At 71.8% G+C, this 57119-nt stretch carries 48 protein-coding genes and 4 pseudogenes (1 of these 52 running past the window's edge); 28 read left to right on the forward strand and 24 right to left on the reverse strand.

Translation table 11 applies throughout. The features are described from left to right. Window positions 1–381: 381 nt before the first annotated feature. Window positions 382–1446: a LacI family DNA-binding transcriptional regulator gene (locus ACWCQ1_RS30215; protein WP_358602684.1), complete on the forward strand. Its 1065-nt coding sequence runs from the start codon at window positions 382–384 to the stop codon at window positions 1444–1446. Between the two features lie 43 nt (window positions 1447–1489). On the opposite strand, the gene ACWCQ1_RS30220 is transcribed toward ACWCQ1_RS30215, so the two are convergent. After that, window positions 1490–2245 (reverse strand): helix-turn-helix domain-containing protein, encoded by a 756-nt coding sequence (locus tag ACWCQ1_RS30220; protein WP_358602687.1) that lies wholly within the window; start codon window positions 2243–2245, stop codon window positions 1490–1492. Between the two features lie 80 nt (window positions 2246–2325). After that, window positions 2326–3594: an MFS transporter gene (locus ACWCQ1_RS30225; RefSeq protein ID WP_451027807.1), complete on the reverse strand. Its 1269-nt coding sequence runs from the start codon at window positions 3592–3594 to the stop codon at window positions 2326–2328. 323 nt (window positions 3595–3917) lie between these two features. On the opposite strand from ACWCQ1_RS30225, the gene ACWCQ1_RS30230 reads away from it, so the two are divergent. Then, window positions 3918–4322 carry a hypothetical protein gene (locus ACWCQ1_RS30230; RefSeq protein WP_358602690.1) on the forward strand — a complete coding sequence of 135 codons (405 nt, stop codon included), beginning with the start codon at window positions 3918–3920 and terminating at the stop codon, window positions 4320–4322. A 6-nt stretch (window positions 4323–4328) separates the two neighbouring features. On the opposite strand, the gene ACWCQ1_RS30235 is transcribed toward ACWCQ1_RS30230, so the two are convergent. From ACWCQ1_RS30235 to ACWCQ1_RS30245, 3 genes are all read right to left on the reverse strand, one after another. Further along, window positions 4329–5789, reverse strand: coding sequence for a glycoside hydrolase family 76 protein (locus ACWCQ1_RS30235; RefSeq protein WP_451027808.1), 1461 nt, complete (start codon window positions 5787–5789; stop codon window positions 4329–4331). A 30-nt stretch (window positions 5790–5819) separates the two neighbouring features. Next, complete coding sequence (locus tag ACWCQ1_RS30240; protein WP_451027809.1) at window positions 5820–8699, reverse strand: alpha-L-rhamnosidase-related protein; 2880 nt, start codon at window positions 8697–8699, stop codon at window positions 5820–5822. A 274-nt stretch (window positions 8700–8973) separates the two neighbouring features. After that, window positions 8974–10338: a pyridoxal phosphate-dependent decarboxylase family protein gene (locus ACWCQ1_RS30245; RefSeq protein WP_451027810.1), complete on the reverse strand. Its 1365-nt coding sequence runs from the start codon at window positions 10336–10338 to the stop codon at window positions 8974–8976. Window positions 10339–10508: 170 nt separating this feature from the next. On the opposite strand from ACWCQ1_RS30245, the gene ACWCQ1_RS30250 reads away from it, so the two are divergent. Further along, complete coding sequence (locus ACWCQ1_RS30250) at window positions 10509–10994, forward strand: MarR family winged helix-turn-helix transcriptional regulator (RefSeq protein ID WP_451027811.1); 486 nt, start codon at window positions 10509–10511, stop codon at window positions 10992–10994. 382 nt (window positions 10995–11376) lie between these two features. Next, entirely contained in the window at window positions 11377–11829 is a 453-nt protein-coding gene (locus ACWCQ1_RS30255) for a cold-shock protein (protein WP_133049312.1), read from the forward strand. A gap of 137 nt (window positions 11830–11966) precedes the next feature. On the opposite strand, the gene ACWCQ1_RS30260 is transcribed toward ACWCQ1_RS30255, so the two are convergent. Further along, window positions 11967–13751 (reverse strand): hypothetical protein, encoded by a 1785-nt coding sequence (locus ACWCQ1_RS30260; RefSeq protein ID WP_358602705.1) that lies wholly within the window; start codon window positions 13749–13751, stop codon window positions 11967–11969. A 284-nt stretch (window positions 13752–14035) separates the two neighbouring features. Between ACWCQ1_RS30260 and ACWCQ1_RS30265 the strand changes: the two genes are divergently transcribed. The 3 genes from ACWCQ1_RS30265 to ACWCQ1_RS30275 all read left to right on the forward strand — a co-directional run bounded on the left by ACWCQ1_RS30265 (window position 14036) and on the right by ACWCQ1_RS30275 (window position 16622). Further along, window positions 14036–15352 carry a hypothetical protein gene (locus tag ACWCQ1_RS30265; RefSeq protein ID WP_451027812.1) on the forward strand — a complete coding sequence of 439 codons (1317 nt, stop codon included), beginning with the start codon at window positions 14036–14038 and terminating at the stop codon, window positions 15350–15352. Between the two features lie 92 nt (window positions 15353–15444). Next, window positions 15445–16188 carry an SAM-dependent methyltransferase gene (locus tag ACWCQ1_RS30270; protein WP_358602708.1) on the forward strand — a complete coding sequence of 248 codons (744 nt, stop codon included), beginning with the start codon at window positions 15445–15447 and terminating at the stop codon, window positions 16186–16188. Window positions 16189–16250: 62 nt separating this feature from the next. Continuing rightward, window positions 16251–16622: a hypothetical protein gene (locus ACWCQ1_RS30275; protein WP_451027859.1), complete on the forward strand. Its 372-nt coding sequence runs from the start codon at window positions 16251–16253 to the stop codon at window positions 16620–16622. Between the two features lie 276 nt (window positions 16623–16898). Here ACWCQ1_RS30275 and ACWCQ1_RS30280 read toward each other — a convergent pair. From ACWCQ1_RS30280 to ACWCQ1_RS30290, 3 genes and pseudogenes are all read right to left on the reverse strand, one after another. Further along, window positions 16899–17072, reverse strand: a pseudogene (locus tag ACWCQ1_RS30280) (putative immunity protein); the annotation flags it as partial. A gap of 28 nt (window positions 17073–17100) precedes the next feature. After that, complete coding sequence (locus ACWCQ1_RS30285; RefSeq protein WP_358602711.1) at window positions 17101–17775, reverse strand: polysaccharide lyase family 7 protein; 675 nt, start codon at window positions 17773–17775, stop codon at window positions 17101–17103. Further along, window positions 17772–19016, reverse strand: a complete 1245-nt coding sequence (locus ACWCQ1_RS30290; protein WP_358602714.1) for an SGNH/GDSL hydrolase family protein — start codon at window positions 19014–19016, stop codon at window positions 17772–17774. Before ACWCQ1_RS30290 ends, ACWCQ1_RS30285 begins: the two co-directional genes overlap by 4 nt. Before the next feature lie 224 nt (window positions 19017–19240). On the opposite strand from ACWCQ1_RS30290, the gene ACWCQ1_RS30295 reads away from it, so the two are divergent. Continuing rightward, window positions 19241–21172: a glycoside hydrolase family 97 catalytic domain-containing protein gene (locus tag ACWCQ1_RS30295; RefSeq protein ID WP_451027813.1), complete on the forward strand. Its 1932-nt coding sequence runs from the start codon at window positions 19241–19243 to the stop codon at window positions 21170–21172. 120 nt (window positions 21173–21292) lie between these two features. After that, a pseudogene (locus ACWCQ1_RS30300) lies at window positions 21293–21846 on the forward strand (DinB family protein). A 10-nt stretch (window positions 21847–21856) separates the two neighbouring features. Here the strand turns inward: ACWCQ1_RS30300 and ACWCQ1_RS30305 are convergent. After that, window positions 21857–22903 (reverse strand): LacI family DNA-binding transcriptional regulator, encoded by a 1047-nt coding sequence (locus tag ACWCQ1_RS30305; protein WP_133049319.1) that lies wholly within the window; start codon window positions 22901–22903, stop codon window positions 21857–21859. 91 nt (window positions 22904–22994) lie between these two features. Between ACWCQ1_RS30305 and ACWCQ1_RS30310 the strand changes: the two genes are divergently transcribed. The 4 genes from ACWCQ1_RS30310 to ACWCQ1_RS30325 are packed head-to-tail and all read left to right on the forward strand — an operon-like array spanning window position 22995 to window position 28800. Continuing rightward, the gene (locus ACWCQ1_RS30310; RefSeq protein WP_358602718.1) at window positions 22995–24314 is read left to right on the forward strand and encodes an ABC transporter substrate-binding protein; all 1320 of its coding nucleotides are present in this window, start codon (window positions 22995–22997) and stop codon (window positions 24312–24314) included. After that, window positions 24311–25237, forward strand: a complete 927-nt coding sequence (locus ACWCQ1_RS30315) for a carbohydrate ABC transporter permease (RefSeq protein WP_451027814.1) — start codon at window positions 24311–24313, stop codon at window positions 25235–25237. The genes ACWCQ1_RS30310 and ACWCQ1_RS30315 overlap by 4 nt, the downstream gene beginning before the upstream one ends. 8 nt (window positions 25238–25245) lie before the next feature. Next, a complete protein-coding gene (locus tag ACWCQ1_RS30320) occupies window positions 25246–26112 on the forward strand; it encodes a carbohydrate ABC transporter permease (protein WP_358602724.1) in 867 nt (288 codons plus the stop codon). Between the two features lie 27 nt (window positions 26113–26139). Next, complete coding sequence (locus tag ACWCQ1_RS30325) at window positions 26140–28800, forward strand: carbohydrate-binding protein (protein WP_451027815.1); 2661 nt, start codon at window positions 26140–26142, stop codon at window positions 28798–28800. A gap of 10 nt (window positions 28801–28810) precedes the next feature. Here ACWCQ1_RS30325 and ACWCQ1_RS30330 read toward each other — a convergent pair whose 3' ends face one another. The 4 genes from ACWCQ1_RS30330 to ACWCQ1_RS30345 form a co-directional block, all read right to left on the reverse strand. Further along, window positions 28811–29596 (reverse strand): SAM-dependent methyltransferase, encoded by a 786-nt coding sequence (locus ACWCQ1_RS30330; protein ID WP_358602729.1) that lies wholly within the window; start codon window positions 29594–29596, stop codon window positions 28811–28813. A 90-nt stretch (window positions 29597–29686) separates the two neighbouring features. After that, a complete protein-coding gene (locus ACWCQ1_RS30335; protein ID WP_133049325.1) occupies window positions 29687–30814 on the reverse strand; it encodes a PP2C family protein-serine/threonine phosphatase in 1128 nt (375 codons plus the stop codon). 103 nt (window positions 30815–30917) lie between these two features. Continuing rightward, complete coding sequence (locus ACWCQ1_RS30340; RefSeq protein WP_358602732.1) at window positions 30918–31388, reverse strand: hypothetical protein; 471 nt, start codon at window positions 31386–31388, stop codon at window positions 30918–30920. A 76-nt stretch (window positions 31389–31464) separates the two neighbouring features. After that, window positions 31465–32514, reverse strand: a complete 1050-nt coding sequence (locus tag ACWCQ1_RS30345; protein ID WP_358602734.1) for a LacI family DNA-binding transcriptional regulator — start codon at window positions 32512–32514, stop codon at window positions 31465–31467. Between the two features lie 85 nt (window positions 32515–32599). Between ACWCQ1_RS30345 and ACWCQ1_RS30350 the strand changes: the two genes are divergently transcribed. After that, entirely contained in the window at window positions 32600–34675 is a 2076-nt protein-coding gene (locus ACWCQ1_RS30350; protein ID WP_451027816.1) for an alpha-galactosidase, read from the forward strand. Here the strand turns inward: ACWCQ1_RS30350 and ACWCQ1_RS30355 are convergent. After that, window positions 34656–35306 carry a hypothetical protein gene (locus ACWCQ1_RS30355; protein ID WP_358602740.1) on the reverse strand — a complete coding sequence of 217 codons (651 nt, stop codon included), beginning with the start codon at window positions 35304–35306 and terminating at the stop codon, window positions 34656–34658. The genes ACWCQ1_RS30350 and ACWCQ1_RS30355 overlap by 20 nt on opposite strands. Before the next feature lie 46 nt (window positions 35307–35352). Continuing rightward, window positions 35353–35667 (reverse strand): DUF2071 domain-containing protein, encoded by a 315-nt coding sequence (locus ACWCQ1_RS30360; protein ID WP_358602743.1) that lies wholly within the window; start codon window positions 35665–35667, stop codon window positions 35353–35355. Here ACWCQ1_RS30360 and ACWCQ1_RS30365 point away from each other — a divergent pair. After that, a pseudogene (locus ACWCQ1_RS30365) lies at window positions 35576–36718 on the forward strand (cytochrome c oxidase subunit I); the annotation flags it as partial. The gene ACWCQ1_RS30360 and the pseudogene ACWCQ1_RS30365 sit on opposite strands and share 92 nt — an antisense overlap. 345 nt (window positions 36719–37063) lie before the next feature. Further along, on the forward strand, window positions 37064–37498 hold the full coding sequence (locus tag ACWCQ1_RS30370; RefSeq protein WP_451027817.1) for a hypothetical protein: 435 nt from the start codon (window positions 37064–37066) through the stop codon (window positions 37496–37498). A gap of 30 nt (window positions 37499–37528) precedes the next feature. Here the strand turns inward: ACWCQ1_RS30370 and ACWCQ1_RS30375 are convergent, their stop codons facing one another. Further along, the gene (locus ACWCQ1_RS30375) at window positions 37529–38041 is read right to left on the reverse strand and encodes a DUF6069 family protein (protein WP_358602749.1); all 513 of its coding nucleotides are present in this window, start codon (window positions 38039–38041) and stop codon (window positions 37529–37531) included. A 96-nt stretch (window positions 38042–38137) separates the two neighbouring features. After that, on the reverse strand, window positions 38138–38716 hold the full coding sequence (locus ACWCQ1_RS30380; protein WP_451027818.1) for a hypothetical protein: 579 nt from the start codon (window positions 38714–38716) through the stop codon (window positions 38138–38140). A 360-nt stretch (window positions 38717–39076) separates the two neighbouring features. Between ACWCQ1_RS30380 and ACWCQ1_RS30385 the strand changes: the two genes are divergently transcribed. From ACWCQ1_RS30385 to ACWCQ1_RS30395, 3 genes and pseudogenes are all read left to right on the forward strand, one after another. After that, window positions 39077–39946 carry a class II glutamine amidotransferase gene (locus ACWCQ1_RS30385; RefSeq protein ID WP_451027819.1) on the forward strand — a complete coding sequence of 290 codons (870 nt, stop codon included), beginning with the start codon at window positions 39077–39079 and terminating at the stop codon, window positions 39944–39946. Between the two features lie 93 nt (window positions 39947–40039). Further along, a complete protein-coding gene (locus ACWCQ1_RS30390; RefSeq protein ID WP_451027852.1) occupies window positions 40040–41284 on the forward strand; it encodes a carboxylate-amine ligase in 1245 nt (414 codons plus the stop codon). Window positions 41285–41378: 94 nt separating this feature from the next. Next, window positions 41379–42838 (forward strand): annotated as a pseudogene (locus ACWCQ1_RS30395) (aminotransferase class I/II-fold pyridoxal phosphate-dependent enzyme). 82 nt (window positions 42839–42920) lie between these two features. On the opposite strand, the gene ACWCQ1_RS30400 reads toward ACWCQ1_RS30395, so the two are convergent. The 5 genes from ACWCQ1_RS30400 to ACWCQ1_RS30420 all read right to left on the reverse strand — a co-directional run bounded on the left by ACWCQ1_RS30400 (window position 42921) and on the right by ACWCQ1_RS30420 (window position 46845). Beyond that, window positions 42921–43043: a hypothetical protein gene (locus ACWCQ1_RS30400; RefSeq protein ID WP_358602761.1), complete on the reverse strand. Its 123-nt coding sequence runs from the start codon at window positions 43041–43043 to the stop codon at window positions 42921–42923. Between the two features lie 34 nt (window positions 43044–43077). Then, entirely contained in the window at window positions 43078–43386 is a 309-nt protein-coding gene (locus ACWCQ1_RS30405; protein WP_358602764.1) for a hypothetical protein, read from the reverse strand. Continuing rightward, window positions 43275–44327, reverse strand: coding sequence for a PP2C family protein-serine/threonine phosphatase (locus ACWCQ1_RS30410; protein ID WP_451027820.1), 1053 nt, complete (start codon window positions 44325–44327; stop codon window positions 43275–43277). Before ACWCQ1_RS30410 ends, ACWCQ1_RS30405 begins: the two co-directional genes overlap by 112 nt. Window positions 44328–44494: 167 nt before the next feature. Next, window positions 44495–46219, reverse strand: a complete 1725-nt coding sequence (locus ACWCQ1_RS30415) for a SpoIIE family protein phosphatase (RefSeq protein ID WP_358602770.1) — start codon at window positions 46217–46219, stop codon at window positions 44495–44497. A gap of 263 nt (window positions 46220–46482) precedes the next feature. After that, window positions 46483–46845, reverse strand: a complete 363-nt coding sequence (locus tag ACWCQ1_RS30420) for an STAS domain-containing protein (RefSeq protein ID WP_358602773.1) — start codon at window positions 46843–46845, stop codon at window positions 46483–46485. A 223-nt stretch (window positions 46846–47068) separates the two neighbouring features. Here ACWCQ1_RS30420 and ACWCQ1_RS30425 point away from each other — a divergent pair, with 223 nt between their 5' ends. From ACWCQ1_RS30425 to ACWCQ1_RS30440, 4 genes are all read left to right on the forward strand, one after another. After that, window positions 47069–47500: an ATP-binding protein gene (locus ACWCQ1_RS30425; RefSeq protein ID WP_358602776.1), complete on the forward strand. Its 432-nt coding sequence runs from the start codon at window positions 47069–47071 to the stop codon at window positions 47498–47500. Between the two features lie 59 nt (window positions 47501–47559). Next, the gene (locus ACWCQ1_RS30430) at window positions 47560–48600 is read left to right on the forward strand and encodes a P1 family peptidase (protein ID WP_451027821.1); all 1041 of its coding nucleotides are present in this window, start codon (window positions 47560–47562) and stop codon (window positions 48598–48600) included. A gap of 141 nt (window positions 48601–48741) precedes the next feature. Then, window positions 48742–50154: a dihydrolipoyl dehydrogenase gene (gene lpdA / locus ACWCQ1_RS30435; RefSeq protein WP_451027822.1), complete on the forward strand. Its 1413-nt coding sequence runs from the start codon at window positions 48742–48744 to the stop codon at window positions 50152–50154. Window positions 50155–50200: 46 nt separating this feature from the next. Further along, window positions 50201–52093 (forward strand): propionyl-CoA synthetase, encoded by a 1893-nt coding sequence (locus tag ACWCQ1_RS30440; protein ID WP_358602782.1) that lies wholly within the window; start codon window positions 50201–50203, stop codon window positions 52091–52093. Here the strand turns inward: ACWCQ1_RS30440 and ACWCQ1_RS30445 are convergent. After that, window positions 52088–53146: a YihY/virulence factor BrkB family protein gene (locus ACWCQ1_RS30445; RefSeq protein WP_133049341.1), complete on the reverse strand. Its 1059-nt coding sequence runs from the start codon at window positions 53144–53146 to the stop codon at window positions 52088–52090. The two genes, ACWCQ1_RS30440 and ACWCQ1_RS30445, sit on opposite strands and share 6 nt — an antisense overlap. A gap of 78 nt (window positions 53147–53224) precedes the next feature. Between ACWCQ1_RS30445 and ACWCQ1_RS30450 the strand changes: the two genes are divergently transcribed. The 5 genes from ACWCQ1_RS30450 to ACWCQ1_RS30470 all read left to right on the forward strand — a co-directional run. Then, on the forward strand, window positions 53225–54088 hold the full coding sequence (locus ACWCQ1_RS30450; protein ID WP_451027823.1) for a hypothetical protein: 864 nt from the start codon (window positions 53225–53227) through the stop codon (window positions 54086–54088). Further along, window positions 54064–54276 carry a hypothetical protein gene (locus ACWCQ1_RS30455; RefSeq protein WP_358602791.1) on the forward strand — a complete coding sequence of 71 codons (213 nt, stop codon included), beginning with the start codon at window positions 54064–54066 and terminating at the stop codon, window positions 54274–54276. The genes ACWCQ1_RS30450 and ACWCQ1_RS30455 overlap by 25 nt, the downstream gene beginning before the upstream one ends. A gap of 114 nt (window positions 54277–54390) precedes the next feature. Then, window positions 54391–56034 (forward strand): FAD-dependent oxidoreductase, encoded by a 1644-nt coding sequence (locus tag ACWCQ1_RS30460; protein ID WP_451027824.1) that lies wholly within the window; start codon window positions 54391–54393, stop codon window positions 56032–56034. A gap of 252 nt (window positions 56035–56286) precedes the next feature. Further along, window positions 56287–56805, forward strand: a complete 519-nt coding sequence (locus ACWCQ1_RS30465; RefSeq protein WP_358602797.1) for a hypothetical protein — start codon at window positions 56287–56289, stop codon at window positions 56803–56805. 112 nt (window positions 56806–56917) lie between these two features. Continuing rightward, window positions 56918–57119, forward strand: partial view of a class F sortase gene (locus ACWCQ1_RS30470; protein ID WP_358602800.1) — the 5' end (the start) only. Its footprint extends 485 nt past the window's final position; the window shows 202 of its 687 coding nt (coding positions 1–202); its start codon is at window positions 56918–56920; the stop codon falls past the right edge of the window.

The raw sequence follows: 57119 nt of genomic DNA on the forward strand, positions 1-57119 counted from the left end.
GCAGCGCGGCACCACCCACACCACGCAGCACACTGCGCCGGCTGGGCGAAGGAAGAGAAAGACCCGAGGGGGAGAGGTCCATGTACGGCTCCTGACACGGCGGTCCGCAAAGGGACCAGAATCAAACGCGATCGCACAAACGCGACCGTTTGGATGCCAGGAAGAGTGAGCGTTGCGTGGGGGCACTGTCAAGGCCGTGTGTTCGATCCCTTACGAGGGAGGGCGCGCCGACCTCTCCGGAGAGTGCCTGGCCCCGGGGGTCTCGGAGCGTGCGGACCGGGGCTGGAGCGGTCGTAGGAGCCCTTGACGGATGGTCGTTTGCTGCGTAGACATGACCGCGCGATCAGACCGCGCGGTCTGGGGCGTTGGCCAGGAGGATTCATGGCATCAGGGGCGGACCGTGACGGGGCTTCCCCTGTGCCGCGCAGTGCGGACGTGGCCCGGCTGGCCGGGGTGTCGCGCAAGACGGTCTCGCGTGTTCTCAACGATGAGCCGTACGTCTCCGAGGAGGCCCGGCGTCGTGTCCTGGCCGCGGCGGAGGAACTCGGTTACCGGCTGAACCACGCGGCCCGGGCCCTGGCGTCCGGGCGCACCCGCTCACTGGGTGTCGTCGCCCTGGGGACGGCGGGATACGGAACGGCCTCGTTGCTCGTGCACATCGAACAGGCGGTGCGGGACGCCGGCTACGCGCTCCGCGTGATCAACACGCCCGACGGTGACCCGGAGGGCATCGCCGGTGCCCTGGGCTCGCTTCTCGAGCAGGGTGTGGACGGGGTCATCGTGTCCGAACCCGTGGTGAAGGGGGACGTCCCGCTGCGGGTCGACGTACCGGTCCTCTTCCTGGGAGCACCGCCCTCGTTCACCGCCACCCGGACGGTGACCGTGAGCGTGGGCGCCCGTCAACTGGCGCGGGCGGCCACCGAACACCTGCTCGGCCTCGGTCATCAGACCGTCCATCACCTGGCCGGCCCCCGGCAGTGGTACGCCACCAGGGACCGCATCGAGGGCTGGCGTGCGGCGCTCGCCGCGCGGGGCGCGTACGAGCCGCCGCTGCTCAACGGCGACTGGTCGGCCGCCTCCGGCTACGCGGCGGGTCAGGCGCTGGCCTCGGACACCTCGGTGACCGCGGTCTTCGCGGGGGGCGACGAGATGGCCATCGGGCTGATCCACGCCCTGCGGGAAGCCGGCCGGCGGGTACCGCAGGACATCAGCGTCATCGGCTTCGACGGCAACCCGGTCTTCGCCTACGTCTCCCCGCCGCTGACCACCGTGCGGCAGCCCTTCGCCGCCGCCGCGCGGGAGGGCGTCCGGCTGCTCGTGCACACCATCGAGGAACCCGACGCCGAACTCCCGCCCGCGAGCGAGCCACCGGTCGAACTCGTCGTCCGCGCCTCGACCGCGCCCCCGCCGTCCCACCCCGGCCTGCTGCCGCCCCGCGGCACCTGACGAGCGACGACCGTCCGCGTCAACGGGGTGGCCAGGGCTTGCCCTAGTCGTGATCCGAACCCGGCGCGGCGGCCCCGCCCGACGCCGGTTCGGGCTGTGCGTAGAGGATGTCGCGCGCCTGTTCCGCGGCGCGCATCATGCTGTCGGCGACGAAGTCGACGAAGCGGGCGACGTTCTCGAGGCGGACGGCGGCGGGTGTGTCGGGACCGAGGAGGCCGACGCCCTGCCGTGCGGTCCTGGCGAGTTCGGCGTTGGACCGGGCGGCGGCGATCATGCCCGTGAAGAAGACGTCGTTGTCGACGAGGTAACGGTCGCGGCGGCGTTCGTCGCGTTCCCGGCGGATGAGGCCCTGGCTGACGAGGAACGCCGTCGCCTTGGAGACGGAGGCGGGGCTGACGTCGAGCCGCTGGACGAGTTCGGACGCGGTGAGGCTGCCCGCGTCGGTGGTGTACAGACAGGTCAGCACCCGGGACATCATCTTGGGCAGGCCCTGCTGCATGAGGAGGGTTGTGAAGGTCTCCTCGTACTCGCGTACGGCCTCGGTGTCGCGTCCCTGGTCCCGCTGGGCTGTCTGGGGTCCCCTGGGGGCCGACTGCCTGCGTCGGTGGGCGCGGCGTTCGGTGGCGCGGTGGGCCAGGTCGGCGCGGTAGGCCGTGGGGCCGCCGTTGCGCATCACCTCGCGCGTGATCGTGGAGGTGGGGCGGTCGAGACGCCGGGCGATCTCCGCGTAGGCGAGCCCGTCGGCCAGCCCCGTCGCGATCTGCTGGCGCTCCGGCTGAGTGAGCCTGCCTCCGGGCATCCCGGTCTCCCCTCGAGCTTCCGTGCGGCGCCCGAGCATAGCGTTCACTCTTCTTCAAAGGCAACGAGCGGGACCGCTCCTCATCGGCGGTCGGCGACCAGGCGGAGAGCCGGTGCCTTGCGGAGCCGGGTGAAGGTGATGACCAGGGCGACGGCCTGGACGGCGGCGCAGGCCATGAGGACCCGGCCGAGGTGTGCCGGCGGAGTGAGCGCGACGAGAACACCGGCCCCGGGGAAGGGCAGCAGCAGGATCAGCATGGTCAGGGAGAGCGTGGCGCCGAGTGCCGTGGACGGGATGATCACGGAGCGCACCGTGCGCAGCACGACCGTGAGGCCGCCGTCCCCGGCCATGAAGATCGCCACCAGGATGGTGTAGGAGGCGTAGGACGGCGCCTGGGGGACGGCCAGACAGGCCGCGGAGGCGAGCGTCGCGGACACCACGCCCACCGCCCACAGGTCGAGCCGGCTCAGGACGAGACGACAGCAGGTGATCGCCAGCAGGGTCGCCACCGCGGCGGCGGACCACATGGTGCCGACGCTGGCCGAGGAGCGGTGGAACGTCTCCACGACGATCACCGGGCTGGCGGACTGCAGCAGACCGAGGGCGAGGTTCGAGCAGGTCAGTCCGGCCACGAGCCACCCCAGGGCGGGCAGCTTCAGCAGAGTGCGCATCCCTTTCCGCAGCCCGCTGACCTGTCCCGCCCCGGTCGTGGACGCGGCACGCAGCGGCGTCGGCGGCGTCTGCAGACCGAGCACGGCCGCGAACAAGGACACCGCGCTCAGGCATCCGAGCATCCATCCGGGTCCGGCCAGCAGCAGGAAACCGGCGAGCAACGGACCGATGACCGTGGCCGTCTGGTCGATGCCGACGAGGACCGCCTGGATGCCGTGCGGCCGTGCCGCCCCCCGTCGCGTGACGACCGCGCCGACGGCCTCGTTGGCGACGAAACCGAACTGGGAGAGGGTCCCGGTCACGGCCGCCAGCACCAGGATGACCGCGGTCTCCGCGGAGCCCCGCGGCAGCATGATCAGGGCGACCGCCGCGACCGCCACCACCGTGGCCCGTCCGAGGGATGCCAGGAAGCACACGATCGCCGCGCCGCGCCGGTCCACCACGTTCCCGGCGAGGACGAACGCGGCGATTCGCGGTGTCCATTCCAGTGCGAACGCGAGGCCCGTCAGTGACGCCGAACTGGTAATGGTCAGTACCAACAGCGGCATCGCGTACGTGGACATGGAAAAGGCCAGCGCATCACTCGCGCGCGGAGCATAGATTCGCCGAAAGAGGCTGCCGGACGGAATGGCGGCATGCCGGCCCGCGGGCCGGTCCTCGTGCACGGTGATGGCCAAGAACAGGGCTTTCGGTGAGGGGTGCTGAGGGGGACGGAAAGCGGCAGTTTCCCGCTCGGAAATGCGCTGTGCGGAAATGAACTGTGCTGCGGCAAATCTCGCAACGGCGACAGGGAAGGGAACTGACCTGCCGACGTCGGCAGTTGACGCCTGAACTATACCGCCCTCATACCGCTCGTATAGATGGAGTGCCGAACCCTTCGGCTGGTCCTGCGCGCGGATATGAGGTCATACCAGACGGATACCGATACTCGCCCTTTCGGAGTCCGGTTCGTTACGTACCGGCAATGGCGGAATCGTGCCTTCCGTGGTGCAGTCGAGCCGTGGCCCGATTCGACGTAATTCGGAAGAAGATCGGCAATCGCCGGAGACACGGCGAGGACGAATCCGCCGCCGCGGCGGAACGGCCCTCCCGGCTGACGGACCTCGTGGTCGCGCTGGTGCTGGGGGTTGCCGATGCCATGGCGTTGGCGGGCTTCGCCATCGTCATCGTCCTGGTCGGAATGGGCAACTCGGGAGACGGCGCGGGTGGAGGTGCGCCACGTCATCCTGGCTTCTCCTACTCGGGGCTCGCCCTGGCCTGGGTGCTTCCCGCCCTTCTCGCGCTGTCGACGTTCCTCCACGCGAGTCTGCGGATGCCGGTCACCGCGGTGGTCCAGGGACTGTCCTTCCTCGTCGCGACCCTGCTCGCGCTGGCCGCGACGAACATGCTGCTGTCCATCGCCTGACGCCTGTCAGGACGCCGCGTTCATCAGGTCGAGGGCGCTTTGCTGGCGGGCGGCGTCCGACGGGTCGAGCGGGCCGGCCCAGTGGAGTCCGTAGGCGTCGAGGGCGTTGCGGTCACTCGCATGGGCCGAGTCGGCCTGGCGGGCGATGTAGGAGGTGTAAGGGCGGTCGGAGAGCTGAGTGTTGAAGGCGTTCAGGCCGCGGATGAAGGCGCCCTTGAAGGAGGGGCCGTCACCGCCGCAGCCGTTCGTCTCGCACGGTTCGCGCAGGATTCCGCCGGAGTTGAGCGCCGAGGATGTCGTCGAGGCGTCACCGATCTGCCGTCCGGCCGCCAGCAGACCAGAGTCGCCCGTGGCCCGGAACAGTTCGGCCAGTCCACCCAGGAGCACGCCCTGGTTGTACGACCAAGCCGTGGACCCGTTGTTGCCGCACGTGGACAGGTCGATACCGTCGTTGACCAGGTGCGAGCCGTTGATCATGCCGGTGCTCCTGAACCAGGACCACTCCGCGTTCGCCCGGCCCAGATAGACCGTGTCGCCGCCGATGCGGTTGTGCAGGGCCGCGTTCAGCTCCAGATAGAGGGAGTTGGCGATGGCGTTCTTGTACGTCCGCGCCGTGCTCCACCACACCCCGCCCCCGCACGTGGAGTCCCAGTACCGGGCCATGTGGTCGGCGTCGGCGCGGGCGGTGTTCAGATAGCGGCTGTCACCGGTCAGGTCGTAGGCGTCGACCCAGGCCAGCCCCCACCAGCCCGTGTCGTCGATGTAGTCGTTGCGGAACTGGCCGCCCTGGGCGTTCAGTTGACGGTCGTAGGTGGTGGCCAACGCGTATGTGTAGCTGGGCATCCCCGAGACGCGGATGTTGTCGATGATCGCGGTCAGGGCGTTGGCGGAGTTCCACCAGCCGGTGGTGTCGAACAGACCCGTGGAGTTGTCGTACGACTGCATCAGCGCGGTCGCCGCCGCCGTGGACCGGCTCCAGGCGTTCCAGGTGGTACGGGCCCACGGCGTGCAGGCGATCTCGGCCCGGTCCCCGGCCTTGCCGCAGGCCCGCAGCGCGCCGACGCCGTGGTTGTTCCAGTCGTCGACGTTGTACATCAGCGTGCGCCAGCCCCGTTGTCCGGAGGGGATGGTGGTGTCGCCGAGCTTGCTGCCCGAACTCCAGGTGCGGCCGCCGTCGAAGGAGCGGTCGAGCCAGACCTCGTCGCCCGGGCTGCCGTTGTCGACCGAGGCCCAGCCCATCGCGTCGGTGTCGTCGAAGTGCAGCGTGACGGCGCGGGAGTAGACGGTGGCGGTGACGGGCTGCCGGTCCTGCGGGGACAGGGCCGGGTCGCGGGTGTCGCAGTACTTGTTGCAGATCGCCGCCGTGTCGGCGGCGCCCGCGACACCGGTGCCGACCGGGGTCAGCAGTGCCAGCGTGGCGATCAGACAGGTTCCGATGCTGCGGATGTGCCGTGTTGACCGGTTCATGTGGGCTCCAGGGATGTGGGGGGTGGGAGCTCAGGGAGTGAGATAGCAGGTCTTGCGGACGCCGGGCAGCGGATCGGTGCCGAAGGCCGTCGTCGCGCAACTCACGCCGCCCGTGAAGGACTTGTAGATGAAGCTGCCGCGTGCGCCGTAGGCGACGGTCTGCTGTCCGCCGAAGGTGCAACTGCCGCCCTCGTCGGCGCAGGCGGTGGCGTATCCGGCCGGACCGCCGGTGGCGGTGTAGCAGGTCTTGGCCTCGCCGGGGATCGGGTCGCCGAACCTGGCGTTGGTGCAGGGGGTGTCGCCGGTGGCGGTGACCGTGGTGAACGCGCCGTAGGCGCCGTAGGCGACGGGCTGCCCCGCGACGGCCGGGCAGGTGCCGCCCTCGGTGACACAGGCGGTGTAGCCGGGCGGGCCACCGGCGGGCGGCAGGTAGCAGGACTTGACGACGCCGTCGACGGGATCGCCGAAGTGGGCGTTGGAGCAGTCGACGGAGCCGTGCGCGACCTGGTGCGCGAAGTTGCCGTTCCCGCCGTACACGACGTCGCGGTTGTAGCCGGGGACGGAGCAGGTGCCGCCCTCGCTCGCGCAGACGGTGTATCCGGACGGGCCGCCCGCGTCGGCGACGTAGCAGGACTTGACGAGATTCACCGCCGGGTCACCGCCGAAGGAGGCGTTGCCGCACGCGGTGCCGTCGGTCACCGTCTTGTATGTGTACGTCCCCGCCCCGTACGCCACCGCCCGGGTGCCGCTGAAGGAGCAGGTGCCGCCCTCGCCGGCGCACCGGGTGAAGCCCGCGCGCAGGGCGCTCGTGCCCGGGGTGGCGGGCGCGGGCGGATCGCCGAGCCCGGTCGCGGTCACGCTGTAGCCGCCGGGGGAGACGCCCGTGAGGTACACGTAGCCGTCGTCCTGGCTCGCGCCGGTGATGCCGGGGACGGGGGTGAAGGAGCCGCCCCGCCACACGACGGCGCCGTTCACCGACACCGAGACGTCGCCGCCGAACTTCGGGACGCCGATCCTGCCGGTGGTCCCGCTCGGACTGGTCAGCCGCGCCGCGTAGGTGCCGGCGGCGGGATCGCGCGACCACGCGGCGTCGACGGTGCCCTGGGGCATGGTGATACGGCCCTCGGCACTGCTCAGGTCACCGGGGTGCGGGACGAAGCGGTAGGCGCCGGTCGCCGACTCGGGCGCGGTGCCGAGCACGTCGAAGGTGAGCGTGGAGGTGGGCGCGGTGGACCAGCCGTGGGCGAGGCTCATGTACGAACCGCCGTACGCGAGGCCGCCGTCGGCCTTCACGCCCTCCCAGAAGGTGCTCCGGGTGCCTATGTCGCTGTCCAGCATGTGGCCCCAGGTGCGGCGGATCTGGGCCAGGGCGCCGTAGTCGTCACCGGCGGTGAAGCGGGCGTTGAGCTCCATCCCGCCGGCGAAGGGTGACACGTTGCTGCCCCACTCGGGGGTCGTCGGGCCGTAGGCGCCCCAGCGGGTCCCGAGTTGCGTGACAATGCTCCGCGCCTTGGCCGCGGAGTCGGTCAACCCGTACCAGACGGCGAGCGAGTTGCCGTCCTGCGGATACAGGGCGCTGCCGGGGTTGTCCTTGTACATGCCCTGCGCGGGGTCCCACAGCAGGGAGTTCGCCGCCGACTTGAGCGCGGCCGCCCTGCTGGTCCAGCCGGCGGCGAGCGTGCCGTCGCCCTCGACCGTGGCCAGGCCGGCGCCGGAGGTGAGGGCCGCGTAGAGCAGCGCGTTGGCGGCGATGTTCTCGCCGCCCTGGCCGACCCGGGCCCAGTCCTGGGTGCGGGTCACGCCGAGCAGGCCGTCGGCCCCGATCTTGCCGGTGATGAAGGCCATCCCGCGCTTGTAGTTCGCCCACTCGGAGTCCAGCCATGCCCGGTCCGCCGAGTAGGTGTAGTAGGTGGCCGTGCCCAGCAGCGTCCAGGTGTGGTACGTGTCCGAGCCGGTCAGGCTGATCGGCGGCCCCGACCAGGGGATCTCGCCCTGCGCGGACTGGGCGTCGTACATCGTGGTGAGCGCGTTGCGGGTGGAGGTGAGGTCGCCCGAGTAGGCGTACTGCGTGGGTACGGAGATGCCCAGGTCGCCGGGCCACACGGCACGGTCCCGTTTGGCCCCGTCGACCAGGACGGAGCCCCCCGTGCCGACGGTCGCGCCGTTGTCCCAGCCCGAGGCCGGCGGGGGCCAGGCACGGCCCTGGTCGGAGGCGATCGTGTCCAACTGCACGGTGTACGCGCCCGCGTACCAGATGCGGTTGAGTAGATCGTCGCTGGAGTGGAAGTAGTTGGCGTAGTCGGCCGGGTTGGTCCTGCCCGGGTCGGCGGTGAAGGCGAGGGTGACGTCCTTGAGGTCCACCCACCCGGAGCTGTCGAGGAAGACCGTCAGGTACCGGAATCCGCCCCGCAGTTGGGCCGTCGGCATGGTGTAGGTGCCGTTCGCGGGGGCCGCGCCGAGGAGGGCGCCGTCGTCCCCGCCGCCCCCGTTGCTGCGGTCGCTGGTCGTGCCGACGTACAGCGACGACTCGCTGAAGGCCAGGCCGACGCGTTGGCCGCCGTCGCTGGTGGCGCCGAAGGACAACGTTGCCAGGCCGCCGACCTCCTTGCCGAAATCGAGGGTGATGGCCGACTGGGAGCCGGAGATCCGCGTCGGCTGCCCGCTCAGGACGTTCTGCGGGTTCGCCACGGTGCCGGACGTGCGATGGACGGCGACCGGCTTGACCGTGCGTGAGGTCGGCGCGTAGTTGAGGGGGTCGACTTCCGCCGCCGACACGGCCGTTGTGGTCACCGGCCCCGCCGCGGCGGCGGACGGCGCGGGAGCCGTGGCGAGTACGGCGGCCACCGCCGAGGCGAGGCCGAGCAGGCCTCTGAGGCGGGAGGGCCGGTTCAGTGGGGGGCGGCGGCGCATCGGGACCTCCCGGAACGGGGCAGGGAACGCGAAGGGTCTGAATCGATTCAAAGAGGTCGATCGCGACGGCCCGGGCCCGAACGGATCGTGGGATGGTGCGGCGCCTCGCCGAAGTGGCACCGATGATGGGCGCCCCGCAATCGGTGTGTCAACCCGTCGGGGAGTTGTGGAAGTCGCTTACTGGGAAAGCGACTTGCTGCATTGACAGGTTCCTGGTGGAGCGGTTCACTGCTGCGGGCTGACGGTACGTCAGACCCGCTGGCTCTGGGTGATGTCAGTGGGGTCGGGCGAGTTGCTCGACCCGGCGGTGGAGGTCCTCCACGTGGTGTTCGGACTCGGGCTTCATCAGGACGCTGCGCAGGATGCGTGCGCCGTCCTCGTCTGCGGTGATCTTCGGATGGCGTGCCGTGAACGCCTCCCGGTCGGCTCGGAGGGTGCCGAGGAACACCGGGTCGGCGCCGGTCATGCCGTCCGCGAGGACGGACGCGGACGCCGCGTCGACCGCGCTCAGGGTGGCCGGTTCCAGCAGGGGGAAGTAGCCGACGATGTCCAACTCGGGCCGCTGGTACAGCTCCAGCACCTCGGACGCGGTGATCAGGTCCGCCCAGCGCAGGGCGGCCCGTCGGCCGGCCGCCAGCACCCGGCCGAGACCGTCCGGGGTCGGCGGCAGCAGCCGGAAGGTGAGCCACAGCGCGGCGGCCGACGCGCCCGCCCGGGAGCACTCCAGGCTGATCTCGCCGAGGTGGAGGTCGGGGGAGGTGAAGTAGGTGTACGGCGAGTCGTGGAGGTAGAAGCGGCCCACCTCGGGGTCGCGGAAGAGGACGGCGCCGCAGCCGTAGGGCTGGAGCCCGTGCTTGTGCGGGTCGATGACGACGGAGTCGCAGTGGGTGATGGCCCGCCAGGGCTCGGCGGGCAGCCCTTCGGGGCCGTCGGCCCCGGCCAGCAGGGTGAAGAAGCCGCCGTAGGCGGCGTCGACATGGAGTCGGACGCCGTGGCGTTCGCGCAGGGCGAGGGCGGTGTGGATCGGGTCGACGGCGGCGAGGCCGGTGGTGCCGGCGGTGAGCACGACCGTTCCGACCTCGCCGGTGCGCAGGACGTCCTCCAGTGAGTCGAGGCTGATACGGCCGCGGTCGTCGGTGGGGATCGGGTAGCCCTTCATGCCGAGGACGTGGCACATGCGGCTGTGGGTGTAGTGCGCGTCGGCGCTGTAGGCGACGCCCCGGCCGGGGTGGAGTTCCCGGGCGACGAACAGGGCTTCCAGGTTGGCGATGGTGCCGCTGGTGGTGAGGTGGCCGAGGTGGGTGTCGTAGCCGAACATCGCGGCGAGCTGTGCGACCGCCTCGCGTTCCATCGCGGCGGTGGCGGGACCGCCGTCCAGGGCGTGGTTGTTGGGGTTGATCAGCATCGCGGTCAGATAACCGACCACGGCCGCGGGATGCGGCGGCTTGAGCATCTGCCCCGCGTAACGCGGATGGAAGAAGGGGTAGTTGTCCCTCAGGCGTCCGGTGAGCTCCTCGAAGGCGGCGGCGAAGCGGGTGTCGTCGACGTGGAGTGCCGGGTGCGGCCGGTAGGGGCCGTAGCCGTCGGCCCACTCCTGTATCGCTTCGGTGGCCCGGCCCAGCCAGTGCTGCAGATCCATGGGTTCTCCCTTGCGTGAGTCTCTCCTGCGGGGGCGGGCTCAGCTTACGATTTAGTTGACTACTCAGCAATTGACTGCTCAGTAATTGAGGCATTGGTAGGTGAGGCGGCAGTAAAGTGGCCATGGACCGGACCCGGCGCGGAGCCGACGGCATGAGAGGACGACGACTGGTGAATGCCGCCACTGGACGGGGCGGCGAGGCCGCCGCCCGCGCCGCGAACAGCCGACGTGTGCAGGAGTTCGGGCTGCTGATCAAGGCCGCCACGCTGCTGGAGCAGCGGATCGACACCGTCCTGCGGCGTGAGTGCGGGATCGGGCACACGATGTTCGAGGTCCTCATCCGACTCTGCCGGCAGCCGGACGAGCGGGTCTCGCAGCGCGAACTCGCCGACGACCTCACCCTGACCAGCAGTGGCATCACCCGGCTGATCGACCGCATGGAGGAAGCCGGCCTCGTGCGTCGTGTGCCGGCACCCGGCGACCGCAGAAGCGTCCTGGTCCAGCCGACCGAACACGGGCACGCCGTGTTCCTCCGGGCAGCGGCCGCTCACGCCGAGATCGTCGAGCAGTACTTCGTCACGCCGGTGGCCGGCGAGGACTACAGACGGCTCACCAACGCACTGGAAGTGATCAACAAGGCACTGCGCGAGGGGTGACGGAGCGGCGGAGCGCAGCGCTGCGTCAGGGCTCGACACGCGGCACGCAGGTCTGCCAGGTCCCACGCGCCGGTGCGGGCGCGGTGGGCGTCCGGGAGCGGACCGGGTTCCGCGATCCCGGCCTGGCCCGGTTCGGTGTACAGCGGCGCCCACGTCGGACAGTCCGGAAGCGTCGCATCTGCCGACGCTGAAGGAGACGATGGCCGCGGCCGGACGGGACCTCTCGGAGCCGGAGATGGTCGGCGGCACCCAGGCCGTCTTCCCTCCGCGGCGCATCCGGGAACGGGCAGGGCTCGTGGGTGAGGGGCGTGGCTGTGTAAGTTCTCGCAAGGGGTAGGTGACCCGGGCCGTCCCGGGGCCGTGGTGAGCGTGGAGGTGCGGTGTGGTGACACGGGGTCGGGTCGTGCGGTTCGACGAGGTGCGGGGATATGGCTTCATCCGCCCCAGGGACGGTGGCGAGGACGTCTTCATGCACGCCAACGACCTGATCGACGAGAAGTACCTGTACCAGGCGGGCAGCGAGGTCGAGTTCTCCCTGGAGCAGGGCGAGAAGGGGCCGAAGGCCTCGGACATCCGCCTCGTCCGCCACGCCGGCCATGACCACCATGACCACCGCAGCAACCGTGCGGCCCCGTCGTTCTCGGAGGTGCCGCTGCGGCACGGGGACGTCCAGGACATCGACGGCGAGGTCGAGTTGCTCTCGGTGGAGGACTTCCGCATCGATCTCACCGAGGCCCTCCTGGAACACGCGGGAAGCCTGACGGTCGCCCAGCTCAAGGAGGTGCGGGCCTGTGTCGTCGACCTGGTCCGCAAACGCGGCTGGATCGTGGACTGACCCCGAGGTCCCGCCGGACCGTCGAGGACGCGGCACGCCGTCCGGGTGGACCCGGCGCCCGGGTCCTCGCCGAACCCCGAGCTCCCGTCGTACTGGCGCCGGGCCGAGGTCGTCGCCTCCGGCATCGACCTGGCCGGTCAGTCTCTCGGGGGGACCGATTGCGGTGGGGACGGGATCCGGGCCGTGGTGATCGTCATGGGCGTGCCGGTGACCGCGATGAGGTAGGTGCGCGGATGCTGGTCGGCCGGCATCGGGAGGAAGCCTCCGGGAGGCTCCACGAGGTAGTCGGCGGACGCGTGGGGGGCCAGTTCGGCGGGCCCTGAGGCGATGGTCCACCAGTCGGAGGCACCCTGGCCGACGCGATCGGCGAAGTGCGGGGTGAGGGTCGTACCCGTGGTGTTGACGGCGTGTACGCGCACGGCGGTGACGCCGGCACTCGAGCGGTGCGCGGTGAAGTGCGGGGCGAGGCTCAGCCGCAGGGGCGGCGGGCTCGCGGCGGCGATCGCCACGCACACGAACGCCGGCACGAGCAGGCCGGCGGCCAGGAAGCCCTTGGCGCGGCGGCCGGTGACACGGGGCAGCCGCGGCTGCCAGGCGCTGGCGAAGGCGGCGGCCGGGACGGTGGCGACGGCCGCCAGCCACAGCGGCGTCATCAGCATGTAGTAGCCGTCCTGGGACCGCGTGGCCAGGTAGAACGCGCACCAGGGCAGCACGGTCAGGGCGGGACCCAGCCGCCGTACGAACAACAGTGTGGCGGCCAGTAGAGCGAGCAGGAGCAGCAGGCTGCCGTAGGAGTAGTAGTCGAGGCGGCTGCTGCCCGCGGTGAAGTAGTAGGAGATGCCCATCACGCCCTGGCCGTGCAGGATCGCCTTCTGGTCGAGCGGCAGCAGCGTGCCGTGCAGCCAGGAGGAGAACTGCTGGACGGCGAAGTAGGCGTTGATGGCGGCCCAGCTCAGCGCGGCGGTGGCGGCGTAGCGGGCGGTGACCGCCAGCCCGCGCCGGCGACCGAGCTCTCCGCGCCGGAGGGCGTACAGGCCGATCAGCAGGAACGGGAGCAGGAACCACGCCAGTTGCTGGGCGGCACAGGCGGCACCCAGACAGGCCGCACGCAGCACACCGCCCGGCCCCAGCCGGCCGCCCGCGCCGGTGGCCGGCCAGCGGACCACCACCGGGACGAGCAGGGCGAGCGCGGTGATCGCCGTGTAACCGGAGTACGCGTAGTGCGGCAGAAGGCCGAAGCCCAGGCACACGGCCGTGGCCGCGGACCGCCAGGGAACCGGGAGCAGGAACCAGAGCAGCACCGAGGATGCGGCCAGCGCGCCCGTGGTGACCAGGGTGGCGGCCGCCGTCGAGTGCACGACGGCGTGCACCGGCGCGGCGAGCAGCGCGGTCAGCGGCGGATACCCGTAGGTGTAGTCGGCGCCGCCCGACATGGTCTTGGTGACTCCGACGGTCGGTGTGTCGAACAGCCAGGGCCAGGGCTGGCCGTAGACGGGGTGGCCACGCAGGATCTCGCTCGCGGCCTGGGCGGTCAGCACCCCTTCGTCGGCGCCCGCGTGATCGAGGACGTAACCGCAGGCGACGAGCGTGAGGGCGGTCAGCAGGACCAGGACGTCGACGCGGACCAGCGCCCGCCGGCTCCGGACGAGCAGGCTCAGGACGCCGCACACCAGGATCGAGGCGTAGCAGACGGAGATGACGCCGGCGACGGCCGGATGCGAGTCCATCGCGGTGGTCCAGGCGTCGCGCGTGCCGATGAAGAGGCTGATCGTGGCCACCAGGGTCATGCCCCGGTGCAGCTGCCGCGGCGCGTCGGCCGGCAGGCCCGGCTCCGGGACGGGCGGCGAGGGAGGTACGGCGGGGCGGGTCAGCGGACGGCGACGGATTTCCATGCCCGGACCTGCCTCGTGGGTGTCGGCCATGGCGGCCACCTCCTTCAGCCCTCTCCGCCGCCGGGACGCCCCCTTGAGTCCGGGCAGCGGAAACCCTCCCCTACTACATCATGTAGAGGGGGTTTCCGCGGTTCGGGTTCCATCGGACGGGTGGCCGCGAGTGGGGCCTTCGGCCTCCGTCGGCCGGTGGCGGCGAGTTTGACCTTCGACGAGCAACCCGCAACCCCCGAACCCCCTCTACACAGTTGAGGCCGCGCGGACCGCGTCCTCGGCCGTCCCGGCGCCGAAAGCGCACGGAGGGGAAAGGACAGGGTGTGCGGAACCGGGAGACGGCAGGGACCGTGCCCGTGCTCGACGACGGGGAACGGACCGGCCGGCTCAGATGGCCCCTGGTGCGGTGGCACAACCTGCTGCTGACCCTGTGGACGGCGGTCTGGTTCGTCGTCGCCGAACGCCACGAGGCCGTGTCCTGGCACTATCTGCGCACCGGCCAGCAGCTCCTGTTCAACCAGATGCCCGGCGGCGGCCTGGCCCTCTACGCCAACCACCCCGAGCTGCAGATCGGCCCGGTCAGCTTCCTCGTCGCCGGACTGTTCGCGCCGTTCCCGCCCGAGCTCGGCGAGAAGCTCGCCGACCTGGTCATGTCGGTGCTGGGCCTGTACATGCTGGTCCTGGTCGGCAGGGCCGCCGCGGACCACTACCGGGGTACGGGGATCAACCACCGCCGACTCCAGCAGCGGGTCCTGGTCGCGGGGGCGGCCTTCATCCCCATGTGGGTCGAGGTCGCGGTGCGGTTCGCCCACCTCGACGACGTCCTGGCGCTGTTCTTCACCACGCTCGCCGTGCGCGCCCTGGTGCGCGGCAGAGCCACCGCGGTCGGCGTCTTCCTCGCGCTCGCGGTCGGCTGCAAACCCTGGGCGGTCGGCTTCCTGCCACTGCTGCTGGCACTGCCGCGGGCCACGTGGGCGCGCGCCGCCGCCTGGCTGTTCGGCCTGGTGGCGGTGGCCTGGCTGCCGTTCTACCTCACCCACACCGAGACCCTGGCCGCGGCCCGCTTCACCATCCCCAACCAGCCCGCCTCCGCGCTGCGCTGGTTCGGCGTGCACGATCCCGTCACCCCCTCGTGGGACCGGCCCGCCCAGATGGCGCTCGGTGTGGCGCTGGGCGCCCTCGCCGTGCGCCGGGGCCGCTGGCCGGCGGTCGTCCTGCTCTCCGCGGACGCCCGTATCGCCCTGGACCCGAGCGTGTACACGTACTACAACGCCTCGGTCCTGCTGGGCACCCTGATCTGGGACTCCATCGGTCAGCGGCGCCTGGTCCCCTGGGTCAGCTGGATCGCCCTGATCTCCCTCTACGGCAGCGCCCTGCTGGTCCCCTCCGCCTCCGCCCAGGGGCTGATCCGCCTCGCCTTCGCCGTCGGTTCGGCGGCCTACGTCCTGTGCTGGCCGCAGCGCACCCCACGCGGCAGACGCGGCGGCGGACGCCCACCGACCCCACCGTCACCCGAGCGGGGCGTCGCGGGCGGACCACCCCTGCGTACGGCGCCCCCGCCGGCGCGCCGCTACCGCGCCGAGCCCGGCCCCACCCGCTCAGTGCGCCCGGGACGGCGGCTGCCCCGCTGCTCGACGTGAGGGGAGCGGGCCCGCGGGCAGCCGCGGGGACTGGTCGCCCGCGCCGCCAAAACCAGGTGCGGGCGGGGCGCCGTCCTTGGCAGGCTGCGGCGGTGAACCGTGAACGCATGTCCATGATCGCCCACACCGGGCACCCCATAAAGGCCCCGCTCGACGACGACTCGGTACGGCGGCTGCTGGACCGCGGGCTGCCCAGGGGCGACGAGCGGGTGCTCGACCTCGGGTGCGGAAGCGCGGAGTGGCTGCTGCGGGCCCTGGCCACGCGACCGGACCTCCGTGCCGAGGGCGTCGACATCTCCGGCGACGACCTGGCGCGGGCGCGGCGGGCCGCGCACGAACTCGGTGTCGGCAACCGGCTCGTCCTGCACCACCGGAAGGCCGAGGAGTTCGTCTCGCCCGAGCCGTTCGACGCGGTGCTCAGCTTCGGTGCCACCCACGCCTTCGGCGGCCTCCTCCCGACGCTCGCCGCCGCCCGCCGGCATCTGGCCCCCGGCGGCCGGGTCCTGATCGGGGAGGGAATCTGGGAGCGGCCCCCGTCCCCGGAGGCGGTCGGCATCCTCGGGGACCTCGGCGACCTCGCGACCACCGTGGAGCGTGTCGTGGCCGACGGCTGGACCCCCGTCGACGGGCACATCAGCACCCGTGCCGAACTGGACGCCTACGAATGGGCCTGCTGGGGCTCCCTGGCGGAGTGGGCCCTGGACCACCCCGACGACCCGGAGGGACCGGCGGTCCTGCGGACGGCCGGCACCCGCCGCTCGGAGTGGCTGCGCGGTTACCGGGACACCTTCGGTTTCGTCTCCCTGGTCCTGCGCCGCACACAACAGGGCGCCTGAGCCTGGCTCTTGGCGAGCGGACGCGCCACCCTGGACAGCAGCGACCACGTCGAGGAGGACCCATGAGATCGAGCAGCTGGCCGTGGTTCTGCGCCTGGCTCGCGGTAGGAGCCCTGGGCTCGCTCGCACTCCTCGCCATCCTCACCATCGGCGTCTACCTGCTTCCCCTCGCCCTGCTGGCGGCCGGCCTGCTGGGCACCCGGCGCGGCTCCTCGGCCGGACTGCCGGGACTGGTCTCGGGGCTGGGGGTGCCGCTGCTGTACGTGGCCTTCCTCAACCGGGGCGGCCCGGGGAACGTGTGCACGACGACGTCCACGAGCCAGTCCTGCGTGGACGAGTACAACCCCTGGGTGTGGCTGGCCGCGGGGGTGATCTTCCTGCTCGCGGGCATCGTGCTCGGCGCGGTACGGCAGCGCCGGACGACGCTCCGCTGAGCGCGACGGGTCCTTCGGTGGCCCCGAGGGTCCGGTCGGCCCCTGCCGGACGAAGGCCGCACCCCGGACAGTCGAAGGACGCGGGGAGTCGCTCCTGAGATGCCGGAGCGCCACCCCGCCGGGAGGGGCGGCAGGCGTGCTTGGCCTGGTGGGCGTCGGCCAAGGGATGGAGGGACGCGGGGCCGGCTGCGTGGCTCGCGGCGTCGGTTCCGTGGCCGCCGCTTCCCGCGCCGCTCTGAACACCGCCCACCCGTGCTGTCGTAGAGCCGCCGTGCGACGGCCGCCCGAGGCGGAGGCGTCCGTCGCGGCGATCGCCTCGCGCGGCCGGGTCTCGGCCGGCCGGCGCTGCTCGAAGAGCGGGAACACCCCGCGCACACAGCCGGCCGCGTACCCCGCGATCTCACGGAGTCCCCGCTCGCTCAGCTCGATGGGATCCGACCGGCTCGGCACGACCCCGTCGGGCCACGGGCCGTTCCGTTCACCGTGTCCAGTAACGGAGGTTGCGGAAGCGGGCCTCCGCGCGGCCGGAGCCGTGGTTGTAGACGCCGTTCTTGAAATAGCGGGTGGCGGGACCCCGGTCGGCGACGGTCAGTACGAGGGAGTCGTCGAAGAAGACCTTGACCGTGCCGGTCCCGCTGCTCGCCTGATGGGCGATCTTCACGTTGAACCAGGTGTCGTACGCACCCGTCCTGAGCACCGTGCCGTCGTAGCGCCGTACCGTTCCGCCGTTCTTGTCATAGGCGTTGAGCATGATGTCGGTGGCGGGGGTGCCCGAGGGGTGGGCGCTGCGCAGGATCTGCACGAAGGAGGCGCCGTCCGTGCCGGACGGGAGGTACACGTCCGCGTCCCACATGTGGCTGCCCGTGGTGTAGTCGACCTTCCAGCGCATCTCGGTGCGCGGGTCGGTCGAACTGCCCTTCTCGAAGGGCTCGTCGGTGGCGTACACCCACATCCGGTGCACCCCGCCGCTGTAGCTGTGCCGGTCGCCCAGGTCGAGGTTCCAGGGCTTCTGCCAGCTGTAGTCGAACGACGTTTGTGTCCAGCCGTCGGTGGGATCGGCGGCCGCGGCGGCACGCGCGACGGACGGCAGCGTGAGCGCGGCGCCCCCGGCGAGCAGGCCCGCGCCGGCCCGTAAGACGGATCGTCTGTTCATCGAGTGACCTTTCCAGTGAGGGAGTTGAGGTCGACGGCGTCGGCCATCGCCTGCAACCCGGCGTCGTTGAAGTGCAGATGGTCTCCGGAGTCGTAGGCCGGAAGGATCCGGTCGGGCGCGGCGGGGTCGCGGACCACGGCGTCGAAGTCCACCACCGCGTCGAAGATCCCGCCGTGCCGGATCAGTTCGTCGACGGCCTGCCGGACCGCCTCACGGGCCGCGGTCCAGCCGCGGTTGCCGCCGTACGGCGTGACGGTGGCGCCGACGACGCGGATGCCCCGCGCGTGGGCGCGCGCCACGATCTGGCGGTAGGCGCCCTCGAAGGCGGCCGGGTCGGTCTGGTTGGGCGTGCCCTTGATGTCGTTGATGCCCTCCATCAGGATCACGGCGCGCACACCGCTGCGGGAGAGTACATCGGCGTCCAGCCGGTCCAGGGCGCTGGGCCCGGTGCCTTCCAGCAGCACACGGTTGCCCGCGATGCCGGCGTTGAGCACGCCCAGCCGCTTGCGCGGGGGCAGTTGGCCCAGCCGGTCGGCGAGCCGGTCGGGCCAGCGGTGGTTGGCGCTCGCCGTCGAACCGGACCCGTCGGTGATCGAGTCGCCCAGCGCGACGACGCTGCCCACGGCCGGCGCGCCCAGCACGTCGACGCCGGTCAGGTAGTACCAGGAGCCGGTGGTCGCGGTGTACGCGGAGCCCGCCCGGTCCGCCGTGTGGTCCCCGGCCGGGGCGATGAACGACGTCTGCAGGGCGGAGCGGTGATAGGTCGCCGGGCCCGAGTCCTCGGGCGTGTAGAGGCTGACCAGCAGGTTGGCGTCCGCGGGCACCCGCAGCGGTACCGGATCGCTCACCGCGTCGCTGCCCGCCGGTATCTCGACGGAGGCGGCGCCGTGGAAGGTGACGGTGCGGACCGAACCGTCCACGGCGTCGGGGCTCTTGGGAGCACCGGGCTCCTGCACGGCGACCGTGACGGCTCCCAGGTCGAGCGGCGCGGTGCCGAGTCGGTTGGACACGCGGACGCGGGCCGCGCGGCCCCTGACGCTGGTGTGGATCACGTTGCGCACCGACTGGCCGGGCAGTTCGGCGACGGTGCCGGCCGCGGCCGCCTCCCAGGTGCCCGTCCAGGCGGGTCTGTCGGGCCGGTGCGGGCCCGGGGCGGCCGCGCTCGCCGAGAGCGGCACAAGAGCAAGGGGCAGTGCGGCGGCGAGAGCCGCGAGCGAGTACCGGATCGTGAACGTGCGCATACCGTGCAGTCCTTCCGGTCGGAGTCGGACGCAGGCAATCGCAATACATCGGAGGAGTCAAGATATTGGACAGTGGTTGTGGATGTGATTGGCGGGCGAATTCGCTTGTAACTAGGCACTATTGGACAAGGTGCCTGCCTGGGAGGACCGTTGACAGGTGAAATACAGTCCGCCTAGGTTCGCCATACACCCGATGTATCCATGAACCGTCAGTCTGGAGGACGATGATGACCTCGCAGCCGGGGAAGCGCTTGCCGCTGGGGTTGAGAACGACGGTCACGGCACTGTGCGCCGGCCTGGCGGCCGCACTGTGTCTGACCGCACCCGCGCGGGCGGAGCAGGACACCGCACAGCGCGCCCGTGTCTGGTCCCTGTCCGCCACCGCGCACGACGCACCCCACGCACGGGTCTCCCTCGACGACTCCACCGGCGCGCTGAGCCTGTCCGTGTCCCGCGAGGGCCGTACGGTCATCGAGCCCTCGCCCGTCGGCATCCTCACCGAACAGGCCGACTTCTCCAAGGACCTGCGCTTCCTGCACCGCACCGACCGGCTGGTCGACGAGCACTACCGGACCAAGTCCGGCAAGCGCCTGGACCGCCGGGTCCGGATGAACGAGACCCGGCTGTCCTTCGCCACGCCCGTCGGCGCCCGCCTCGACCTCGTCGTACGCGCATCGGCCGACGGCATCGCCTACCGCTATGTCCTGCCCGCCGGAAGCGGCGACGTCCTCGGCGAGACCTCCGCCTTCAACCTCCCCTCGGACGCGAGCGCCTGGCTGGGCACCTACCGGGCCGACAACGAGGGGCAGTTCAACCAGTACACCGCCGCCACGGCCCCCACCGGCGAGTACTCCGACCAGGCCCTCTTCTCCACCGCCGGCGGCTACACCCTGCTCGCCGAGTCCGACCTGACCGGCCGCTATTCCGGCGCCCGGCTCGCCCACGACCAGGGCAGCGGCACCTACCGGATCAAGCTCGCCGACGACCGGGTCCGCACCACCGGCCCCCTCACCACCCCCTGGCGGGCCATGATCACCGGTGACCTGGCCACCGTCACCCGCTCCACCTTCACCGACGACCTCGCCCCCTCCTCCAAGGTCGCCGACACCTCCTGGATCCGCCCGGGAACCGTCCTGTGGACCTGGCTGGCCGGCGGGCGTGAGGCCGGGCAGAGCCTCGCGGCGCAGAAGGCGTACGTCGACTACGCGGCCGCACGCCACTGGCCCTACGAGGCCGTCGACGCCGGCTGGTACTTCAAGAGCGACGCGTGGGACACCACGGACCCGAACTGGCAGACCGACAGCTGGATGCCGCAACTCGTCGAGTACGCCCGCGCCAAGGGCGTCGGCATCGTCGTCTGGATCCATCAGCGCGACCTCGCCACGGCCGACCAGCGCGCCCAGTGGCTGCCCACCCTGGAACGCTGGGGCGTCAAGGGCGTCAAGATCGACTTCATGAACTCCGAGGCGCAGTCCATGCTCCAGTGGTACGACGACGTCCTGAAGGACACCGCGGCCCACCACCTCATGATCGACTTCCACGGCTCCACGATCCCCAAGGGCATCCAGCGCACCTGGCCGCAGGTCATGACCCTGGAGGGCGTCGGCGGCGAGGAGAAGCGCACCAACACCGCGGCCCACCTCACCACCCTGCCCTTCACCCGCAACGTCATCGGCTCCATGGACTTCACCCCCGGCGGCTTCCAGCGCGTCGGCCAGCGCCCCGACTCCGACGCGGCCGAGGTCGGCCTCACCGTCGCCTACGAGTCGGGCCTGCAGATGTTCGCCGGCACCCCCGAGTCGTACGACGCCCGGCCGCTCGCCCGTGACTTCCTCCAGCAGATCCCCGCCGCCTGGGACGACACCCGGCTGCTCGCCGGACAGCCCGGCCAGGAGGCGGTGCTCGCCCGCCGCAGCGGACAGCGCTGGTTCATCGGCGGGGTGTACGCGGGTGCCGCGCACACCGCGCAGGTACCGCTGTCCCTCGGTCCGGGGCGGTGGCTGGTGCAGACGATCCGGGACGGTGCCGACGGGCTCGTCCAGGACCAGAAGGTGCTGCGCGGCACAGCGACGCTCAGCGTCGACGTCGTGGCCAATGGCGGCTTCGCGGGCATCGCCTGCCCGTGGCGTCCGGGGATCACCAGCTGTTACCGCTGACTCGAACGACCGGCCCGGCCGACGGCGAGGAAAGCCGCCGTCGGCCGGCCTCGGCGACGCAAGCACGCGTGCCCGTATATGCGTTCTCGGGCGCGGGGCTTCCCGACGACCATGGGGCGCATGACTGAGCAACCCGCGCGATGGTGCCAGGCGACGGTTTACCCCGACATGTGGGCCGACCCGGACGACGACCCCCGGGAGGGACCGAGGCCGGAGGGCGAACTCAGCACGCTGCAGGACTATCTGACGAACTATCGGCTGACCCTGCGGATGAAGTGCGAGGGCCTGGACGCGGAGCAACTGGCCCGCCGGTCGGTGCCGCCGTCGTCGATGTCGCTCCTGGCCTGATCCGCCACCTCGCCGAGACGGAGCGGGCCTGGCGCAACTGGATCACCGACGGAGATCCGCTGCCGAAGCTGTACGGCGACCCCGACGGGGACTTCGACGGAGCCGTCGCCGACAAGGGCGTGGTCGAGGAGGCGTACGCCGCGATGGAGCGCGAACAGGCCGCGACGGACGCCGCGTTGGCCGCCTACGCGGATCTGGGCGAGCGTCTGGGCAAGGACGGGATCTCGGTCCGGGAACTGCTGGTCCACAGGATCGAGGAGTGCGCGCGCCACTGCGGCCACGCCGACCTGCTCCGGGAGTGCGTCGACGGAAGGGTGGGCCAGTAGCGGCGGCAGGTCACCGCAGGGGCGGTCCGCTGCTCTCGCGGACCACCAGTTCCGTCGCCACCTCCACCCGGGTCGTCTCCGGCTCCTGGCCCGCGAGCAGGCGCAGCACCATGCGCGCGGCCAGCGCCGTCATGTCGGCGATGGGGGTGCGCATGGTGGTCAGACGGGGCGTCACCCAGTCGGCGAACGGCAGGTCGTCGAAGCCGACCACGCTGATGTCGTGGGGGATGCGCAGCCCCAGCTCGGCAGCCGCGCGATAGGTGCCCAGCGCCTGATGGTCGCTGCCCGCGAAGACCGCGGTCGGGCGCTCGGGCAACGCCAGGAGTTCCAGGGCGTGTCGGTAGGCCAGGGCGTGGGTGAAGTCGCCGTAGCGGACCAGGGCCGGATCGAAGGGCAGGCCGGCCTCCGTCAGCGCCGAGCGGTAGCCGTCGACGCGGGCGCGTGAGGTCAGCCGGCGTTCGGGGCCGCTGATGACGGCGATGCGCCGGTGGCCGAGCTCGATGAGATGACGGGTCGCGGCGAGGCCGCCGGGCCAGTTGGTCGCGCCCACCCAGGGGATGCCGGGCGCGGGCTCGTCGATCGGGGCGACGAGGGCGTACGGGATGCCGAGCCCGGCGAGGTCGGTCTGCTGCCCGGGGGTGAGTTCGGGGACCACGAGGATCGCGCCGCGCGTGGGGCGGGTGGCGAGCGAGTCGAGCCACTGGCGGGCGCGCTTCTGCCGGCCGTGGGTGGCCGAGACGACCAGTCCCATGCCCGCCTCGTGCAGCACGTCCTCCGCGCCCCGGATCAGCTCCACCGCCCACGGGCTGTCCAACTCGTTGATGACGAGGTCGATCAGGCCGCCGGGCGGAGCCGCCGTGGCCGCGGCCCGCTGCCGCGCGAGATATCCGTGCTTCTCCAGCAGCCGCTGCACTTTGGCCCGCGTCCCGGCCGATACATCGGACCTGTCGTGCAGCACTTTGGAGATGGTGGAGACGGAAACCCCGGCCTCCTCAGCGATTTCGGCCAGCGTGCGCCGCCTCGCGTCGCCGGATCCTGTCCGGACTGTTGACGTCATCGGATGAATCTCCTACGTTTCCGGGGCGGTCGCAGATTGCGAAAACTATCGCAAGCCAACCCTCCAGCGTAGAGGCGGTAGGTGGTTCTCGATGAAGAGACGGCGTCCGGGCCCGACTTGGCGGGCCGCCGCGCTCGCCGCCACCGTGACCCTGTTACTGGCCGGCTGCGGCGGCACCGGCGGCGGAGGCGGCGACTCCGGTGACGGCAAGGGCGAGTTGCTGGTCTGGGTGGACAACACCCGTACCCCTGCGGCCCAGCAGTACAAGAAGGCGCACCCCGAGGTGAGGATGCGCATCGTCACCATCCCGCCCGACGCGGGCTACGTCCCCACCAAAGTCTCCCTCGCCAACCGCACCAAGTCCGGCTGGCCGGACGTCGTCTTCCTCGCCAATCCCGCCGAGGCCGCGACCCTCGCGAGCGACAGGTTCGGCTACGCCGCCCCGCTCGACACCCTCGTCCCCCGGTCCGTCCGCGACGGCTTCGCCCCCGGCTCCCTGGACACCTGCACCTTCGGCGGCCGGACCTACTGCCTGCGCAACGACATCGCGCCCACGGTGCTCTGGTACGACGCCAAGCTGATGAAGCAGTACGGCTATGCCGTTCCCCGGACCTGGGCCCAGTACCAGCAGACCGGACTGAAGGCCGCCCAGGACCATCCCGGCACCATCGTCGGCGCCGTCAACGGCAAGTACGGCGCCGGTGTCTACTTCGGCAGCAGCGGCTGCCCCACCCGCGACACGCTCAGCCTCACCAGGGTCCACATCGACCTCACCCAGCCGGCCTGCACCCGCGTCGCCGACCTGCTCCAGCCCCTCACCAAGGCCAAGGCGGTCACCACCGTCGTCCCCACCGACCCCGCCTTCGCCAAGTTCGGCAAGGAGAACAAGGTCCTGATGCTGCCGGGCCCCGCCTGGTTCGGCGACTTCATGTTCGGCCCCGCCTTCAAGATCCCGAAGGGGCGTATCGCGGCGGCCCCCATGCCCACCTGGCCCGGCGAGAGCACGTCCTACGCCGGACAGGTCGGCGGCGGCGCCTTCCTCGTCTCCGCGCACGCGGGTGACCGTACGAAACAGGCGGTGGACCTGGTGCGTTGGATGACGACCGACGTCACCCTGCAGGCCGAGCAGCCCACTTACCCCGCCTTCACCGCGGCCGCCCGGAAATGGGGCGAGGCCAAGTCCCGGGACTCCTACTACGCCTCCGACCCGATGCCCGCCCTCACCGGCGCCGCGAACTCCCTGCGCCCGGGCTTCGGAGCCGTCCGCTTCGAGGCCGACTGGCAGGCCAGTTTCAACGACACCGTCGGCAAGGCGGCCGATTCCGGCGGCAACCTCCTCAAGGCGCTGCCCAGTTGGCAGGACAAGCTGGACGCGGCGGCGAAGACCAGTGACTACACGGTCGGCCCATGACGCTGACACCCGTCCGCCCCTCCGCGGCGCCGGCAGCCCCGCGGACCCCGTCGCGGCGCCGCGGTCACCGCGGCCGTACCCGAGCCGTGTGGATCCTCGTCGGCCCCTACACCCTGTTCCTCGCGGTCTTCGGGCTCGCGCCCGCCGGATACGCCCTGTGGACCTCCTTCGTCCACGAGGGCTCCTTCGCCGGCGGGCACAACTGGACGGCCGTCCTCGGCGACTACCGGCTCGGCGAGGCCGCCCAGAACGTCGGTCTGTATCTGCTGCTCTGGCTGCCCGTCCTGCTGCTGACGGTCCTCTCGCTCGCCTTCACCCTGCACGCCCGCCCCGGCAGGGCGTCCGGAGCCTTCCAGCTCGTGTACTACCTGCCCGGCGCGGTCACCGGCTCCGCGGCGGCCCTGCTGTGGCTGTTCATGGTCAGCCCGGACAACAGCCCCTTCGGGCCGCTGCTGCGGCTGATGGACGTCCACAGCGCCACCGACGCGCTCTCCGGCTCCAGCCTGATCGCCGTCCTCGCCGTCATGGGTGTCGCGGTGCACGCCGGTGGCTGGATCGTCGTCCTGTACGGGGCGCTCACCGCGCTGCCCCGGGAGGTCCTGGAGGCGGCCCAGGTCGACGGAGCCTCCGCCTGGCGCAGCATGTGGCACATCAAGCTGCCCATGGTCCGTACGTACGTCGCCTTCGTGCTGATCTCCAGCTTCGCCTCCGGCAGCCAGGTCTTCGTGGAACCCACCGTGCTGTCCGCCGGCGCCCCCGGACAGATCAGCCCCACCTGGTCCGTCAACCAGCTCGCCTACGTCTACGCCACCCAGGACGGCGACTTCGGCAAGGCCGCCGCGCTGTCGCTGGCCATGCTCGCGGTCGGCCTGCTGGCCGCCTGGATCGTGATCACCCGCACCCGTATGTACGCCACCCGGTGAGGGAACCGATGACCGCTGTCTCCCGCGCGGCCCGCGCCGTCTTCCTGCTCGGCGCCGCCGCCTTCTTCGGACTGCCCCTGCTGTGGCTGGTGCTGGCACCCACCCGCACCGCCGACGACCTCACCACCGGCTCCCCGCTCGGCTTCGGCGCGCTCGGCAACGTCGGCGACGCCTGGTCGCACCTGATGTCGTACAACGACGGCGAGATCACCCTGTGGATCGGCAACTCCGTCATCTACGCCGTGGCCAGTGTCGTCCTCGCCCTGCTGCTGTGCGTACCGGCCGGCTATGTGCTGGCCAAGCACGACTTCGCGGGCCGCCGCACCCTGCTCACCCTCTCGGTCGTGACGATGATCCTGCCCCCGGCCGCCCTGGTGCTGCCGCTGTACCTGGAGATGTCGGCGGTGAACCTCACCGGCACGGTCTGGGCGGTGATCCTGCCGCTGTCCTTCTACCCGTTCGGCGTGTATCTCGCCTTCCTGCACTTCCAGGCCAACCTCCCCGACAGCCTGCTGGACGCCGGACGCGTCGACGGCGCGAGCGAACTGCGGCTGTTCTGGTCCGTCGCCGTGCCGCTGGCCCGTCCCGCGATCGCGCTGATCGCCTTCTTCGGGTTCGTGCGCTGCTGGACCGACTTCTTCCTGCCCTTCGTCATGCTCTCCGACGACCGCACCTTCACCCTCCAACTCGGCCTGATGTCCCTGCTGCAGTCCACCGGCGCGGTCAACAACTCCGGCGGCTTCGCCGACCTCGACATCCACCAGCCGGAAGCCGCGCTCGCCGGCCTGGTGGCGTGCGCGCCGCTGCTGCTGGGGTTCCTGCTCGCGCGGCGCTTCCTGCGCACGGGGCTGCCGGCCGGAGCGGAGAAAGGCTGACATGAGACCCACGACTGGAGACGGCACATGAGACCGAGGCATCTGTTCACCCTGGCCGCCGTGACCGCCCTCCTGGCCGTCCCGGTCCAGGCGCAGGCGGCGGGCCCCGCCCGTACCTACCAGGTGGCCCCCTGGGGCAACGACAAGGCGCACGGCTCCCCGACGAGCCCCCTGCGCACCATCGGCGCCTGTCTGGACCGCGTCCGCCCCGGGGACACCTGTCTGATCCACCACGGCACCTACCGCGAGCAGGTCACCCCGCCCTCCGGCACCAAGGACGCGCCGATCACCCTCGCCGCGTACGGCGACGGCCCGGTCACCGTCGACGGAACCGAGAAGGTGACCGGCTGGAAGGACGCCGGCGACGGACTGGTCTCCGCCGACACCGACCTGCCGCCCGACCCCGACTTCAACGCCGTGTTCCTCGACAACGAGCGGGCGGCGGAAGGCCGGTGGCCCAACTCCGGCTCGGATCCGCTCAACACCACCTGGGCCGAGGCCGACCCGACCTCCACCGACCAGCACATCGACGACACCGACCTGCCGGACGCCGACTGGACCGGCGCCACGGTCCATCTGTGGGCGGGCTCCAATCCCTGGGCCCAGCAGACCGGCACGGTCACCGCCACCGCACCGGGCAAGCTGGACTTCAAGGGCGGCAACTACCGCTGCCCGCCGCTGTGCATGGGCAACCAGAACTACCGCAACTACTACCTGGTGGGCTCCAAGGCCGCCCTGGACCAGCCGGGGGAGTGGTATTACGACAAGACCGTGCACCGCCTCTACATGGTCCCGCCGAAGGGCGGCATGGCCGGGCACACGGTGTATGCCAAGCACCGTCTGTGGGGCGTCGACCTGACGGGCAGCTCCCATGTCACCGTGCGCGGCCTGAACCTGTGGGGCACCTCCCTGCGAACGGGTGTCTCCAGTACGGGAGTTGTCGTCGACGGACTGCGCGCCACGTACATCTCCGAGTTCTCCACCCTCCCCATGCCCCCGGACGGCGACCTCGCGATCCCGCCCTTCGAGGGGCACATCGTCGCCTCCCGCATCCTCGATTCGGGCGTACAGATCCTCGGCACCGGCAACACCCTGAAGAACAGCGAGATCTCCCGGTCGGCCGGCGACGGCGTCCTGGTTCGCGGCACCGGCAACACGGTCACGAACAACTACATCCACGACGTCGGCTGGATGGGCAGCTACACCCCCGGCATCGAGATCAACGGCAACGACCACACGGTCACCCACAACACGATCCGCCGGACCGGACGCGCCGCCATCGACACGGCCTGGCAGCTCAACGGCACCGAGTTCCACGGCAACCGCATCGCCTACAACGACATGTCCGAGGCCATGCGCACCTCCCGGGACGGCTCGCCCTTCTACGTCTGCTGCAGCCTCGACGCCTCCGGCACCTCGATCGACCACAACACCTCGCACGACGCCGACGGGCAGGTCGGCTTCTATGTCGACAACTACTCCGGTCACTTCCTGCTGCACCACAACGTCGCCTGGAACACCGGCAGTCGGGGGACCTTCTTCAACGGGCACACCGGTCCCAGCATCGCCAACCAGGACCACAACTCCAGTTACGGCGTGGGCATCAACGGCACCTCGGTCCAGCTGAGCGGAGCGACGGACGCCTCGGGGTCGTACATCAGCAACATCGTGGGACCGATGCCGGTCAGCGTGACCCAGAAGGGCGATCCGCTGCCGGTCGTCCGCTCCAACGTCATCACGGACAAGCCCGGTTACACCGACGCCGTCAACGGCGAGCTGTGGCCCACCGCCGGTTCACCGGTGATCGACGCGGGCGAGACGATCGACGGCGTCACCACCGACGTACGCGGCACGGCCCCCGACGTCGGCGCCTACGAGTACGGCGCACCGGTCTGGTCGACCGGCTGCGACCTTCCCGGCTGCCGGCAGCGCGTACGACACGGCGACTGGACCGCCACCGCGAGCGACGGCACCGACGCCTCCGCCGCCGTGGACGGCGACATCAACACCCGCTGGACAGCGGCGAGTTCACAGGCCCCCGGCCAGTCGCTGACCGTCGACCTGGGGGAGATCAAAACCTTCGACCGGCTCTCCCTCGACGCCGGACGCGACACCAGCGGCCAGCCCTACGGCTTCACGGTCTCCGTCAGCCGCGACGGCGGCCACTTCGGCGGCGCCCTCGCACGGGTTGCCGGCCGCTCCTTCACCCAGGACGCCGCCTTCCCCACGCAGACGGCCCGCTATGTCCGCCTCACCCTGACCGCGAGCGGCCCCGCCGCCTGGGTTGTCAACGACCTGCGCCTGTACGGCGACGGCCCCGACGCCTCCACCACCCTCCAGGCCGAGCAGGCGACCTCCGCGCACGGGGTGCGGCAGGGCCCGGCCGCGACCGGTGTGCTGGCCTCCGGCGACTGGATCGCCTACCGGCACACCAGCCTGAACGGCGACCGTCTCACCGTCCGCCTCGCCTCCACCTGTGCCACCGGCTGCACCCTCCAACTCCGTCTCGACACCCCGCACGGCCCCCTGGCCGCGACCCTGCCCGTGCACACCACGGGTTCCCCCGATACCTGGCAGGAGCAGTCGGTCACCCTGCCCCACACCGCGACCGGAACCCACGACCTCTACCTCGTCGCGAAGGGAGGCCCCCATGTCGCGGCCCTGGACTGGCTGACGATCCGCCGGTGACGCCGGCGGGCTAGGGCTTCCGGGCCAGCCCGCCGTGTTCGGCGACCACCTCCGGGGCCGGGTCATCCGGCTCCGGACGCCACCGGGTGACCGGGACGACGCCCGGCTCGACGAGCTCCAGACCGTCGAAATACGCGGTGATCTCGTCCACGGTGCGCAGGTTGTACGGGACGGCGCCACTGTCGTTGTAGGCGTCCTGGGCCCGCTCGAAGACCGGGTCGATGCCGCGTGAGCCGTCGTCGACGCACAGGTAACTGCCCGACGGCAGCGCGGCCATCAGCCGGGTGACCAGTGCGCGGGCCTCCTCGTGGTCGGCGACGTGGCCCAGGATGTTGCTCAGGACCAGCGCGGTGGGCCGGCCGAGGTCCAGCGTCTCGGCGGCGCCCGCCAGCACACGGTCCGGGTCCGTCACGTCGGCGTGGAGATAGGCGGTCGCGCCCTCGGGCGTGGAGGTCAGCAGGGTCCGGGCGTGGGCCAGCACCATCGGGTCGTTGTCGACGTACACGATCCGGGACTCCGGCGCGATCCGCTGGGCGACCTCGTGCGTGTTCTGAGCGGTCGGCAGCCCCGTGCCGACGTCCAGGAACTGCCGGATGCCCGCCTCGGCGGCCAGGTGGGTGATGGCCCGGCGCAGAAAGCCACGGCTGCCGCGGGCGATGGTGACGATGCCGGGGAAGACGGCGGTGTACGCGTCGCCGGCCTCCCTGTCCACCGGGTAGTTGTCCGTGCCGCCCAGCCAGTAGTTCCAGATGCGGGCGGAGTGCGGCACCGAGGTGTCGATGGCGGAGTCGGTCATGGGCGGGGTCCGTCCTTGAGCCGGGGCATGGATCACGCACGTCCCAACCTATGTCCGAACCACCGCCCCCCGCCCATCAGTTCGCGATGCTCACAGTCGTGGCGACCGGCGGACGGTCAGGACCGCGATGTCGTCGTGCTGGCCGCCCTCGCCCGCGAACGCCCGGGCATCCTCGTACAGGGTCTGCGGCAGAGCGGTGGGGGAGAGGTCCAGCTGTTTCGCCAGGCGCTCCTCGACCGGGTAGAACGTGCCGTCCGCCGCGCGGGTCTCGGTGAGCCCGTCGGTGCTCAGCAACAGCGTCGCGCCCTCCGGGAAGTCGAACCAGCTCACGGTGGTGGGCTCGTCGGCGAGCTCCGCCAGCCCCAGCGGGACACCGGTCTCCACCGGCGGCTGGGCGACCGCGCCCTCGTGCACCACGTACGGCGGGACATGCCCGCAGTTGACGGCCTGCACCTCGGTGTCGACGTCCACCCCGATGATCAGCGCGGTGACGAAGCGTTCGTCGTCCCCGGTGTGTGCCGCATAGGAGTTGTGCCGTACGACCGAGGCGTCCAGGGCGTCGACGAGTGCCGTCAGTGTGGGCTCCCGGTGGGCCGCCTCGCGGAAGGCGCCGATGACGGCGAACGCGGCACCGACGGCCGCCAGCCCCTTGCCCTGCACATCGCCGATGAGAACCCGGGTGCCGAAGGGCGAGTCGACGACGTCGTAGATGTCGCCGCCGACCAGCCGGTCCTCCTGGAGCGGCTCGTAGACGCCGTTGACCAGCACGTCCTCGGTGAGCAGCGGCAGCGGATGCAGGATGTGCCGCTGCATGGCCGCGGCCGTCGACCGCAGCCGCAGCATCTCGGCCTCGCGCCGGACACGGCGGTGGCAGGCGTACACCGAGGTCACACACAGGGCGAGGGTGAACAGGACCAGCAGGGTCCGGTCCAGCCAGTGTCCGCCGGCGGGTGCCCGCAGCACGGTGGTGATCGCGACGATGACGGTCGTCCACGCGGCCACGAACCCGGTCTGGCGGACCGTGCACAGCGCGGACGCCGTGCTCGGCAGGAACACCAGCAGCGCCAGGATCCACACCTCGGTCCCCGACAGGGCACTGAGGATCTCCACCAGCAGCGTCGCCGTCAGCGCGCCCACGACCACGTCGGCGTTGCCCGGCGGCTCGATGGCGTCGAGGACTTCGTCGGGTCTCTTCCGTCGTCGGCTGTCGGCGGCCATGCGAACTCCCGGGCAGGTGATGATCTCCCCGTACGGTATGCCAGACCCCGCCGTGCGCGAGAGGCGCGCCGTGTGCGGCGGCCCCGGGGTCGGTCCCGTCCCGTCAGGGTACGACGGTGAGCACCTGGCCGGCCGGGCGCGTACCGGCGTAGGCGTAGACGTGGACCTCGACCGACCGGCCGGGCTTCGCCGGGACGAGGGAGAGCGCGAGGACGCGACCGGCGCCGTCCTTCGCCACTGACCGCACCCGCACGGGGGCCGCGGGGGAGACGACGACGGTACGGCCGTGGGAGCAGTCGGAGGAGACGGAGACGACCCGGGGCGGCGGGCCGCCGTCGTGCCGGGTGGCCGAGGCGGGAAGCCGGGAGGCGGCCGGGGCGGCGGGCATGCCCCGGGTGGACGGGGTGAGACGGGTCGTCCCGATCCCTTCGGCGCCGCTCCAGAAGGTGACCCCGCACAGTTTCAGCGGGGGCGCACCGCTGCGGATGTCCGGTCCTGAACAGCCGACGACCGCGAGCGCCAGACAGACGGCCGCCGACGCGGTACGGCCACGGCGGCGCGGAGTTCGGACCATCGGCGTCCCTTTCGTACGGCTCGGCGCTTCATGTGCCGGCCGTCTTCTCAGACGCCGAAGGCACCGCGAACGTTCGTCACGAGCTCTCCCGGACCACCAGCTCGGTACCGGCGAAGGTCGGCGCCGGGGCCTCGTAGTCGCTCTCCACCTGGCCGCGCAGCAGGGCGAAGGCGTCGCGTCCCAGCCCCTGGAAGTCCATCCGTACGGTGCTCAGGGCCGGGGTGAGGAAGCCGGCGTGCGGGGCGTCGTCGAAGCCGATGACGGCGACGTCACCCGGGACCGACCGGCCGGCGTGGTGCAGGGCGCGCAGCACGCCCAGCGCCAGGTCGTCGTTGCCGCACAGGATCGCCGTCACCTCCGGGTCACCGGCGAGTCGCTCTCCCTCGTCGTAACCGGTCTGCGCGTCCCAGCCGTTGCCGCCGCGCGGTTCGGGCGGGGTGACGCCTGCCTCCTCGAGTGCGGCGCGCCAGCCCTGGGCCCGGAGTCCTTCGGAGCGGCCGGTGCCCACCGAGGTCGGGATCGCGACGTGGTGGACGGTCCGGTGTCCGAGCCGGAGGAGGTGCGCGGTGGCGGCACGGGCCGCCTCCCGGTCGTCGGCCCACACGGCCGGGCGGGGAGGCCTCCGGCCGTGCGCGGGAGCCTCGACGACCGCGGCGCACGGGACGTCCGCCGGGATCCGGCGCAGCGCCGACGCGCCGAGCCGGTCGAAGCCGATGACCATCAGACCGCCCCCGCCGGCCACGGCCGAGGAGATCGTGCGGTCCAGGTCGTCCTCGGGCGTCAGCACCTTGACGCCCAGCGAGTAGCCGGCCGCCCGGGCCGCCTCCTCCAGGCCCTGCAGGGTGGCCGCGTAGCCGTAGAGGGTGGTGTTCGCCGTCAGGACGGTGACCGACCGGGTCACTCCGCTGGCCAGCGCGAACGCGGTGGCGTTGCGACGGAAGCCCAGTGTCTCGATGGCCGCCTCGACGCGCGTGCGGGTCTCCTCGCGGACGTTCGGATGGGCGTTGATGACCCTCGAAACCGTCTGGTAGGAGACGCCTGCGGCGCGGGCGACATCGCGAATGCTGGCGGCCTTGCGGGGTGCCTGACCGCGATCGGTGGCCCTTGTGTGACCGGTCACATCCATGGAACGATTGTGACCGGTCACATGACGCATCGTCAATGCGTCCGTCTATGTGACCGCCGGTGCGACTGTCAACGGAAGGGAAGCCATGTCTCTCCTCTGGTCCCACGAGGTCCTCGGACTGCACGTGATCGCGGATTCCACCGGGGCCGTGCGGATGGGGGCGCCGGGGGAGGAGTGGGACCGGCTGCTGCCGCTGGTGGAGATCACCGCAACCGGCCACGGCCGTACCTGGTCGGGGGAGCGTTTCATCGACACCGCGATCGGTGAGCGCCTGACCTACCGCGGCCACCGGACGGTCCAGGACGGCATCTGGCAGTGCGCGGTCGTCGGACTCGCGGACCCCGAGACCGGTCTCGCCGCCGAGGTGAGCCTGCGCACCCGTCCCGGCGCCGGCTTCCTACGGGCGCAGGTGCGTGTGGTCAACGAGGGGGAGAGCGCACTGCGGTTGGAGAGCGTCTCCACCCTGACGCTCGGCGGTGTCGCGGGCGGTGGCCTCGACACGCTGACCCTGCACTGGGCGGACAACGACTGGCTCTCCGAATGCCGTTGGCGCACCGCTCCCTTCCGCGACCAGGTCGTCGACCTCAGCCGGTCCGCCCATGGCCGCGACGGGCGTGGCTGCTTCGAGCGGTTTTCACAGGGGAGTTGGTCCACGGGACGGCATCTGGCGACGGCCGGGCTCACCGACCCGGCGGGCCGCGCCTGGCTCTGGCAGATCGAGTCCAGCGCGGGCTGGCGCCACGAGACCGGCGAACGCGAGGGCGCCGCCTATCTCGCGCTGTTCGGACCCGACGACGCCCACCACCAGTGGCGCCAAGTCCTGGCCCCCGGCGAGGAGTTCACCACGGTCCCGGCCGTCCTCGCGGGGTCCGCGACCGACGGCCTGGACGCCGCGTTCGGCGAACTGACCGCCTACCGCCGCCTCATACGCCGCGAGCACCCGGACCACTCGGCGCTCCCGGTGATCTACAACGACTACATGAACACCCTGATGGGCGACCCGACCACCGACAAGCTCCTTCCGCTCATCGACGCGGCGAGCGCCGCCGGGGCCGAGGTGTTCGTGATCGACGCCGGCTGGTACGACGACGACGCGCAGGGCTGGTGGGACGCCGTCGGTGCCTGGGAGGCCTCCGACAGCCGCTTCCCGGGCGGCATCCAGAAAGTCCTGGAGGCCATCAGGGCGCACGGGATGACCCCGGGGCTGTGGCTGGAGCCCGAAGTGGTGGGCGTGCGCAGCCCGTTGGCCCGGACGCTGCCGCCCGAGGCCTTCTTCCGGCGGGGCGGAGTACGGGTCACCGAGCACGGCCGCCACCACCTGGACCTGCGCCACCCCGCCGCGCGCGCCCACCTCGACCGGGTCGTCGACCGGATCGTGGGGGAGTGGGGGGTCGGCTATCTGAAGCTGGACTACAACATCAACGCCGGGCCGGGCACGGAGAACGGCGACGAGAGCGCCGGCGCGGGGCTGTTGGGCCACCATCGCGCCCACCTCGACTGGCTGAACTCCCTGCTGGACCGGTATCCCCGGCTGATCCTGGAAAACTGCGGTTCGGGCGGGCTGCGCATGGACTACGCCCAACTCGCCGTCGTACAGCTGCAGTCCACCAGTGACCAGCAGGACCCGCTGCGGTATCCGCCCATCGCGGCCGCGGCCGCCACCGCGGTGACCCCCGAGCAGGCCGCCGTATGGGCCTATCCGCAGCCGCGGTTCACCCAGGACGAGATCGCCTTCACCCTTACCGGCGCCCTGCCCGGCCGCATCCATCTGTCCGGCTTCCTCGACCGTATGAACCCGGAGCAGTTCGACCTCGTCCGCGCCGGCATCTCCGTCTACAAGGACCTCCGCTCGCGCATCCCGGACAGCCTCCCGTTCTGGCCGCTCGGGCTGCCCGCGTGGGAGGACGAGTGGATCGCTTACGGCTGGCACGACGACACGGACACCTGGGTCGTGGTGTGGCGTCGGGAAGCGGTCACGGACGGTCCCACGCGCACGCTCCCGCTCGCCCCTCTGCGCGGCGCGGACGTCCGCCCCACGGTGCTCTACCCCTCCACCGCCGACGCCACCGCGACCTGGGACGCGCCCGACGGGGAGCTCAGCGTGACCTTGCCGCGCCCCGGCACCGCCGTACTCCTGCGCCTCAGTTCGCCTTCCCGGTGAATCGGTCACCGGCCCCGCGCTCGACCTCCACCGTCGTGGTGACCCGTACCAGACAGGGGGTGCGCGGGGTGGAACCGAACCCGAACCTGACCGGTGGATCGACCCGGGCGAGGCGGCCGAGCGGTTCACCCCCGTACGTGGCGGTGGCCGACGCGATCAGGTGCAGGTCGTGGGCGCCGTACCACTCGCGCCGCCCGGCCCCCGCGCTCCCGCGGGTGCGGACGCCCAGCAGCAGAGCGGGCAGCACGAGGGCCGCGGCCCAGGCCGGCCGGGCCGACAGGGGACGGGGCGCGGCACGGAGGAGAAGCCCCACGGCACTCCGCCGGCCCGTGGTGAAGCGCAGTTCCAGAGGCCCCGCGAGGACCGTCCAGGTGCCGTCCGCGACGGACACGTCGACCGGCACGACCCGAACCTCGTCGAAGACATAGGTGTCGGCGATGAAGTCGGCCGTCCGACCCGAGGGAGCCAGCAACAGCCGATGTCCGTCGGGGCGTTCGAGCATCACGTCGCTGAAGATCCCGAACGGCGACCGCGCCCAGTGCCCGAGCACCACGCGGGTTCCGGAGGCGGTCCCGATCCCGGCGATCCATCCCTCGAACCGCAGCCGCTCGCGCCCGGTACCCGCCCTCACCGGGCCGCCGTACGCCGGCCCGGTGACCGGGCGCTGAGCAGCGGGTTCATTCGATCACTCCGATCGGGTCGGTGCCCGTGCGGACCGGCCGTGACACTCCCATGCGCACCTGCCGCACGCCGTCCGAGAAGTGCACCAGAGGTTCGGTGCGGGGCGCGGGAAGCCCGGCCGCGCGTGTCACCGTCTCGTCCAGCTCGAACAGGGTTGCCTCGCGCAGCGGCCATGGCTCGTGCGCGACAGGGGTGTCCCAGAGGGCGCCCAGACGGCGGGTGTACGCCCGCCAGACCTTCGCCGGCTTCGCCAACGCGATCATGCCGCTCCAGATCGGCTCACCGGACGTGGCCTTCCCGCGGCTGAACATGTTCTCCTACTGGCTGTTCCTGCTCGGCGGGCTCATCGTCATGGGCAGCTTCCTCACCCCGCAGGGCGCGGCGGACTACGGCTGGACCGCCTACACGCCGCTCAGCGGCCCGATCCGCAGCGGTTACGTCGGCGCCGACCTGTGGATCATGGGGCTGGCGCTGGCCGGGTTCGGCACGATCCTCGGCGCGGTCAACTTCATCACCACGATCATCTGCATGCGCGCCCCCCGGTATGACCATGTTCCGGATGCGTCTTCGACGCCCAGTACGGCGGGGCCCTGCTGTGGCAGCACCTGTTCTGGTTCTTCGGCCATCCCGAGGTCTACATCCTGGCCCTGCCGTTCTTCGGCGTGATCACCGAGATCATCCCGGTCTTCGCCCGCAAGCCGATCTTCGGCTACGTGGGCGGCCGGCTTCCTGGTGACCTTCCTCTTCGGCGGTCTGACCGGCGTCGTCCTCGGCTCCCCACCGCTGGACTGGCACGTCACCGACAGCTACTTCGTGGTGGCGCACTTCCACTACGTGCTGTTCGGCACGATCGTCTTCGCGATGTTCGGCGGATTCAGCGTCTGGTGGCCGAAGATGACCGGCACCATGCTCGACCACCGCCTGGAGAAGATCCACTTCTGGACGCTGTTCGTCGGCTTCCACACCACCTTCCTCGTCCAGCATTGGCTGGGAGCCGAGGGCATGCCCCGCCGCTACGCCGACTACCTGACCGCCGACGGCTTCACCGCCCTGAACACCGTCTCCTCCATCGGCGCGTTCCTGCTGGGGCTGTCCACCCTGCCCTTCCTGTACAACGTGTGGAAGACCGCCAAGTACGGCAAACGCATCGACGTGGACGACCCCTGGGGCTACGGCCGCTCCCTGGAATGGGCCACCTCCTGCCCGCCCCCGCGCCACAACTTCCACACCCTGCCGCGCATCCGCACCGAGTCCCCCGCCTTCGACCTGCACCACCCCGAGGTGGCCCGGCTGGACCAGCGCGAGCACACGGGCAAGCGCGACGCGATCGACGCCGAGGGGCACGAGAGCGACCGGTCGTGATCAGAGGCCGGGCCCGTGGCTCGCGCGCCGGCCAGGCCACCGCTCCGGCCGCCGAGGCGAGGGTTACCTCCAGGCCCGCAGCCACCGCGACGCCGCGCGCCGCCGGCGCATGCGTCCGGATTGCCGTACGGCAGGTTGGGCGCCACCGTCCCCGGCGGGAGCAGTCGCTGCGGCACGATCAGGTTCGGTGGCCGGTCCGTTTCGGGCCGGGCGCGTCGGGCACCCGGCATGCCCACGGGAGGATCCGCACGTCACCGCGTATCGCGGTCGGACACCGGTCGCTGAACACCCGTACCCGGCGGATCAGCCCGCCGACACACCGGACGATCCTGCAGAGGGCCCCTGATGACCGAGTACACCCCGTCCCAGGCCGAAGGCGAACGGGACGACGACATGCCGAGCGAGTCCGGACAGACCCGCGCCGACCCGCCCCGGACCACCCCCTCCCAGGCGGAAGGGGACCGCGAGGACGAGGCCGAAGGGGATCAAGAACCGTCCGACGGCGCCGGCCGGTCCGGCGCGTCGTCCGGTCCGGTCACCCGCGAGCACGTGCGCGAACTGCTCGCCGCGCGCCAGGACTCCGCCACCCTGGTGCTGCTGGAGGGCCGAGCCCGGGTGATCGCCGCCGAAGAACGGAGCACGGACTGGTACGCGGGCGCCGTCGATGTCATGTCCGGCGAGGAACTCGCCCGCCGGATCGGCACGGATTCGCCCTCGGACCGCGAACTGGACTTGCTGGCCGGCACGTTGAACACCATTGTGGCCCAACTCGGCGCCTGAGCACGGCGCGGACGTCACCTCGCCGGAGCGTCAGCCGTCGTAGGCACGGTCGGGCGCGACAGCGGGTACGGCGGCGGACAGCAGAGCCGTGATGGTGGCGCCGATGACCAGGAAGACGACGGCGCTGGCCAGTTGGGAGCCGGTGCTCAGACCGGTGGTGAAGGGCAGCAGCATCATCGCCACCGTGACCAGCGAGGCGATCCACGTGAAGAAGGCCCGCGGCCGGGCGACCGTGACCAGCAGCAGATGCAGCAGCCCGGTGGCCACCAGGGCGGCGACCGCGGCCCACGCCGCGAGGTAACCCGTGGTGGCGTCGCCCCACACCCCGGCCCGGTGGGGTGCGAACACCGCCACGTCCAGTACCCCGCGCATCAGCAGCGTGGCCACGACGGCGGCGAGCGCCGCCACCGCCGCCGTGGCGGCACCGGTGGCCCACAGCCGCCGCCACGTCCGACGGAGGTCGCTGGAGACGCCCGTCCTGGTAGTCGGCGGGGCCCTGGGGCGGATAGCTGCCGTACGGGTGGGGACCGGACACAGGATCACCTCACTGGAGACGTGTCAGTGCGCCCTGTCGGGTGCCCCGTCCGCGCTCCCTGATTGCAGCGCGGGACGACGGGCGGGACGATCGGCTGGATGGGGCTAGACCTGGTTCCCGCCGGGCGTGCTGTCCGCTACGGCCCTGAGTGCCGGGCGTGCCCCGGCCGGGGACAGCAGCGCTGAGGCGGCCCGGCCGTGCAGCTCGTCGACCCTCGTGGTCTGCCGTTCGGCCCGGCGCAGCAACTCCTCCAGCCGGTCGGAGTCCAGGCGCGGTTCGGCGGGGGCGGCGGAGAGCAGCGCGCGCCAGAGCATCGCCTTGCCGGTAATGCCCGTACGCAGCGCTTCGAGTTCGACGAGCACCGTGAGGCCGGATCGGCGCAACAGCCGGCCGTTCGGTTTCACCCGTGCGAGCTTCTCGCCCAGCCACGCCCCGTAGACCTTGTAGCGCCGCGCGGGGACGTGCAACTCCGTCATCAGACGCAGCAGGGCCCGCCGGTCCTGGGAGATCTCCACCTCCAGGCTCCGCAGCTCCTCGCCGTACGGGGTGTCACCGTGCTCCTGGACCATGCGGCGGGCCAGCTCCGCGCCGGCTGTGGCACCCGCCAGATGGTCGTTGAGATAGATCCCGAGGATTCTCTGCCGCCCGGGCCCCTCGCCCAGGCTTCGCACGTCAGTGCTCATGGTCTTCCTCCACCGTCGGCAACCTCTTGACGATCGGCGAGTGCCCCCGATGGCGCGGTCGACCGCCCGATTCGTCGCGCACGGCGCTTCCGGGCGCGTCCGCCGGCCCTGTACCAGCCCACTCCCGGCGCGACGGCCGGCGCGGCTTCCACCGGGTCGCCGCCGACCGGCTTGCTCATCAGCGGTGCCTTCCTGCCCCACCGGGGCCGCCGTGACCGAGGTCGGTGGCCACCCGCCACGGCACGATCAGGCGCCTGTCGGGTCGCCCTCGACCTGCCCGCTCGGGATCGGTGGCGCATCCTGTCCGTACGGGACGGCACCCACCGCCACCGAGCCGGCCGCCGACCAAGGAGGCATCCCGTGTGTCGTCTGTTCGGTCTCAGCAGCGCCCCGGAGCGCGCCCACGCCACCTTCTGGCTTCTCGACGCCCCCGACAGTCTCAGCCGGCAGAGCCATCACGACCCCGACGGCACCGGCCTGGGCTACTTCGACGCCGACGGCGCCCCGCACGTCGACAAGGCCCCCATCGCCGCCTACCAGGACCGCGCCTTCGCCCAGGACGCCCGGCAGGTGCGGTCCGCCACCTTCCTCGCCCATGTGCGCTTCGCCTCCACCGGCAGCCTGGAGGCCCGCAACACGCATCCCTTCGAGCAGGACGGGCGCCTGTTCGCGCACAACGGGGTCATCGAGGGCCTCGGCGACCTCGACGCGCACCTGGGCGACGACCGGTCACTGGTCGCGGGCGACACCGACTCCGAGCGGTTCTTCGCCCTGATCACCCGGGAGACACGCGACCGCGACGGTGACATCACCGCCGGCATCGAGCACGCCGCGCGCTGGATCGCCCGGAACCTGCCCGTCTACGCCCTCAACCTGGTCCTCGTCACCCGAGACGAACTCTGGGCCCTGCGCTACCCGGACACCCACGAGCTGTACGTCCTCGAGCGCCCGGCCGGTGGTCTGCACGGCGACCGCCACCTGGACCACAGCGGCTCGCACGGCCGCATGCGCGTCCACTCCGAGCACCTGGCGGGCCACCCCGCGGTCGTCGTCGCCAGCGAACGCATGGACGACAACCCCCACTGGCGGGCCCTGCGGCCCGGCGAGCTCCTCCACGTCGGCCCCGACCTGCACACCACCCATCACCTCGTCCTGTCCGACCCCCCGGCCCACCTGCTGACCCTGGACGACCTGCGCCCGGACGCCGCGGCCTCCCAGCGAGCCGCCTGAAACGGGCCCGCCAAACGTACATTTCGGGCTTATCGATCAGCGCGTTGGGCACGTGGGTGGCAGCGCCGGAGTACTTCGAGGAGTGCCGTGAACATACGCATCGGAGCGGAGGAGGAGTTCCACCTCCTGGAGGCGGAGAGCGGACTGGTCGTGCCGCGCGCCGACCAGCTGCTGCGACGGCTGCCCCGGCAGTCCTTCACCGCGGAACTGCACCAGTCCATCGTGGAGACGAACACCGGAGTGCACGCCACCCTCGACGAGCTGTACACCGACCTGACACAGACCAGACGGCGGCTGGACGCCGCCGCGTCCTCCCTCGGGCTCGCGGTGCTGGCAGCGGGCACAGCACCCTTGGCCCCCGCCGCCTCCGGGCACCCCACCGACGACGCGCGCTACCGCCACATGGTCGAGGAGTACCGCCGGGTCGCGGACGAGCAGCTCATCTGCAGCGCCCAGATCCATGTGGACGTACCCGACCGCGACACCGCCGTGACGGTCATGTGTGCGCTCTCGCCCTGGCTGGCCGTGCTGCTGGCCCTGTCCGCCAGCTCGCCCTACTGGCAGGGGACCGACACCGGCTACGCCAGCTGGCGCACCGTGCTGTGGCAGCGCTGGCCGACCGCGGGCCCGGCGGGCTGTTTCTCCAGCGCGTCCGCGTACGACGCCGCTGTGGACGACCTCGTGCGGTCCGGGATCATCAGCGACCCGGGGATGATCTATTACGACGTACGGCCCTCCGCGCACCTGCGGACGCTGGAACTGCGCATCTGCGACGCCTGCCCGCGGGTCGAGAGCGTCGTCCTGGTCGCCGGCCTGTTCCGCGCCCTGGTGACCGACGTCCTGGAACACCGCGGGGCCGGTGCGAGGCCCTGCGAAGGCCGCCACGAGTGGTTGCGCGGCGCGTCGTGGCGGGCAGCTCGATCCGGTCTGGAAGGCAGCCTGGTGGACCCCGAGACGCATCGGGACGCCCCCGCCGCACAGGTCGTCCGCAAGCTGCTCACCCGGCTGCGTCCCGCGCTGGAGGCGCACGGCGACTGGCAGACCGTCGGGGAGCTGACCGAGGCGGCCCTGGCCGAGGGCAGCGCCGCCCGTCGGATACGCCGCACCGCCCAGGCGGAGGGGCTGCCGGCCTGTGTGGACATGCTGATCGACGAAACCCGCGGCGAGCGCCGCGGGCCGGGGCAGGGACCGGCCGGGCGGGAGACGGCGCCGCCCCCGGCCTCCGGTGCGCCGCCCCCGGCCTCCGGTGCGGCGCTCCCGGCCTCCGGTGCGGCGCCCCCGGCCACCGGCGCGGCGGCTTCCCGTCCCGGCCGGCCGCGCGAGCTGCGCGGCGTTTGAGTACGCCCACGTGGTCAACACGGAGCCCAGAGCGCGAAGACCGCGCGCCCGTCCGGCACGATGCCCGGACTCGGGGACGGACGTGGGAGGAACCATGGATCACTCACGGGTGCCCGTTCTGGAGGCGCTGGAGGAGTTCCGGCGCCGCGGAGACGTCGTCTTCGGGCCACCCGGTCACAAGCAGGGCCGCGGCGCCGACCCGTGCGTGGCCGAGATCGTCGGCCTCGACGTGTTCCGTTCGGACGTCCTGTCCCTCAACGGGCTCGACGACCGCCGCCAGTCCCAGGGCTGAGCCAGGCCCAGGAGCTGATGGCGGACGCGGTCGGCGCCGAGCAGGCGTTCTTCTCCACGTGCGGCAGCTCCCTGTCGGTCAAGACCGCCATGCTGGCCGTGGCCGGTCCCGGCGAGAAGCTGCTGATCTCCCGCAACGCGCACATGTCGGTGATCTCCGCCGTCGTCGTCAACGGGGTCGAGCCGATCTGGGTGCACCCCAAGTTCGACGAGGAGCGGCACATCGCCCACCCCCCGGAGCCGGACGACGTACGCCGCCGCCTCCAGGAACACCCCGACGCGAAGGGCATGCTGCTGATCACGCCCACCGACTGGGGGACCTGCGCCGACATCCGGGGCGTGGCCCGGGTCTGCCACGAGTTCGACGTCCCGCTCATCGTCGACGAGGCCTGGGGCGCCCATCTGCCCTTCCACCCCGAGCTGCCCGCCTGGGGCATGGACGCCGAGGCGGACCTGGTGCTCACCAGCGTGCACAAGATGGGCGGCGCGATCGAGCAGAGCTCCGTCTTCCACCTCCAGTACGACCGCGTGTCGCCGGAGGCGCTCAAGCAGCGGGAGGACCTGCTCGGCACCACCAGTGCCTCCACGCTGGTGTACGCCACCCTCGACGGCTGGCGGCGCCAGATGGTCGAGCACGGGCACGCACTCCTGGACGCCGCCCTGCGCCGCGCCGAACGCATCCGTACGGCCGCCGGTGATCTGCCGGGCCTCAGGCCCATGGGCCAGGAGATCGTGGAGGAGGGGCTGGCCGCCGACTTCGACCCCCTGAAGATCGTGATCGACGTACGGGAACTCGGCATCAGCGGCATGCAGGCCGCCGAGTGGCTGCGGGCCGAACGGCATGTGGACGTCGGCGGCTCCGACACCTGCCGCCTCAGCGCCTCCATCACCCACGCCGATGACGACGAGACCGAGAAGGTGCTGCTGGACGCCCTGCGCGCCCTGGTCGACGGCGCCGACACCATCGAGCGCCGGCCCCCGGTGCGGCTGCCCGCGCCCTCGGCTCTGGAACTGGAGCAGGCCATGCTGCCCCGGGAGGCCTTCTTCGCCGAGGTCGAGCACGTGCCCGCGGAGAGCGCCGCCGGCCGTATCGCCGCCGAGATGATCAGCCCCTACCCGCCGGGTGTGCCGGCCGTCGCCCCCGGCGAGGTCATCACCGACGCGGTCCTGGACTACCTGCGCAGCGGCGTCGAGCACGGCGTCCTGATCCCGGACGCCGCCGACCCCTCGGTGAAGACGCTGCGGGTGGTGGCGCGGCGCTGACCCCGGTCGTGACGGCAGTGCGCCAGGCCTTCGCAGAACCCGGCCGACTCCACCTCGGCGAGGAACGGCTCCAGCGGGGACTTCATCCGTGGTAGTGCACGGGCAGGATCAGCCGCGGATCAAGGCGGCCCGGCTCCGCCCCCTGTGCGCCGTCCATGGGCATGACGAAGCCGCCGGGCAGACGGGTGCAGCCCAGATGCTGCACGGCGAGGTCGGCCGACTACCCGCCCGGGCGGACCTCAAGGCCGCGGGTTCACGCGATGCCAGTGCGGGCGGGTGTCACCGCCACGGCGTCCGGCCACGGAGGCGCAGCGCGGGCAGACCCGCCGCACCCGGTCGGCCGCACCCCCGGACTCGGGGAACGTGTCCGTCCAGGTGACGTGCGCGAAGCGCACCAGCTGCGAGCGGCTGAGGGACAGCCCGCACACTGTCTGGTTCATGCCCGGCTCCCAGGCGTGCACCTCGCCGGCGGGCAGCCTGCGTCGGCCCTCCTCCTCGTCCGTCCACTGCCCCGACGCGGCGACGGCGTACCGCCTGACACCTGCCATGGCCTTCCCCTCCTCGCTTTCCCGCCGCACATCACGGCGTGAGCCGGTCCTCGTGGCCGCCGCGCCACTCGGTGAGCAGAACGGTCGCATCGCCACCGGTTGTCACGCAGCAGGACCGGCAGAGGATGTCCGCGGTTGATCCAGGACAGCCGGCCGGTCGCCATGTCCAGAGCCGCCAGGGTGGCCGTGACATAGCGACTGGTGCCGAACTGCTCGACCAGGGCGTTCTCCACCAGACGGCTGGTCTCCGTCAGCGTGGCGCCCTGGCGGCGGGCGTTGCGGCAGGCGGCCACCGCGACGCTGGCGATGATCCCCGCGGCGGTGTCGTGACCCATCGCGTCGAAGACCCCGAGGTGCAGAGTGCGGTCGGCCACCGCGTAGTCGAAGGCGTCACCGCCCATCTGGTACGCGGGCTCCATCACGGCACCGACGACCGCGTCGTGCCCGGCGTAGGCGAGCGGGGGCGTGAGGTTCCACTGCATCTCCGCCGCCACGTTCATCGGCTCGGTGCGGACCAGACGGGCATAGGAGTCACTGAAGGAACGCTTGCTCAGCAGCAGCAGCGCCGTCATCGACGCCAGGTCACGCAGCGCCCGGCGGGTGTCGGCGTCGTCGGTTTCGGTGTAGGCCCGCAGCACGCCCAGCCGTTCCACCCCGTCGGTGACGGCCACCCACCACCGGTGCCGGTCCGGACCGTCCTCGCCTCCCGCGGTTTCGGAGAGCAGAGTGACGCGCTGATAGGCCTGGCCGGGCAGGCTGCCCCCCACGGTGAACTCCTGGCCGCCGGCGCCCGCGTCCGGCCCCGCGCCGGTGAGCTGGCGCAGCACCGTCTCGCGGAGGTCGACGACGAAGACGAGCGTGTCGTGCAGGCCGACCGCGCCGGCGTACTCGGCGATCATGCCCGGGAGTTCTTCGAGGGTGGCGGTATGGCTGTCCTGCATCAGCCGTACCAGGCTGCCGCGGCGCGGTCCGCCACACCGAACACCTCCCTCCGCCATCCGCTGGAAGAACACCAGGTGCCACCCGGGTACCCCGACAACGGCGAGCGGCCCCGGCTCCCGGCGGTTGCGTTTCCGGCGGTCGGCGGTCGGCGGTCAGGGGCAAGCGGTCAGCGGTTCGGGGTGCGCAGGGCCAGCAGCGCCACGTCGTCGTCGTTCCCGGCGGGGCGGACGCGGCGCAGCAGCTGGTCCGTGAAGGCCCCGAGCGGGCGGTGGGCGAGGGCGGCGGCGTGCTGGCGCAGCCTGTTGAGGCCGGCGTCCAGGGTGTGGCCGCGGTCCTCGATGAGACCGTCGGTGTAGAGCACCAGGGTGGAACCGGGCGGCAGGGAGAGGCCGGCGTCGGGGCGGGAGGTACGGGCCCCCGTCCCCAGCAGGATGCCGTGGCCCGCGGTGAGGTACTGGGTCAGTCCGTCGCGGCTGATCAGCAACGGCGGGGGATGGCCCGCGTTGGTCCAGGACAGCCGCCAGCGGCCCTGCTCCTCGGGCTCTATCCGGGCGAGGACCACGGTGGCCATGGAGACGTCGGTGATGTGCTGGATGGCCTCGTCGAGCCGTTCGACGATCCGGCTGGGCGGTTCCTGCTGGGACCAGGCGTAGGCGCGGAGCATGTTGCGCACCTGCGCCATGCCGGCCGCGGCCTCCAGGTCGTGTCCGACGACGTCTCCGACGGCGAGGGCCGTGGAGCCGTCGGAGAGCGAGAAGGCGTCGTACCAGTCGCCGCCGACCTGCGAGGCGTGGGGCGCGGGCAGATAGCGGACCGTCATCTCCAGGTCCGTGACGCTGGGCATCTGGGGCAGCAGATGGTTCTGCATGGTCTCGGCGATCTTGCGCTGGCGCTGGTAGAGACGGGCGTTGTCCAGCGCGAGTCCGGCACGCCGGGCGATGTCCTCGATCAGCGGCAGATCGGTGGGGGTGAACGGCACCGGGTTCTCGGACCGGCCGACGGTCAGGGCACCCAGCACGTCGCGCGTGCTGCGTATGGGGGCGATGGCCGCGGAGTGCATTCCGGTGGCGTCGAACAGGCGGCGCTGCTCGACCGCGATGCCCGCGTCCGGTGGCTGCCGGTACGTCTGCTGGTCCGCCAGGGTCGAGGCGACCCCGCGCAGCGCCCGGGACAGCGGCATGGGGGACGACTCCGGCACCGGCGGCATCGGACCCTGCAGGTCCTCGCGCCGGCTCACCGAGCCCTCCTCGGCGTGGGCCACCACGGTGCGCCACACCTCGTCACGCTCGCTGATCAGGTCGACGACCGCCCAGTCGCCCAGCCGCGGTACGACCAGCTCGACCAGCCGGCGCAGGGTCTCCTCGACGTCGAGCGTGGAGGTGAGCCGGGTCGTGGTCTCGGCCAGCAGGGCCAGCCGTTCGAGTTCCGGCATCGGCTCGGCCGCCGGCTCCGGCTCGGGAACGGTCTCCAGCGGGGGCTCGACGGGGTGGAAGACGACGAGCGTGGCACTGTCGCCGCCGTCCCCGTCGACGTCGTACGGGGCGAGAGTCCAGGAGATGGGCAGCAGCGAGCCGTCCCCCCGGGCGAAGTGGTCCTGGTCGGCCTGGGCCGCGCGTCTGGCGTGGAACGCCTGCCGCATGGTGCACTGCGTCCGCGGCAGGAGCTGGCCCTGCGGCCCGCGATGCAGCAGATCGTGCGCGTCGTGCCCGAGGAGATCGTCGGCGGAGCGCGCCAGCAGCCGCTCGGTGCGGGCGTTGACGGCGATGATGCAGCCTTCCTCGTCCACTACGTAGGCGCCGGTCCCGATGGCTTCCAGCGCCCCGGCCAGCCCGGCGGAGGGGGCGGGTACGCCCCGCTGCCGCCCGGTCTGCCTGTTCACCGGCTCCGCCACGTCCTGCCTCCCGCCGATCGAGCCACCGCCGGCCGCCGTTCGCCCGGCCGCGGCACGCGTCCTGTTCCGCATGTCCTTCCCGTATGCCCCCTCGCGGGGAAACGCCACGGGGACGAATCACCACGGGGACGCATCACGACGGCGACGCATCACACCGAGGAAGGGGCGCCGCTGAGAAGAGGCACCACAAGAAGGACATCACGCATGCCACGACCCGCGCACGGCGTGACCGGGCGGGGGCCAGGACGCCTGGGCCCCGGCCCTCACGCCGCCAGGGCGTCCTCGACGGTCGGGTGACAGGACACGAGGCTGTCCAGGCCCACGAGCTGCACGGTGCGCAGCACCGCACCGCGGGCCCCCGCGAGCCGCAGCCACCCCTGCGCCGCCTGAGTGGTCTGGTGGGCGGCGATCAGGGCGTTGACGCCGCTCGAGTCCATGAACGTGACCCCGCTCAGATCGACGACGATCCGCAGGCCGTCAGCGCTCGGCTCGGGCACGGCCTCGCTCAGGGCGCCCACGCTCTGGTAGTCCACCTCGCCGCGCAGGCCGAGGACGGCGATGCCGTCGACTTCGTCGCGGACCACGGACAGCTGGCCGTGACCCGCTGCTTCCTTGTTGTCTGCCACTTGCGTCCTTAGCGCACTCGGTGGGGCTGAGCCACGTCTCTGTTGCCACGTTGCCCCGGGACCGCCGCCTCGATGCATGCTTCGGCGCACGAGTTGCTCCTGACACAGGAGTAGTCCGCGCGACACAGGAGTAGTCCCCGCGACACGGGGTAGTCGCGCGACCATGAACGGGGTACTTGCTTATGTCGGCAAGGAGCCTGTCCCGCCCGAGGAGTGTTCCCGGATGCCGGATGCACCTGCCGACGTGACCGTGGCCTTGGACGGGGCCGAAGGCTGTATTGCCAACGCCAGGAACGAGGCGTCGCGCTTCCTGACCCGTGCTCAGTCCGAGCACGGGCTGCCGGTGTCGGCCCGCACGCTGGACCTCGCGCAGCTGGTGGTCAGCGAGCTGGTCACCAACGCGCTGAAGTACGCGCCGGGGCCGGTGCTGCTGCAGTTGGGCATCGCGGACAGCGCGCTGGAGATCGCCGTGTGGGACAGCGATCCGGTGCTTCCGGTGGCCCGGGCCGCCGACGCCGGACGGGTCGGGCAGCACGGTCTGGAGATCGTGCTGGCGGTGGTGCAGGGCTTCGAGGCGAGAAGGGAGCCCGTGGGCAAGCGCATCACCGCCCGGATCGCGCTGTTCGACGACCCGCTGTCGGCCCTGGGACCCTGAGCCGTGGCGGGCCGGAGAGCCGGAGCGGACCGGCCGCGGATGCGGATACCGTGCCGTCCATGCCCCCGCCACCCGTGAGCCGCCCCAGGTCCCGCGACCTGGGCATCACCGTCGGTGAGCTGCCCACCGGCCGGTACGACGCGCTCACCGACGTGCCCGGCATCCGCGTCGGACACACCACGCTGATCCGTCCGCCACGGGTGCACAGCGGGGTCACCGCGATCGTGCCGGACGGAGTGGGACCCGGCAGTCCGCTGCCGGCCGGGGTGTTCGCGGGCAACGGCTACGGCAAGCTGATCGGTGCCACCCAGATCGCCGAGCTCGGCACGCTCGAGACGCCCGTCCTGCTCACCTCGACGCTCTCCGCCTTCCGGGCGGCGGACGCCCTGGTGGGCTGGGTCCTGGAGCGGCCGGAGGGAGCGGACGCACGGAGCCTGAACCCGGTGGTGGGGGAGTGCAACGACGGGCTCCTGTCGGACATCCGCTCGCGCCCGGTGCGCGAGGAGCACGTGCGCGCCGCGCTCGACACGGCGTCGTACGGGCCGGTCGCCGAGGGCTGCGTCGGCGGGGGCACCGGGCTGACCGCCCTCGGCTTCAAGGCCGGCATCGGCACCTCGTCCCGGCGCCTGCCGCTCGCCGGCCGGGAGTGCACGCTCGGTGTCCTCGTGCAGGCCAACTTCGGCGGCACGCTGCGGGTGCGGGGCCGTACGGTCACGCCCGCCGACGTGGGCCTGCCCGCCGAGGAGCCCCAGCCGCAGGCCGGTTCGTGCATGGTCGTGGCCGCCACCGACGCACCCCTGGACGCCCGTCAGCTGACCCGGCTGGCCCGTCGCTGCGTCTACGCGCTGGCCCGGGCCGGCGCCGCGTACGGACACGGCAGCGGCGACTACGGCCTGGCCTTCGGCACCGGTCCGCTGGGCACGCCCGCCGGACCCGCCGTCGTGCCCGACGACACCCTCGACGCGCTGTTCACCGCCGCCCTCGACGCCGTCGAGGAGTCCGTCCTCAACGCGCTGCTGACGGCCACCACGACCACGGGCCCGCACGGCGACACCCGTCACCCGCTGCCCGCGCGCCCCCTGCTGGCCCTGCTGGAGTGACCGGGAAGACGCGGCGAACGGGCATGCCGGGGACGCCGAAAACGTTCGCCCGGGATGAGGCCGCGTCCTAAGGTGCGGCCCAGGTGAGTCACGGGGAAGCTGTACCGGGGACCAGGCCGGCAGCCGCGAGAGAGGAACGTCATGGACGAGCAGGGCGAGCACTTCGACGTCGTGGTCCTCGGAGCCGGCCCCGGCGGATACGTCGCCGCCGTCCGCGCCGCCCAACTGGGCAAGCGCGTGGCGGTCGTGGAGGAGAAGTACTGGGGCGGCGTCTGTCTGAACGTGGGCTGCATCCCCAGCAAGGCCCTGCTGCGCAACGCGGAGCTGGCGCACATCTTCACCCGCGAGGCGAAGACCTTCGGCATCAAGGTGGACGGCCAGGTCAGCTTCGACTACGGCGAGGCGTTCCGCCGCAGCCGCAAGGTCGCCGACGGCCGCGTCAAGGGCGTCCACTACCTGATGAAGAAGAACAAGATCACCGAGTTCGACGGCCGCGGCACCTTCCTGGACCCGCACACGCTGCAGGTGGCCGGTTACGACGGCGAGACCCGTACCATCCGCTTCGACCACTGCATCATCGCCACCGGTGCCACCCCGAAGCTGCTGCCCGGCACCAAGCGCAGCGCCCGCGTGGTGACGTTCGAGGAGCAGATCCTCGCCGAGGACCTCCCGCAGTCCATCGTCATCGCGGGCGCCGGCGCGATCGGCGTCGAGTTCGCCTACGTGCTGCACAACTACGGCGTGAAGGTGACCATCGTCGAGTTCCTGGACCGCATGGCGCCCCTGGAGGACGCCGAGGTCTCCGCCGAACTCGCCAAGCAGTACCGCCGGCTGGGCATCGACGTCCTCACCTCGACCCGCGTCGACGCCATCGACGAGTCCGGACCGCAGGTCCGCGTCACCGTCACCGCCAAGGACGGCTCCCAGCAGGTGCTGGAGGCGGACAAGGTGCTCCAGGCGATCGGTTTCCAGCCGAACATCGACGGCTACGGCCTGGAGAACACCGGCGTGAAGGTCACCGAGCGCGGCGCGATCGACGTCGACGGCCGCTGCCGTACCTCCGTGCCCCACCTGTACGCCATCGGCGACGTGACGGCCAAGCTGATGCTCGCGCACGCCGCCGAGGCGATGGGCATCATCGCCGCCGAGACCATCGCCGACGCGGAGACGATGGAGCTGGACTACGTCATGATCCCGCGCGCCACCTACTGCCAGCCCCAGATCGCCAGCTTCGGCTACACCGAGGCCCAGGCCCGCGAGCGCGGCCACGACGTGAAGGTGGCCAAGTTCCCCTTCACCGCCAACGGCAAGTCGCACGGTCTGGGCGACGCCACCGGCTTCGTGAAGCTGATCAGCGACGCCAAGTATGGCGAACTCCTCGGCGGCCACCTCATCGGCCCCGACGTCACCGAGCTGCTGCCCGAGCTGACCCTGGCCCAGCAGTGGGACCTGACCGTCCACGAGGTCGCCCGCAACGTCCACGCCCACCCCACCCTGGGCGAGGCCGTCAAGGAGGCCGTCCACGGTCTGGCGGGACACATGATCAACCTGTGAGACGGTGGCGACCCCGCCACCGCACGACCGGTGAAGGAGAGCGCCGATGGGACGTTACGAGGATGTCTTCCGCGCCGCCGCCGAGGACCCGGAGAACTTCTGGCTGCGGGCGGCTCAGGCCGTCGACTGGGAGGCGGCGCCCACCCGCGCTCTGGACTCCTCCCGCGCTCCCTTCCACCGGTGGTACCCGGACGGGCGGCTCAACGTCTGCTTCAACGCCGTCGACCGGCACGTCGAGGCAGGTCGCGGCGAGCAGCCCGCGCTCGTGTACGACTCCCCGGTGACGGGGACCCGGCGCACGTACACCTACGCCCAACTCCGGGACGAGGTGGCCGCTTTCGCCGGCGCGCTCACCGGGCTCGGCGTGGGCCACGGCGACCGCGTGGTCATCTACATGCCGATGATCCCCGAGGCGGCCGTCGCGATGCTGGCCTGCGCCCGCATCGGCGCGGTGCACTCGGTCGTCTTCGGCGGCTTCGCCCCGCCCGAACTCGCCGTCCGCATCGACGACGCGGCCCCGAAGGTGGTCGTCTCCGCCTCCTGCGGCATCGAGGGCAGGCGCGTCATCCCCTACAAGCCGCTGCTGGACCAGGCGATCGAACTCGCCGCGCACCGGCCCGAGAAGCGGGTGATCGTGCAACGGCCCCAGGAACCGGCCGAGTTGGGGCCGGACGACCTGGACTGGGCCGACCTGGTCGCCACCGCGCCCGCGGCCCCCTGCGTGCCGGTGGCCGCGACGGACCCGCTCTACATCCTCTACACGTCCGGAACGACCGGGAAACCCAAGGGAGTCGTCCGTGACTGCGGCGGCTACGCGGTGGCCCTGCTGTGGTCGATGGGCGCCGTCTACGACATCGGCCCGGGCGAGACCATGTTCACCGGCTCCGACGTGGGCTGGGTCGTCGGGCACTCGTACATCGTCTACGGGCCGCTCCTGGCCGGTGCCACGACCGTGCTGTACGAGGGGAAGCCGGTCGGCACGCCGGACGCGGGCCAGTTCTGGCGCGTCGCCGCCGAGTACGGCGTCAAGACCATGTTCACCGCGCCCACCGCCTTCCGCGCCATCAGGAAGGAGGACCCGAAAGGCACCCTCACCGCCGGGTACGACCTCTCCCGCCTGCGCTACCTGTTCCTCGCCGGAGAACGACTCGACCCCGAGACCTACCACTGGGCGAGCGCCCTGCTCGACATCCCGGTGATCGACCACTGGTGGCAGACCGAGACCGGCTGGCCCATCGTCGCCAACCCGGTCGGCATCGAGGCCGCACCCGTCAAGCCCGGCTCGCCCACCCGGCCGCTGCCCGGCTGGGACGTCCGCGTCCTCGACCCCTCCGGGCAGCCCGTGCCGCCCGGGGTCGACGGCGCGATCGTCGTACGGCTTCCGCTGCCGCCGGGCGCGCTGCCCACCCTCTGGAACGACGACGCCCGCTTCGTCGGCTCCTACCTCTCGGCCTACGACGGCTACTACCTCACCGGCGACAGCGGGCACATCGACGAGGACGGCTATGTGTACGTCATGGGCCGCACCGACGACGTCATCAACGTCGCCGGACACCGGCTGTCCACCGGCAGCATGGAAGAGGTCCTGGCCACCCACCCCGACGTCGCCGAGTGCGCCGTGATCGGCGTCGCCGACGCCCTGAAGGGACAGGTGCCGCGCGGCCTGGTCGTGCTGAAGGCGGGCACGGCCCGCGAACCCGCCGAGGTCGAGGCCGAACTCGTCCGGCTCGTCCGCGAACGCATCGGCGCCGTCGCCTCGCTCAAGGACGTCGCCGTCGTACCGGCCCTGCCCAAGACCCGCTCCGGGAAGATCCTGCGCAAGACCATGCGCGGCATCGCCGACGGCCTCGACGAGCCCATCCCCTCCACGGTGGACGACCCGAACGTCATCGAGACCCTGCGCCCGGTGCTGCGCCGCCCGGAGCGGGACGGGTCATGACTCGTTCAGCCGGCGCAAATCCGCCTCGTCCCACTTCCGTGTGTCGCGCGGCTCGGTGTAGGGCTCCTGGTCCGGCGGCAGGCCCCCGGCGATCGCCCGCTGCCGTACCGTCTCCGCGTCGAACTCCAGGCCGAGCAGGATCGCGAGGTTGCTGATCCACAGCCAGACCAGGAAGACGATGACGCCGGCCATGGTGCCGTAGGTCTTGTTGTACGACGCGAAGTTCGCGACGTAGATCGCGAAGCCGGCGGAGGCGATCATCCAGATCACCAGGGCGAGGAAGCTGCCGGGGGTGACCCAGCGGAACCCCTTGACCTTGGCGTTCGGGCTGGCCCAGTACAGGATCGCGATCATGACCGTGACCAGGACGACCAGCACGGGCCACTTGGCGATCGACCACGCGGTCAGCGCCGTGTCCCCGATGCCGAGCGCGGTCCCCGCCTGCCGGGCCAGGGCACCGGTGAAGACCACGATCAGGGCGCTGATCACGGCCAGCACCATCAGCACGACCGTCAGCCCGAGACGCACCGGGAGGATCTTCCACACCGGCCGCCCCTCGGGCATGTCGTAGACCTTGTTGGCCGAGCGGATGAACGCGGCGACATACCCGGACGCCGACCACACCGCGAGCGCGATGCCGACGATCGCCATGACCGAGCCGGTGCCGGAGTGGTTCTGCAACTGCTCCACGGCCCGGGTGATGATGTCCCGGGCGGAACCGGGGGTGAGCTGCCTGAGGTTCTTCAGCACCGAGTCGGTGGCCGACTTGCCGGTGATGCCCAGCAGCGACACCAGCACCAGCAGCGCAGGGAACAGCGACAGCACCCCGTAGTACGTCAGCGCCGCCGCGCGGTCGGACAGTTCGTCGTCCGTGAACTCACGCAGTGCCCCCTTGAACACCGCGCCCCAGGCCCGTTTGGGCAGCTTCGTGGGGGCGTCCGGCGCCCTCCGCTCGACCTCCGGCCCCGGCCCGACCTCCTGCGGCTCGGGTGGCTCGGGTGCCTGGTCCGTGTCCTCGTGGTTCTTCCGACCCGGAAGATGCAGTCTCGCCATACCCGGCGGGTAACCCCGGGACGGCGGCCCACGCATCCGGAAGGCGGCAGGCCGCCGACATCGGGTACCCGCCGCGCCATGGGATCCCTGGGCTCACCGGTGCTCCTGCTGTTGTTCCTGTTCAGTGCGGCCGTCATCTGGTACGCGGGCATCAAACTGTCGGACACCACCGACGTGCTCGCCGAACGTCTCCATCTCGGCAGTGCGCTCGGCGGACTCGTCCTGCTCGCGATCGCCACCAACCTGCCGGAGATCGCCATCACCGTCAGCGCGGCCCTGGCCGGCCAACTCGGCGTCGCCGTCGGCAACATGCTCGGCGGCATCGCCATCCAGACCGTCGTCCTGGCCGTCCTGGACGCCGCCGGGGTACGTCCGCGCGCCCCGCTGACCCGGCTCGCCGCCAGCCTCCAACTCGTCCTCGAAGGCGCCCTCGTCGTCGTCATCCTCGCCGTGGTCGTCATGGGCACCCAGCTCTCGCCCGGCCTGCACGCCGGCCCTCTGGCGCCCGCCTCCGCCGCGATCGCCGTGCTGTGGCTGCTCGGACTGGTCCTGCTCAACCGGGCCGGCCACGGACTGCCGTGGCGGGAGGGCGGCGACGCCCCCGACAGCCAGCCCGAGCCGCGCGGGCACTCCCGCGGCAAGAAGGAGAAGGCCGCCACCGACCAGGGCGTCGGCTCCGGCCGCGCGGCGCTCATCTTCGCCGCGGCGGCCCTGGCGACACTGGTCGCCGGCGTGGCCATCGAACGCACCGGCGAGGAGTTCTTCGCCCGGCAGGGGCTGAGCGGTGTGCTGTTCGGCGCGACCGTGTTGGCCGCCGCCACGTCCCTGCCCGAGATCAGCACCGGCCTGACCTCCCCCGTCTGGGCGACTACCAGCTCGCCGTCAGCGACATCTTCGGCGGCAACGCCTTCCTGCCCGTGCTGTTCCTCCCCGCCGCCCTGATCTCCGGCAAGCCGGTCCTCCCGGCGGACATCTACCTCACCGCGCTCGGCGTGATCCTCACCGTCGTCCACATGGGCGGGCTCGTCTTCCGCCCCCGGCACCAGTACGCACGTATGGGCGTCGACAGCGTCACCGTGGTGGTCGTCCACCTGGTCGGCGTCGCGGGGCTCGCCACCATCGCCCTCTGAGCGGACGTCACGTAAGCGGGTGAAGCCTGGGCCACCGCCCGTCGAGCGGGGCATGCATGAAGATCCCGGCCGTATCCGGACGAGTCGGCGGAGGCGACACGCTGGAGGCGCGTGATGAATGCAAGAACCGAGCAGACAGGCGGAACGGTCCACAAGGTGCCGGTCCTGATCGTCGGCGGTTCACTGGTCGGTCTGTCCACCTCGCTCTTCCTCGGCCGACTGGGGGTGCGGCACACCCTCGTGGAGCGCCATGCCGGCACCTCCATCCACCCCCGCGGCCGGGGCAACAACGTCCGGACGATGGAGCTGTTCCGGGTGTCCGGCACCGAGCCGGCGATCCATCAGGCCGCGTCCACCCTCGCCGACAACCACGGCATCCTGCAGACCCCCACCCTGGTGGGCGACGCGGGCGAGTGGCTGTTCAAGGAGATCGACCCGGGCGGCGGACTGGCCCGCTTCAGCCCGACCGCCTGGTGCCTGTGCAGCCAGAACGACCTCGAACCGGTCCTGCTCGACCACGCCGCGCGGCTCGGCGGAGACCTGCGCTACTCCACCGAGATGATGTCCTTCGACGCCGACTCCACCGGCGTCACCGCGTTCGTCAAGAGCAGGCAGACGGGCGAGCACACCACCATCCGCGCCGACTACCTGGTCGCCGCGGACGGCCCCCGCAGCCCGGTGCGCGAACAGCTCGGCATCGGCCAGAGCGGCCCCGGCGACCTGTTCCACAACGTCAGCATCACCTTCCGCTCCCGCCGGCTCGCCGACGTCGTGGGCGAGCGCCGCTTCATCGTCTGCTACCTCACCAGCCCCGACGCCGACGGCGCCCTGCTGCCGGTCGACAACCGCGAGCACTGGGTCTTCCACGCCCCCTGGCACCCCGAACAGGGGGAAACGCTCGAGGAGTTCACCGACGAACGCTGCGCCGACCACATCCGCCGCGCGGTCGGCGACCCGGGCCTGGACATCGAGATCACCGGCCGGGCCCCCTGGCACGCCGCCCAGCGTGTCGCACGCAGCTACAGCTCCGGACGCGTCTTCCTGGCCGGCGACTCGGCCCACGAGATGTCACCCACCGGCGCCTTCGGCTCCAACACCGGCATCCAGGACGCGCACAACCTCGCCTGGAAACTGGCCGCCGTGGTCGGCGGCTGGGCCGGTCAGGGCCTGCTGGACAGCTACGACGCCGAACGCCGGCCGGTCGCCGAGGCCACCAGTGCCCGCGCCGCCGTACGGTCCGCCGAGCACAGCCACCCCGGCTTCGCCGCGCCGCCCGGCGCCGGCAGCGGCCCGCAGCGCGGCATCCTCAACGTCGCCCTCGGCTACCGCTACCCGCACGGCGCAGTCGCCGGAGCCGATCCGGCGACGCCGGTCGTCCCGGAGAAACTCGCCCTCAACGGTGAACCGGGGAGCCGCGCGCCCCATCTGTGGGTCCGTCACCAGGGCGAGCGGGTCTCCACCCTCGACCTTTACGAACGCTCCCTGGTCCTGCTCAGCGACGGCGCCACGCCGAACGGCTGGCACCAGGCCGCCCTCCGCCTCGCCGAGCGGCTGTCCCTGCCGCTCGTCCCCTACCGGATGGGTGAGGAACTGGTGCCGGAGGAGGGGGCGGACTGGGCGGCGGCCCACGGCACGACCCGTGAGGGCGCCGTCCTCGTCCGGCCCGACGGATTCGTCGCCTGGCGCTGTGAAGGCCCGGTCGAGGACCCCGAGTCGACCCTGCGCGAGGTCCTGACGGCGGTTCTCGCGCGGAGCTGACCGCGGAGCAACCGAGTGAGCCGCCTTCCACCCGTCCCCGAACGGGTGGAAGGCGGCTCGTCGTGCGTGTGTCCTGCACGGATGCGATGCGCGTTGCTCCGGACGGGCGGTGTCTGGAACCTCCCGGCGTCACCCGGGTGAGCCGCTCAAGTGGTGGGGCACCGGTGCCTGGTTGACGGTGGTTCACATCGGGGCCGGGTCACCTCAGCTGACGAAGCGCCAGCTGCCCGGTCGCGACGGAAGGAACGTCATATGCGTTCTGCTCGCATGCTTCTGGCCACCGGAGCGGTCTCGGCCGTTCTCGCCCTCGGCGCCCCCGCCGCCTACGCCTACGGCGGCGACGGGGACCAGTCGGGCTCGTCCTGGAGCCACGACGGCTCCTCCGGCCACGACAGCTCTTCGTACACCAAGGACCACGACCAGGACGGCGGCCACGGCCGGCCGCACGGCGGAGTGCACACGGGTGGCGGTGCGCTGACCGCCGTCAAGCAGGACGGCGGCGGCGCCCGCGACCCGCGGTTCGACCCCGACACCTACAAGGACAAGGACAAGGACAAGGACAACGGCTCCGACTCCTGGGGCGGCTCGAACTCCCACGGCGACTCGGGCTCCTGGGGCGGCGGCCACGAGAAGCCGCACGGCGGCATGCACACCGGAGGCGGCGCTCTCGCCAACCCCGGGGTGACCGCGGGCGGCGTGGCCGTCCTCGGCGTCGCCGGAGCCGGAATCTACCTGGCGCGGCGCAGGAAGACCGCCGCGGGCCTGGCCTGATCCATGCCTGACGCGATAGCCGCCGTGGCCGCCACCCGCGCCCCCGGTGGCGGCCCGGCCGGCCCTCCTCGCCCGTTCACCCCGCTGCCGCAGCCAAGTGAGGTGGTCCTCGATGGCAGCCCCCGATTCCCCCTCTTCCGACGACGAGCAGGCCCAAAGCGGCTCCAGGTCCGGCGCGAACCTGATGATGGTGTGTGCCGCCGCCCTGGTGATCGTCGCGGTGAGCCTGGCCGGCGGCCGGGACGCCTCCGCCGACCGGCCCCGTACCCCCGCCGCGGCCCCGCAGGCCGCCGCACCCGCGGCGCCCGCCTCGC

The organism is Streptomyces sp. NPDC002144 (assembly GCF_053593695.1).

Coding starts and splice junctions, on each gene's coding strand:
- ACWCQ1_RS30215 (WP_358602684.1), top strand. CDS start 382: ATGGCATCAGGGGCGGACCGTGACGGGGCTTCCCCTGTGCCGCGCAGT.
- ACWCQ1_RS30220 (WP_358602687.1), bottom strand. CDS start 2,245: ATGCCCGGAGGCAGGCTCACTCAGCCGGAGCGCCAGCAGATCGCGACG.
- ACWCQ1_RS30235 (WP_451027808.1), bottom strand. CDS start 5,789: ATGAACCGGTCAACACGGCACATCCGCAGCATCGGAACCTGTCTGATC.
- ACWCQ1_RS30240 (WP_451027809.1), bottom strand. CDS start 8,699: ATGCGCCGCCGCCCCCCACTGAACCGGCCCTCCCGCCTCAGAGGCCTG.
- ACWCQ1_RS30245 (WP_451027810.1), bottom strand. CDS start 10,338: ATGGATCTGCAGCACTGGCTGGGCCGGGCCACCGAAGCGATACAGGAG.
- ACWCQ1_RS30260 (WP_358602705.1), bottom strand. CDS start 13,751: ATGGCCGACACCCACGAGGCAGGTCCGGGCATGGAAATCCGTCGCCGT.
- ACWCQ1_RS30275 (WP_451027859.1), top strand. CDS start 16,251: ATGAGATCGAGCAGCTGGCCGTGGTTCTGCGCCTGGCTCGCGGTAGGA.
- ACWCQ1_RS30285 (WP_358602711.1), bottom strand. CDS start 17,775: ATGAACAGACGATCCGTCTTACGGGCCGGCGCGGGCCTGCTCGCCGGG.
- ACWCQ1_RS30290 (WP_358602714.1), bottom strand. CDS start 19,016: ATGCGCACGTTCACGATCCGGTACTCGCTCGCGGCTCTCGCCGCCGCA.
- ACWCQ1_RS30295 (WP_451027813.1), top strand. CDS start 19,241: ATGATGACCTCGCAGCCGGGGAAGCGCTTGCCGCTGGGGTTGAGAACG.
- ACWCQ1_RS30305 (WP_133049319.1), bottom strand. CDS start 22,903: ATGACGTCAACAGTCCGGACAGGATCCGGCGACGCGAGGCGGCGCACG.
- ACWCQ1_RS30310 (WP_358602718.1), top strand. CDS start 22,995: ATGAAGAGACGGCGTCCGGGCCCGACTTGGCGGGCCGCCGCGCTCGCC.
- ACWCQ1_RS30315 (WP_451027814.1), top strand. CDS start 24,311: ATGACGCTGACACCCGTCCGCCCCTCCGCGGCGCCGGCAGCCCCGCGG.
- ACWCQ1_RS30320 (WP_358602724.1), top strand. CDS start 25,246: ATGACCGCTGTCTCCCGCGCGGCCCGCGCCGTCTTCCTGCTCGGCGCC.
- ACWCQ1_RS30325 (WP_451027815.1), top strand. CDS start 26,140: ATGAGACCGAGGCATCTGTTCACCCTGGCCGCCGTGACCGCCCTCCTG.
- ACWCQ1_RS30330 (WP_358602729.1), bottom strand. CDS start 29,596: ATGACCGACTCCGCCATCGACACCTCGGTGCCGCACTCCGCCCGCATC.
- ACWCQ1_RS30335 (WP_133049325.1), bottom strand. CDS start 30,814: ATGGCCGCCGACAGCCGACGACGGAAGAGACCCGACGAAGTCCTCGAC.
- ACWCQ1_RS30340 (WP_358602732.1), bottom strand. CDS start 31,388: ATGGTCCGAACTCCGCGCCGCCGTGGCCGTACCGCGTCGGCGGCCGTC.
- ACWCQ1_RS30345 (WP_358602734.1), bottom strand. CDS start 32,514: ATGGATGTGACCGGTCACACAAGGGCCACCGATCGCGGTCAGGCACCC.
- ACWCQ1_RS30350 (WP_451027816.1), top strand. CDS start 32,600: ATGTCTCTCCTCTGGTCCCACGAGGTCCTCGGACTGCACGTGATCGCG.
- ACWCQ1_RS30360 (WP_358602743.1), bottom strand. CDS start 35,667: ATGTTCAGCCGCGGGAAGGCCACGTCCGGTGAGCCGATCTGGAGCGGC.
- ACWCQ1_RS30370 (WP_451027817.1), top strand. CDS start 37,064: ATGACCGAGTACACCCCGTCCCAGGCCGAAGGCGAACGGGACGACGAC.
- ACWCQ1_RS30380 (WP_451027818.1), bottom strand. CDS start 38,716: ATGAGCACTGACGTGCGAAGCCTGGGCGAGGGGCCCGGGCGGCAGAGA.
- ACWCQ1_RS30405 (WP_358602764.1), bottom strand. CDS start 43,386: ATGGCAGGTGTCAGGCGGTACGCCGTCGCCGCGTCGGGGCAGTGGACG.
- ACWCQ1_RS30410 (WP_451027820.1), bottom strand. CDS start 44,327: ATGCAGGACAGCCATACCGCCACCCTCGAAGAACTCCCGGGCATGATC.
- ACWCQ1_RS30425 (WP_358602776.1), top strand. CDS start 47,069: ATGCCGGATGCACCTGCCGACGTGACCGTGGCCTTGGACGGGGCCGAA.
- ACWCQ1_RS30430 (WP_451027821.1), top strand. CDS start 47,560: ATGCCCCCGCCACCCGTGAGCCGCCCCAGGTCCCGCGACCTGGGCATC.
- lpdA (WP_451027822.1), top strand. CDS start 48,742: ATGGACGAGCAGGGCGAGCACTTCGACGTCGTGGTCCTCGGAGCCGGC.
- ACWCQ1_RS30440 (WP_358602782.1), top strand. CDS start 50,201: ATGGGACGTTACGAGGATGTCTTCCGCGCCGCCGCCGAGGACCCGGAG.
- ACWCQ1_RS30445 (WP_133049341.1), bottom strand. CDS start 53,146: ATGGCGAGACTGCATCTTCCGGGTCGGAAGAACCACGAGGACACGGAC.
- ACWCQ1_RS30450 (WP_451027823.1), top strand. CDS start 53,225: ATGGGATCCCTGGGCTCACCGGTGCTCCTGCTGTTGTTCCTGTTCAGT.
- ACWCQ1_RS30460 (WP_451027824.1), top strand. CDS start 54,391: ATGAATGCAAGAACCGAGCAGACAGGCGGAACGGTCCACAAGGTGCCG.
- ACWCQ1_RS30465 (WP_358602797.1), top strand. CDS start 56,287: ATGCGTTCTGCTCGCATGCTTCTGGCCACCGGAGCGGTCTCGGCCGTT.